The following is a 57671-nucleotide window of genomic DNA, read 5'->3' as shown; positions in this document are numbered from 1 at the left end:
TGTAAAGCATATTAATACTAGTGACTAAAACGGCTAGTAGAGAGCACCAGTAACCTAAACTTATTTGGGCATTGCTCATTATAAATAATGCTAAACAAGAAAAAATAAATATTACCGTTGCAGGAATCGAGAGTTTCTCTCGAAAAGTCAATTTGCCTGCTTTTTGCAATATATAAAACAAATACAGTGAAATAATGGGTATTAAGTAAGCATGAGAGTACGTGCCATCATCAAAACTATGTCGCCATAAAGTGACTAAAATAGGTATGTTTAATAATGCAACGGTGAAAAAAATGAGCAAGATACCTAAAAACGGTGTTTTAAAGAAAATGCTTACGATTTCAATGTGTTTATTTAATTTTATCATGTTACTTTATCTATAATATTATTGGGTGAATAAATGAAAAGCTTATCTAACATTAACACTACTGTTAATTACAATAATAAATTTATTCAATGGAGTTATTGTTGTTGTTGCAATTAAGCTAACAATATTTCAATGGTTTGTCTTTATTTAAAGCGTTATCAGCGGTTATATTTATTACAGACAAGAAGTCATTATCTGTAATAAATATCTAGGTATCAAGGTTAACGTTGATGAAAAATTTAATGCTACTTTAATTTATTGAAAAGAGCATATTAATAATAATAATAATAATAAAATATAGGAGTGAATATTTTGAAATTCAATCAATTAGTAACCTATTTAGGGCTCGCGGTTTTTATATCTGCTTGCAGTGAAAATACAACTTCACAAGAGCATGTTGTCAAGGCGAAGTTTGCGCTAGAAAAAAACGAACTAAGTACAAGTGAAATAGAACTAAAAAATGCTTTAAAAGTTGATGGGGAAAACGCGGAAGCACGCTTTTTACTTGGTCAGTTATATTTATCTCAAGGTAATAGTTTAGTTGCTGTTAAAGAGTTAGAGCGAGCGTATTCATTAAGCTACGACGCTAATAAAGTGGTGCCTTTATTAGCTAGAGCTTATTTTTTAGCTGAAAGCTATGAAGATATCTCAAGCCTGGCTGAAGATGGTAAATACTTAGTTATCGATAGTAAAATTAAATATTTAGCCTTTAAAAGCATGGGTGCAATTCTTAGCAAAAAACTTGAATTAGCTCAGGAAATCACCCTGCAAATAAAGACATTGTCTGAGTCCAACTCCTATACCTTGTTAGCAAATGCTTATGTTAATTTTGCCGAAAATAATAATGAAGAGGCACTTTCTTTAGTATCAAAAGCTTTACTAGCAGACCCTAAAAATATTGATGCCTTTTTGCTAAAAGGTCATATTTCTTTTGCTTTAAATAAATTTGACATTGCGACAGAAAATTTCAAGCAATATGAAAAATTTCAGCCACAAGTGGGCGTAACGAAATTATTTATTGCTAATTCATTATTACGCGATAATAAATATGATGAAGCTGAAAAATATGCCGATGAGATACTTGCATCTATCAGAGAGCAACCTCTAGCAAATTATGTAAAAGCCGTGGTTATGTTCGAAAAAAAGGACTTTACACTTGCCAAGTCACATGCCGAAACTGCGCTTAATCAAAACTATAATTTGCCGGTGTTAAAATTAATTGCTGGCACGAGTGCATTCAATTTAAATAATTATGAAGTCGCTTATCATCATTTAAAGGCTATTGTAAAACAAGTGCCAGCTAACCATTATTCAAGGAAAATGTTGGCGATAAGCCAGCTTCAGTTGGGGTTAATTGATGATATAAATGAAACACTGATTGGCTTTAACGCTACTACTTCTGAAGAAGTACGTTTTTTATCTAGCTTGAGCTTTCAGCTTGCTGAACTAGGTGCCGTTGATGAAGCTAAGGTCCTAGCAAAACAAGCCAATGAGAGTGCAATCGAGTCGAGTGCAGAGCAAAGTGTTCGTAGTGGTATATTAAAATTAATGACTAATGACCCTTCAGGGGTTGAAGATTTAGAATTAGCGTTCGAAGCCAACCCAGATTTTGAAGGTGCAGAACTTGCGATTGCTTATGCGGCATTACAAACAGGTGATTATGATAAAGCGCTTAAAGTGACTAAGCAATGGCAAGAAAAACAGCCTGACATAGCGGGCAGTTATAATATGCTTGCGTCTATTTATATAGCACAACAAAACAATGAGTTAGCTACCCAAGCATTACAAACAAGTTTACTAAAAGAAGCCAATAATCTATTTGCGCTTACCGAGTTAGCTAAGCTTAATTTTACTGAGGGTAATAAAAAAGAAGCTGAAAAATTTGCCCAACGTGCGGTTGAGCAATATCCAGACAATGCTAAGGCTTTACGCTCTTACTATGCATCCAAACCTGATGAGCAAGCTTTAGCTAAAATTGAACAGGCTTATCAAAAAAGTAGCGATAATATTGCCTTAAGTTTGTTATATATTGACGCGCTCATTAATTCAGATGATTTGACACAAGCGTTAGTTATTTCAAATGCGATGGAAACCAATGTTAAAACCTCTAAAAAATTATGGTTACAGCGTATATCGATTTATAAAAAGCAACAGAATGAGCTGAGATTTATTACCACCATTAAAGAATGGCTAAAGGCTAACCCTTATCATATAGAGCCAATATTAATGGTTTCTGATTATTATGTTAAGCAAAGACAAGTAGGTAAAGCATTACAGTATCTCGATAAAGCTTTGTCTGCTCATCATAAAGAAAGTTTAGTCATTAAAATGGTAAAAGTTCAATTGTTACTGGACACTAATAAGCTTTATGAAGCCAAAAAACTTTATCAAGATCAACAATTCCAGAGTATTAAAGCTGAGTTTAAAGCTGGGCTAGAAGGGCGTATCGCTTTTCTTGAAAAAGACTTTACTAAGGCTGTTGAAAAGTTAACGCTTTTTTATCAAGCTTATCCATCACGAAAAAATGCAATATTACTTTCGCTGTCGTATAAAGGTGATAATCAAGCAATACAAGCGCAAAAGGTTCTGCAGGAGTATTTGACGAAAAATGAGCAAGACGATCGTGTACGAATGATGTTGGCTGATAGTTATTTAGCGACAGAGTCTGACAAAGCTATTTTAGCTTACGAAAAAATTATTATTAATGAACCTAGTAATGTCATTGTTCTAAATAACCTTTCATGGCTATACTTGGATAAAGGCGCATTAGAAAAAGCGCAATTACATTCCAAAAAAGCGATTGAACTTGCCCCTGAAAATCCAAATGTTATCGATACAAGAGGAATGGTTCTACTTAAAGTCGGGGGGGAATTAGCCGCACGGAAAGCGTTATCAAAAGCATATAAAATAAGCAATGGGCAGGATATGAGTATCACGCTTAATTATGCAGAGGTATTAATTGCTAATAACCTAAATAAAGAGGCGATAGCACTATTACAACAATCAACAACTAATAACAATGAACTTAGTCAGCGAAAATCGTCGCTTATGATACAGGCGAAAAAGCAGTAAGGTTTTGTTTTATATATGTTTTTTTAATAAATAAAAAGTGCCAACTTGTTTTGTCTATAAAATTTACTTGTTATTTTTTGCTTTCCAAAAGTAGCAAGTAAATAAAATTTCAAATGATGCCTATCATACTGCTAAAAATATGCTTAACTAAGTGAATGTCATTAGGCTTTGGACAACAAGTGCTTTGCTAATATGATAACCACATATGAAGATATTACAAAAAATGGAGTTTCCCCTAATGCCTCGTATAAGTTTAAAACTCATATTCGTATATTTATTAATAATAAATGTTATGTCCTGCTCAGATCCTAAAACGGTTGCAGAGTACATGGCAGAAGCGCAAAGCTATGCTGAAAAAAGGGATTATACCAGTGCAATAATAGTGTTGAAAAATGCGATTAATCTAGACAGTAATCATCCTCAAACTCGATACCTATTGGGGGTTTCTTATCTTGAACAAGGTAATTATGTCGGCGCTGAAAAAGAGCTTGAACGCGCATTAGCGCTTAGCCCTAATAAACAAGAGTTAGTGTCAAAATTAGTGCAAGTAAAATATAAACTGGGTAAATATGATTACATTTATCAAGTAGCTGATAATTCTAGTGTATACGAAGACGATGATATTATTGTGATTCTAACTTATGCAGGCATTGCTTCTATTAATGAAGGTAAAGATATTCAAGCTAAGTTTTATGTAGAAAGTGCATTAGCGATCAGTGATAGTTCAATGTATGGACAAATAGGCCGAGCCTATATATCTCATAGTGAGAATGATTTTCAAGAAGGACTTAATACTGTTGAAACACTTCTAGCTACGGCTCCTAATATGGCCGATGCGATTATGTTAAAAGGTTATTTATTACAAGCAACCGAACAATTTGAATTAGCAGCTCAAACATTTTCACAATATGCAGTGCTTAGACCTAAAGATATTCAAGTACGTTTTTTTATCGCTCAAAACTACATTTACGCACAAAATTTTGATGCTGCCGAATTAGAAGTAGATCGACTCTTAAAAGTGTCGGCTAGCCACCCTTTAGCTAATCAATTTAAAGCTGAAATAGAGTTTTCCAGGGCAAACTATCAAGCCGCTCAAGAGTACGCCCTAAAGTCACTTATGGAAGGGGAAGGCTTTCATATATCTAAAATTATTGCGGGTGTTAGCAGTTATAAGTTAGGGGATTTAGAACAAGCCTATAATTATTTAAATAGTGTGAAAGCAATGTTACCTGCTCAGCATATTGTAAGACAACTGATTATTGAGATACAGCTTCAGCTGGGCTATGAAGTTGATGCGATAGCAGACTTACGAGCCATGGTGGAGCTAAATACAGCCGATCCAGCTTTGCTCACTATGGCTAGTAATGAATTGTTGACGTCAGGTAAAATAGAAGTCGCTGAAGAGCTATTGCAATATTCTCTTGATTTAGATAGCAAAAATCCTGACGAGGTTGCTAAACAAGGCCTTACACAACTTTTCCTTAATAAAACAGAAAAAGGCATAGAAAACTTAGAAAAAGCTTTGAAATTAGACCCCAATTTAGAATTTGCCGAACAAAGTCTTGTCATGGGGTATTTAAAGAATAGTCAGTTTACAGAAGCGCTTGTATTTGCTAAAAAGTGGCAGAGTATTGAATCTAAAAAGGTGCAAGGCTATTTACTCGAAAGTTTAGTATTTGAGCAACAAGGGAATTTGGAAGAGGCCGAAAAACTTTTATATAAAGTCATAGAAATTGATGAAAACAATACGGCTGCATTGTTTAGGTTGGCAATACACTCACATAAAAATGACATGAGTAGTGAAGCGTTCAACTATTATACTAAGACGATAAAACTTCAACCTCAGCATCATAGGGCAATGATCTACTTCACCCGCTTAATTGCGTCTTCAATGACCACTAAGATGAACTTATCAAGTAGAGCGATTCAATTTTATCACACTGCACTGGAAGAGAAGCCATCAAATAATTACCTGAAATTTGGTTTGGCGTTGATACATAATCAAAATAATACTCCTGAAGAAGCAATCGAATTATTTAAAGAGATTGAACAAAGCACAGATCCTATTGTTGGAATTGAACTTGCTTTAGGTGATAGCTACAGACAAATAAAAGACTGGCGCAATGCGGAACGAGCATACCAAACATATAACCAAAATGAAGCTGAAGATTTGCAGGTAATACATAAATTATTTTCACTGTATGAACAAATGGGAGAACTTGATAAAGCCCTTGCGCTAGCAAAAGAGTCAATTACTTCTCATAAAGACAAAACAGGGTTAGTCTTGCTGAAAGTTTATTATCAATCTCTACTAGGTGAAGAACCAAATGCTCAAGATTTAGATGAAATTAAAGCGAATGAAAATATCGCGGATCATTGGTTTGTAGATAAAACATTCGGTCATTTGGCTTATCGGAAAAAAGATTTTGAAGCTTCCAGCAATTATTATAATGCCGCTTATAATAAGCAACCAAGTGAAAAGAACGCTATGTATTGGGCAAAATCAGCTAGCTTGAAAGGTGATAAAGCACAAGCGGTGGAAATATTAGAAGCGCATGTCTCATCAGAACCGCTGGCGATTAGGGCGAAAATGATGTTGGCAGCCGCCTATATTATTGCACAAAAGCCAGAAACAGCGATTGCTACATATAAAGCGGTACTCCTAATTGAAAAGAATAATAGTGTCGCGTTAAACAATTTAGCAAACTTGGAGTTGCAACAAAATAATACCACGGAGGCATTACATTATGCTAAAAAGGCATTAACAGTTAACCCCACAAACGCTGATTTTATTGACACCTATGCACAAGTCCTAATCGCTAATGGACAAATAAAGCAGGCAATTGAACAATACGATTTAGCGCTATCGTCAAATAGCGCCCCTAAAGTTCAAATAATTATTCATAAGGCGGAGGCGTTAATTGCAGACAGTCAAAGTGAATTGGCCAAATCCTTCCTAACATTGATTAAAACTCAACAGCCTGATGAGCGTGAAAAAATTAATAAACTACTAAGAGAAATTGATTAGCTCATCATTGGCTGCTATCAGTGGTAATTGGGTATTTAAGTACTCTGTAACGTATTTTGTGTAATGGCTAGGTTAAATAACGTTTTAAAAACGGTCTTCGAATTCAACCTTAAATCGATTCAAGGCCGTTTCCAATTTTTTATTGGCATTGGTCATTTATTTGATGCTTGCTCAATCGCTAAATAGATTACTTTTGTAGCCGATTATTATGCAGAAATAATTTACGTTTTTTATGTCCTTACGAATAACACTGTTCAGTGATTCAATTCCATTAGTGGTAAAAATGGCTTTGCGTATATCACTAGGCCAGTGATAGCGTGCTGATTTTTGCCAGTTATTGCGCCATGAGCGCGATATACTGTCCCAGCCTTGCTCAACTTCTCTATCGCGATTAAGCCTTCCTCTGCGGTTATTGATATCCACATAGCGAGTCATTATTTATGGCCTTCAATATGATGCCTAAGGCGAGGTCAACGGCTTTATTGATCAGCGGTTTATCTTGTCTGAATTTCACCGCCAAACAGTTCAAATAAACTATGCGATAAAGGGCGGCTAAAGGCCCTACCACTCTAAAATTGCTCAATAACAGCGTTCGCAGTAAGAATAGTTTTAGATGAATAACCATTAGGGTAGTTATCTTTACTGGATTGCTAATGACAGGCGTAACCTAGGTGTTTGTCTAATGCAGCATTGAGTGTTGCTTCAACGGTGACCTTGGTTAGCATTTATGTAAAACAGTTAAGTCAGCTTCATTCATAATTGATTTGGTGGCTTGCTTAGCAAACGCCTCGAGTGCTTTCTTATTCATCGTCTGCCTATCCTAAACCCTATATGGATATTAATGATAGGCAGTTACACAGATTTTTTACAGGGTCAATTACGGCGACTATTAGTAGTAATTTTTAGTGGTAATTTTGTATTTATGTTTACCGCGGTCAATATAATCGTGAGTTCAATGTTGCTTGCATTATTAGCTATTAATTTTTATATTTTACATATTATAATTAACAAACAATATGTTACGGATTGTGGTGGGCCAAAATATCTGACTGGATTCATAGTTTGTATCGGTAATTTGTTTCGAAATTGACCCTTATCTTTATTCCTGAAATTTTTAGTTCCACTACGCTTTAGTTCCACTACGCATAACATATGTCTGCTATTTTTACATGTTCACTATTCTTATCACCTTGATTCATATTAAGATATTGTTAAATAGATTTAATTTAATATATGCGGGTCTAATTCCCCGCCGCTTGCTGCGGAAAGGATTTTGACTTCAGCGTAATTTAGATACCCCTCTTCACATAGCGAATTTGAGCCTAAGCGTAAAGCCTTGGCGCGTAGTAGTTTATTGTTGGCTTGATGTTTGCATTTACTCTGTTAGCAGCGGTTCTTGATAACCAAGAAATACAGCTGTAATAAACTAATTTAACAGGAAGTAAATATGTTTAATTTAAGAAAAAAACTAGGAATAACCACATTATTAACTTTAACTTTAGGTTTAGTTGGCTCGAGTCAAGCTGATATCATACTAGATGACTTTAGTTATAGCCCTGTGGTAAACATTGAGGTTAATTCAGGTTCTACATCAGAGACTACAGAGAGAGTAGATATCAATGCTCTTGGTGGTGACGTAATTTACACGTTGATTTATAACGATGGGCAACTTGACTCAAGCTCGACAAGTATAGACTTTGGTGGTGATGACGCTTTAACGTGGAATAATGCTGTCACAATGCTATCTACTTTATCATTATTTTACACTGACGCTAATGCTAATGGTACACCTAGCGGGCCTCTTGATTTAACGGCTAGTGGAAACCAAAATTCATTCTATTATGATATTATATTTTCTGATGTCGGGTTTGATATCAGTATTATTGTAGGCTCTGGCGGCTTTGACTTTGGAGCCCGCCATAGTCTTGATGAAAGTGCATATTCATCAACATCAGCGTCAGTTAGTAGCTTAACTCGTACTACGCTTAGTTTTAGTGATTTTAATGCAGTCTCAGGCTCAGGGGCAGACTTTGCCTCTGTAGACTATGTTCATGTGTTGCTTTCGACAAACACTGCCGGTGCAGATATGATGATTACTGAGTTCGGTACGGTTCCAGAGCCTACTAGCCTTGCTATATTTGCTTTAGGGCTAATCGGCCTAGCGTTTGGCGCAAGAAAAAAAACATAATTACTGATTTTATTTCCCATAAAAACCTCGTTGAACGAGGTTTTTTTTACTAAAAATATTTTCATACCTTAAAATCCATAAGATTTCTCTACGTTACTTCATCGCAATGACAATTCATCAAGATAGAGGCATATTTTAATTGGCTCATTACTGTCAGCTTTCTTTACATCCCGCTAACAAGTTGTCAGCTTTTTTTACAATAAATTAACATTTTGGGTGGTGCGAAAAGCAGCCGATTTTCTATGTGGTTGTGTTCAATTGATTTTTTATATTTGGCGTGGTTAATGCATTTGCTTACTTGCAACGGATGTAACTTGCATAACTTTTAATTATGGAGAATGAAAATGTTAAATTTAAGTAAAAAAATATTAATGACACTGGTGCTAACCTTAGGGATGGCGAGTTACAGTTATGCGGACATAGTGTTGGATGATTTTGACTACACTCCTCAACCGAATGTATTTATTGAAGTTAATGATACTGTTACTACGGCAACGACCCAACGAAATAATATTAACGCCTTAGGTGGTGATGTTGTCTATGATTTAGCTTATGTTTCGGGTAATCCTACTCCCGCAAGGACATCTGCAGCCAGTTTTAATAATGGCACTATGGCGCTTAGTAATGATGCCACATTGAAATCAACCTTGTTGCTAACATATTCAGAAATATTTGCTCCGGGAAATCCTACCGCCGACTTTAGTGCTCTTAATGGTTTTTATTTTGACCTGTTAGAGTCTGATTTAGGTTTTTCAATCTTAGTGACCATTGGCTCTGACAGTGGCGCGAATACAAGTATCTCAAATACTGTTTCAGGTGCAATATCTAGTTTGACGCGTACTAATATACTTTTTAGTAGCTTTGCGACTGGGCTAGGCGCAGGCGCTAATTTTGCTGCGGTAGATTATGTTTCAATTTTGTTAACATCAGATTTAGAAAATGTCGATCTAGTATTGCAAGAATTTGGTGCGACAACTGTACCTGAGCCTACATCATTGGCTATTTTTGGCTTAGGCTTAATCGGATTAGCATTTAGTGCGAGAAAAAAAGTTTAATCATCGATGATGAAAGCAATAATATGAAGTATTAAAAGACCTCGTACAAACGAGGTCTTTTTATGCGATTTTATAGCACAGGAGTGGTAGGGTGTTAGAAGAATTTCTCCGCAGACAAGAAATATACACGACTAAAAAAATATTATGCTTGTTCTTCCTAGTCTATTTGATTTTTCCACTATACTTATTGCCTCAAATCCTGCCGGTAGGTCGACCGTTAGACTTACACCTTTATTACACGCCAATGCAGGCCGATACGCTTATCGCATCTTATGGGGTGGAAAACCGCCTGGCATACATTAAGGGACTCATCACTATTGATATGGTGTACCCACTTTTTTATTCACTTTTCTTAAGCTTACTACTGACTTTTTTTATTGCGCGAAGTTATGCAAAACATCATAAAATGCAGTACGTAAGAGTACTGCCTTTTTTTATCATGTTAGTTGATATTATTGAGAATATTTGTATTATTTTAATGCTACTTGAATTTCCCTGCGCAATCGAAAGCCTTGCCTTAATGTCAGGTTTGATGACGTTATTAAAGTGGCTACTCATTGCAATCACTTTTGTTATATTATGCTATGCCGTGGTTCATTTTTATCTGCATCGCTCTGATATTGAAGCGTCAGACAACAACGGGTGTTAACAAATAATTGTTAACACCGAGTGGGGCTATAATCGAGTTACTGTGAATCTTTTACATACCTAAGCTCTTCTAAGCTTAACCTTACTGATCTACTCGTAGGGAGTGTAGATCGCCCTAGGCGGCCGGCAAATATAGCACGACTAGCATTACTGTCGCCTATTAAGCTTTTAAAACAATGGTCCATTTTGATAGCATTTTCTCTGGCCTTTTTATTTTCAGTAAATTGTACATCCGTACGTAAATACTCAGAAAAAATAACAGGGGTCTGCTCGGGTTGAAAGCCAAGTTGCAATGCCGTGGCTTGCAGCCAAAATTTTTGTACTGCAGCTCCTGCCTCTAAATAGCTTGCTAACCCAGAGGGCTCTTTGTCAGCAATAATCACAAAATGTGCCGAGCTTTTTATTGCGGTTGAAAAGTCCAATAAGAGCTTAGGCAGCACAGTACCGGCCAAATACTTATCAAGAAAGTGAAAGCGTGACCAGCTTTTTAATGACCAACGGGATAGGGCAATAGTTAAGGGGTCTATACCTAAAGACTTTGCCGGTAGTTTATCTTTACTAAATGTTGAGTTACAGTTTTTTTCCGGGCTGGTATCTTGCTCAATAGGAGTAAATTCCACTATTTTTGAATGCACGTTAAAGCCTTCTTCCATACTTAATCGCGTTGTGGCATTACCGTACATCAACTTAGCCACTTGCCAACGTTCAGCAAAGGACTCTTTCCAAATCACTGAATAGCCTTCAGGTAGTGTTGCTGCTAATTTTTGTTTTTCGGTTGTCGATAACGGCCTTGTTCCCATTCTTTTTCTCTGTACACAACGGGTTTTTATATAAGGAAAAAGAGCGTGAGTTGAAAGTGGCGTTTTAGACGCTTGTATTGCTAATTTAAAAGTAGGAAATAAGTCATAGTTTTCTTGGTCAGGCTCAAGGCCGTTTTTATTGTTTATTTGACTGCAGCATATTTCAAAATTGAGAGATTGTGCGGCAATTTTTGCATTTTCTAGAAAGCAACCCAGTGCAAGTTTACTGGCGTTACCCTTTAAATCATAAACAACATCTTTTCGGGTATCATGACCATGAATGATGCAGCTATGCTCATCTAAGACTTCAATTCTTAGCGGTTGCATATTGTCGCCACTGGGTGACCATTTAGCGTATTCAAAAATTTGTTCTATCGGTTTCAATTCAGTCTCAATCTTTATATTTGTTGTTGGCCGCATGACAATTTTTTTAGCTATATTAAACATTAATCGGGGTAATATGCCGGCATTACCAAATGGTCTCCATGTTTTGGCGAATTTATTTCTATAGGCATCGAAATGCAAGCCCCACGGGGCAGCCAAAACTGGCCCTCTATTAAGTAATATTTTTAAAGCATAAGTTTCGGCAATTCCGGCACATAAATTTACGGCCATGGGTGTTGAAGGCCCGCGTTTATCAATAAAACTGACGCGATTTTCATCAACAAGGTAAGGACGCTGGAGCATAGCAGGAGATAAACCGATGAGGAATTGAATTAGTTGGTCATTTTCAGTGTCTTTGTCGTCGAAGCGAAAGTATTGTTCGTAAGACATTTTACCCGGCATGAAACATAAAAATGCACAGCCCATTCCTAAAGGTGCTGCGGTGACTACGGGGATGTTTTTTTCATAACACTTTTGAAAAACTATTTTACGGGCTGCTAAAGCAAAAAAATCTAGGGCATCAACGTAGAGATCAACATCTTGTAAAAATTCATCTACATTGTGAGCAAATATTCCTTCAGGAAATGTTTTTATGTTGGCATCAGGGTTGATGTCTTTGGCCATATACTCCATAACATCAACTTTTTGTTGTCCTAAAGTCGACATAAAGGCGCCAGACTGTCGGTTAAAGTTATGTACTTCAAAATTATCAAAATCAGATATCTGAAAATTATTGATGCCTAAACGCGCTAACGTTAGCAAGTGTGCACCACCAACACCGCCAGCCCCAGCAATAGCTATTCGTTTGTTTTTTAATATTTCTTGTTCACTCTCAGTCACCCAACCTATATTCCGAGAGAATGCTTCTTCATAGTTAAACATGAGGATCCTTTTATACTAAAATTTAGGTTTATTAAGCTAGTATCAGTTGTTGATCTTAGTAATAGCATTAATACGGGAGATGACTATTTCAAACTTTTACCAATTTCTCTTTCTATCTCTTTATATAAACATTTAAATCCAGGGGTTAGATTTTCCATAAAAATAGTTGGGTTGATATAGTAAGGGGCACGCAAGCCATGATAATCAATGGCTTCACCAAGCTGAATAAAGTTAATACCAACAAATCGCAGACTGCGGGCTAGCCTTGGTTCCATCATGACATACACGTGTTTTACGTCCGTTTTAATGCTTAGTGACGCCCCAATCATATAAAGTCCAATAGCAATAAATGGAAAGCAACGTAACTCAGTTTCTGAGTAGCTGGGTTCATTAATCGTACCGACTGCTGAGCCCTTGAATTTATCTATTTTACGTCGTCTAAAATCAGCTTTTACAGCAAGGCGAGATATTTCACCTATTTCATGGCGTGGAAAGTTACTTGGGTGTAGTTCTTTGTTTTGTATGACATTGGGGCAATATTTTTCGATCGGTAGTAGTTCAGATTCGTTAGCTGATATCACCATTCTTACGCAGCTTGTGTAGGTATCTGACGGCTTATGTTTTATCATAGCGAAGATCGAGTGGGCATCAAACTCATCTTGCTCCTTGCCACCGTCTTTTACTTTTTCATAGGCCAATTCTTCACAATAAACATTGTGACGAATGCGGAACACTTCGTCGCGTAACTCATCAGTATCGGCAATTTCAGGCTTTAAGAATTGGGTGAAATGCTTAGCAATATCCATCGCATCATGATTAACTTTCATTGATGCAATGCGTTTGGTGATGGCTCCAACCAGGGGCACGTTTAGCAACTTCTTGCTCCAATTCATTATTTTCAGTTCCTGACTTTTAGTCGGTTATGCATGATGATAATTATGTTGTTTTCAGTATAGCCATATAATTAATTTACCACTTTATGTAATTATTATGAAATAAAATTGTAAATTAATTATTAATGATTGTCATTTTAAACACTTAACGGCCATGATTAATTTTAATGGGCACAATTTTCATTGCAGTTTCATAGCCCATATCAAAAAGTGAAAACTTTTTTTCTTCACTCATGCCAAAATCAACCGCTGAGCATAAGCCAGTATTGATAATGATAGTATTGTGCCAAAAGGCGTCATTAATATACTCACGTGATATGGTTGTCATAAAGGTTCTGATCAATAAGGTTACGTAATTTACGATAGGAAATAGCCCATCTGTTTTGAGCTCATCATATTCATGCTCACCGCGCAGACGAAAACACAATACGGGTGTGCCGTCCATAGCCCAATCTCGGTGTAAGGCATCTTCGGATAAAATACTGCCATCAACCATTAAATGTTTGCCAAAGGGTTTAAAGCTGAAAACCAGTGGAATTGACATAGAAAAACGCACGGCCAAAGACACTTTCATATTAGGTGTTCTTGCTCGGCTAAAAATAACGGGTCGGCCAGTTTTGACGTCGGTTGCTACTATATGTAAGTTTCGATTTAGGTCGATAAACCTTTTACCTGCTAAGTGTTGGTCAACCCATTGTTCAAAAATGTCACCGGAACTTAAACCACCATTACGAATTAAGCACACTAATGAGAAACCTTTAAATTGATTGTAATCGGTAGTTATCGCAATATGTTTAATTTCTGCTATCGATAATCCAGCAGCATACAAGCTTGCAATTATGCTACCGCCCGATACGCCAACAAGATGAGAAAAATCGATATGCAAATCTTTTAATGCTTGCAAAACGCCGATATGAGCGGGTGAGCGTGTTCCCCCGCCAGCTAAAATAGGTACTATATTCGCCACATATATCTCCTCGTTGTATCTTATTATTTAATTATGGGTAAAAATGACAAAATCGCTAGCCAAAAAATGTGCTAAGTTCAGGTAAAGTTTTAAAGTTTTAAAGTTTTAAGAGGAGTGAAAATATGAATAAAATATTACCATTATTAATCTTTATTGGGCTGATATTCAGTTCAATAGCCTGTGCTGATTTAGCGGATACGGTGAGTTTACTTAAACCTTCTGTGGTTGGCATTGGTGTTTATACGCCGACAGGACAGCCGAAAAATCAACTTTATGGCACGGGCTTTGTTATTGGCGATGGCACTTACATCGTGACCAATCACCATGTTATTGAGCAAGAGTTAGATGATAATTTATTACAGAAATTAGCTGTATTTACCGGTAAGGGCCGATCGGCGAAAGTAAAATTAGCTAAATTGATTGCCCATGATGAGGATCATGATCTTGCTATCCTTAAAATTGAAGGGCAGGCGTTACCGGCATTATCATTAGCCAACAATGACTTTCGACGTGAAGGCAGTGATATCGCATTTACTGGCTTCCCGATTGGCGCTGTGTTGGGACTTTATCCTGTCACACACCGAGGTATTATTGCTGCCGTAACACCCACTATTATACCCGTTGATGATGCAAGGCAAATAAGCATAGCTATGCTTAAGCGCTTAAGAGATCCTTATTTAGTCTATCAATTAGATGCAACCGCTTATCCGGGCAACAGTGGTAGTGCTATGTATGATGTTAAAACGGGTGTGGTTATTGGTATTATTAATAAAGTTTTTGTGCAGCAGAGTAAAGAAACAGTGATCAGTAAGCCGAGCGGTATTACCTATGCGATACCCGTGAAGTATCTGCATAACTTATTAAAAAAGCATAATATAAAGGGCTAGTGACTATATCTTGCCTGATAATTTCACCCGCTGTTAAAATAAAAATTTGGTTAATCTTCAGCATTTGTTTGTTGATTTGATATGGCCATTTTATTGTTTAGTAGCCTTGATATCGGCACTAGCTCTATGTTGTTTTTCTCGAGCAAGGGCAAAAGTTGATGTAATGATCTGATTGTTTCAGGATGTGGATGAGCGATAGCAACAACGCTACGATAACGTTTTGCATCGAGTATGAGTTGTTTAAATTGACTGAGAATATAGGCGTGTTCTAATTTATTATCGAGAAAAATATGTCGATGTAAACTGGGTACGCCAAAGCTTATGGCAACTTCTTCTGCTTGGCTAGCGCCAGTGGTTAAGCTATCAATAAACATTAAATTTCGTTCACGCAAAAATTGCATGGTCCACGCCATAGGTTGATATAGCTCGGTAAGTTTACTGCCCATGTGGTTGTTGATACCCAAAGCGAAAGGAATTTCAGCAAAGGCATGAGTTAAGCTTGCTCGAATACCCGTTTCATTCATGGCACTGGTTAACGCGCCTGGGCCGAGTTTTTTACCATTTTTTGCTTCCATTGGAATATGCAAAATAACATCATTGTTGTTTGCTTTTGCCTGTAACGCCAATATTTTTCCATAGGGCGTATGGGGAAGAATCGCGTAACTGATATTCCCGGGTAAATAGAGTGCTTGAGCATCGCTTTTTCGATAGCCAATGTCGTCAATAATGATCGCCACTTGTGCAGGTTGAGCATAAAGCAAAGCAGGCCAAAGTAAGCTAAAGGTTAGTAGGAATCGCAGCACAGTTAGTTTTTTTTGATGAGATAATAAATCATTATTTAGGGTAACAGTTCAGATGGTCAAAATCGACTAGTTAAACGCTTAACAATGCATAAGCTTATTTACACCAAAGTTTAGGGTTGACGGCTATGCCGGTATGTCGAATTTCAAAGTACAGGCCTGAGTTGGCTTGACCACCACTTTGACCTACCAAAGCTATGGGTTCACCCGCTTCTACACGGTTGCCAACAGCTTTAAGTAACGCTTGATTATGGCCGTATAAACTCATGTAACCATCGCCATGATCAACCACAGAAACTAGTCCATAACCTTTAAGCCAATCTGAAAATAAAATAGTGCCATTGTGAATGGCTTTAACTTGTTGGCCAATCGGTGCTGAAAGAAATACCCCTTTCCATTTTAAGTAGCCCTGTTTACTTGAACCAAAACGGTGGCGAATTTTCCCTTTAACTGGCCAACTCAGTTTACGTTTTAATTTACTCAAACCGACTAGGTTGTCTACTTTTCTTGCGGCAACAGCCATTTTTTTCAACAAGGCAACCAATGCTGACTCTTCTCGTTCTAATTTAGCTAGCTTCTGTTGTTCGGTAAGCGCCTTTTTATTGAGCGCTTTTAAGGTTTGTTTTTGTTTGGTTTTTGATAATTCGAGCAGTTGTTTTTGCTGACTTTGGGTTTGTGTTAATTGTGTTAATTGTTCAGCTTGCTGCTGGTATTGTGCTGTCACGTCATTCAGTTGAGTAATCGTGCTTTTAAAGGCTTCAATTTCCTTAATACGGGCAGCATTGAGGTATTGATAATGAGTAATAGTACGCTGTACGTTACTGGGTTTTTGTTGGTTAAGGATTAACTTTATATAGTCGTGATGGCCGGTAGAATAGGCAGCTCTAAGTTGCTTGGCTAATATCTGCTCTTGCTGTTTTTTGGCCAGTGCTAATTGTTTTTTTTCTGAGCTAAGTTGGCCTAGTTTTTGGCGTGTTGTGGTTAGGCTACTACTGGTATTTGCTAAGTTTCGTGCCACTTGACCTATGGCGATATCGTCTGTTTTTAATTGTTGCTCTAGATCACTAATCTCTACATTAGTACTTGATAAGGTTTGTTTCTGTTGATTAATAGCTTGTTGAATATCAGACAGTTGCTGATTGGCTTTTGCACTATTTTTAACATTAGCATCTGTTTGGGCAAAAATATCAAACGAGCAAAAAATCAGCACTAGGCCAATAAAAAAAGCATAGCCAGTGCTAAACTGGCTACGTTCTAATATTGGCTTGCTGATATTCATCTTAAAAAGCATGTTTAGATTAAGTTAAATTAAAGTTAATAAGTTACAGCCTGTCATATCTTTGGGCTGAGGCATATCCATTAATGATAAAATAGTGGGGGCTATATCACTTAGCGCGCCTGTTTTGGCCATTTTTGCGTTTCGACCAATATAAATTAACGGTACAGGTTCACAAGTATGTGCGGTGTGCGCTTGTCCTGACACCTTGTCCATCATTTGTTCTGCGTTGCCGTGATCAGCGGTAATTAAACACTCGCTGCCAGTTTTCTCTAATGCGGTCACTATTCTACCTATACAAGTGTCGACGGCCTCGCAGGCTTTTACTGCGGCATCAAAATCACCGGTATGACCCACCATATCACCATTTGGATAGTTACAAACAATAAAGTCATGCTCGCCGCTTTCTATGGCGGCCACTAACTTATCGGTTAACAGGGTTGAGTTCATTTCTGGTTGTAGGTCATAGGTTGCTACTTGTGGTGATGGCACTAATATTCGTTGTTCACCGACAAAAGTATCTTCTTTACCACCGCTGAAGAAAAACGTTACGTGCGCATACTTTTCTGTTTCTGAAATGCGCAGTTGCGTTTTATCATGCTTTTCTAACCATTCTCCTAACACGTTATTAAGTTTTACCGCGGGGAATGCAGAGGGTGCATCGATATCGGCGGCATATTCGGTTAGCATAACAAAACTGCCGAGTTTGGGTTGTTTTTGGCGAGTAAAGCCTGAAAATTTTGTGTCGGTAAAACAGCGGGTAAATTGGCGCGCGCGATCAGCTCGAAAATTCATAAAGATCATGGCATCACCATCTTGCACCTTAATCACTTCACCCTGTTTGTCGGTAATCGCTGAGGCTTTGACAAATTCATCATTTTCGTCGCGCGCGTAAGCTGCATGCAAAGCATCAGTCGCCTGACTATAGTGAAAATCGGCTTGGCCTGAAACCATTAAATTATAAGCTAATTCAACACGTTCCCAGCGTTGATCTCTGTCCATGGCATAATAGCGGCCAATCACTGAGGCGACTTGCCCACAACCTAATTCAGCAAACTTTGCTTGTGCTTTTATTAACGAAGCTTCCGCACTGCGTGGTGGCGTATCACGGCCATCTAAAAACGCATGTAAATAAATCTTTTTTGCGCCTTTTTCAGCCGCCATTTCTAACATAGCAAAAATATGATCTTCATGGCTATGGACGCCACCTGGAGATAATAGACCAAAAACGTGTATCGCTTTATTGTTGTTAACGGCGTTGTCTAACGCATTGACTAAAACAGGGTTGCTTTGAAATTCTTTATCTTTAATCGCTTTGGTAATGCGAGTGAAGTCTTGATAAACAATACGGCCAGCACCTAAGTTAACATGACCTACTTCAGAGTTACCCATTTGCCCGTCAGGTAAACCAACTGCCATGCCTGAGGTCTCAATCAGCATATTCGGTTTATTCGCCATTAAGTTATCTATTACCGGAGTTTTGGCATGATAAATAGCATTAGACTCTGGGTTTTCTCTATATCCCCAACCATCTAAAATAATAAGAACTGTTGATTTTTTGTTTGGCATCACGGCTTCCTTTATACAAGTAACGAGAGGTAAAAATAATTTTCAACAGCAGTATATCAAGACACGCAGTGAATATCTTCTGTCTGTGTAGAGAAAATAGCAGAGAAAATATTTCTGATCTCATCAGATTTTATAAGTCAATTATGGTGTGAAAAGTTACAGCAATAAGAACAAAATTTGTCGATGGGTATTAAGATATTAAGTAAATCTGTTTTTCTATGAAAAGTTCAGTTTGGGTTTAGTTTATTAGCCTGTATACTATTGCCAAATTTTAGTTAATTAGAATATAAAACTTATGGACCAACTTATTACCTTCGCAATGAGTCAATCTTTGCTCAGCACTATTTGGCTATTTATTGTTTTGATGATTATTGTCATGACGATCAGAATTCAAATGTCACCTATTAAACAATTAAGCACACAACAAATGACTTTTTTAGTTAATAGAGAGTCTGGTGTTGTTGTTGATAGCCGAAGCGAGAAAGACTTTAAAGCCGGACATATTGTTGATGCGTTGCACCTTGGCAATGATAAAGTCAGTAAAAATGACTTTTCTAGTCTTGAAAAACATAAAGATAATCCCATCATTATAGTATGTAGTGCTGGCATGAGCGCAGGCAAAGTGGCTAGCCAGCTAGCAAAAGCGGGCTTTACTCGAGTAAGTTTACTTAAAGGTGGCATGAATGCTTGGTTAAGTGCAGGTTTACCTGTAACCAAGTAGTGTGCAACTAAACAACGGACTATGATAATGGCAGTTGATATATATACTAAAGTAACTTGTTTTTATTGCATGAGAGCGAAAGCTTTGCTTGATGATATGAAGGTTACTTACAACGAAATAAAAATTGACGGTGATGCACTATTGCGTGAAAAAATGATCACACGCAGTCAGGGCAGCGCAACAGTGCCACAAATATTTATTAACAACGCGCATATTGGTGGTTGTGATGAATTACTTGCATTGCATGCGCAAGGAAAATTAGCTTCACTCTTAGCACAATAATATCAGTGAAAAAATAGAGAATAAAAATGCCTTAAAAAGGCGTAACTATATAGGAAGTAATACAAAATGGCTGACGAAATTCAAAACGGCGCAGAAGCAACAACTGAACAACAAGCACCACAATTTGCTATTCAACGCGTTTATACTAAAGATATCTCATTTGAAACACCCAACTCACCGGCAATTTTTCAAAAAGATTGGAAGCCAGAAATACAGTTAGATATTGATACTAAATCAACTAAACTTGCTGATGATACTTATGAAGTAACTTTGTCGTTAACCGTTACGGCTAAAGTTGAAGACCAAACAGCTTTTCTAGCTGAAGTACAACAAGCCGGTATTTTTACCATAGGTAACTTGCCTGAAGCACAGTTAGCTCATACTATTGGTGCATTTTGTCCTACCACTTTATTCCCTTATGCGCGCGAATCAGTAGCGAACTTAGTTAGCCGTGGCTCTTTCCCACAAATTAACTTAGCACCGGTAAACTTTGAAGCTTTATTCGCCAACTATGTACAACAACGTGCAGCACAAGCGAATGCTGAACAAGCACCAGCAAGCACAGAAACTCACTAGTTTATGAACCCTGATTCTGCAGCAATTTCCGTTATTGGCGCTGGTTCTTATGGCACAGCGCTAGCAATATGTTTAGCCCGTAATGGTCATAAAACATTGCTTTGGGGACGTGATGCTAATCACGTTGCTGAAATGGCGAGTACACGGGCTAATGAAAAATATTTACCCGGTAGCCAGTTTCCAGAAGCATTAGTGGTTAGTGATGATTTGGCAAACGTAGTCGCGGCCAGTAAAAATATTTTATTGGTGGTGCCGAGCCATGTATTTGGTGAAATGCTGGAGAAAATCAAACCTTATCTAAGAAAAGATACGCGTTTGGTCTGGGCTACTAAGGGTTTAGAGCACGATTCAGGGCGCTTATTGCAAGACGTAGCGCGAGAAATCTTAGGTAATGACATATCGTTAGCTGTGCTTTCTGGACCTACTTTTGCAAAAGAAATGGCCGCAGGATTACCAACGGCGATATCTTTATCTTCAACCGATGATGTCTTTGTTGAAGATATATCTAAATTATTACACTGTGGGCGAACCTTCCGTGTTTACAGTAACAGCGACTTTATCGGTGTACAGTTAGGCGGAGCCGTTAAAAATGTTATTGCCATTGGTGCCGGTATGGCTGACGGCATTGGCTTTGGTGCCAATGCACGAACGGCTTTAATTACCCGTGGCCTAGCCGAAATGACCCGCTTAGGTTGTGCATTAAACGCTGAACCGTCAACATTTATGGGCATGGCAGGGCTAGGTGATTTAGTATTAACTTGTACTGACAACCAGTCACGTAACCGTCGTTTTGGCCTAGCATTAGGCGCTGGCGCAGGTGTTGAGCAAGCAATTGCTGATATTGGCCAAGTGGTTGAAGGTTATCGCAACACCAAAGAAGTTTATATGCTGGCACAGCGCATGGGTGTTGAAATGCCGATTGTGGAGCAGGTTTACCAGGTACTTTATTGCGGTAAAGACGCCAGATTAGCCGCGGCAGATTTATTATCTCGTGACCGTAAATTTGAATAAGGTTAAATAAACCAGATTTTTGGTGACTGAATAAATAGCGGGCAGTTTAAAGAATTACTCAAAGTTGAAAATCACCCGTAGGCTCTATGTATGTAGGGTGGACTTTAGTCCATCAAGTTAAATGCAATTTAACGGTTTTCGCCATAAACAACATTAATTTTTCAATATATATGTATAGAGTAAGAAAATTTATCAACGTTGAAAATCATCTGTAGACTCTATGTAGGTTGGACTTTAGTTCATCAAGTTAAATGCAATTTAACGGTTCTCGCCATAAATAACATTAATTTTTTCAATATACATTTATAGATTTAAAAAATAATTCCCGCTACTAATGTTTGTTTACCCATCACCTTAATCCCCAGCTCAACTTTTGACAGATTCAAGTACGACCGACAAAAAAATTGCTCAACATTAAAAATCACCTTCAGGCTCTATGTAGGGTGGACTTTAGTCCATCAAGTTAAATGAAATTTAACCCGCTTTAACATAAGGTTCATCAGGTTATAACTGACTTACTTTTACACTGAGTCTGCAAAGCCTAGCTGGCGCCATGCCTCATAAACTATCACAGCGGTGGCGTTTGATAAGTTCATACTACGGCTATCTTTTAACATAGGTATTCTAATTTTGTCTTTGTCAGGTATTTGTTGTCTAACATCCTCGGGTAAGCCGCCGGTTTCTGAGCCAAATAAAAGATAATCACCGGACTGAAAACTGATGTCACCATAATAACCGGTAGACTTTGTTGTCACCGCTAATATGCGCTTAGGTTGCTCACTTTCAATAAAACTTTGATAATTCGCATGGCGCTTAAGTGCCGCAAACTCATGGTAATCTAAACCGGCTCTGCGCAATTTTTTATCTTCTAGGTCAAAACCGAGTGGTTCAATTAGATGTAACCTAAAGCCGGTATTAGCACATAGGCGAATTATATTACCCGTGTTGGGTGGAATTTGAGGTTGAAATAAAACGACATCTAACATATCAAGTGCTTAATAAATTGTATAATTAAGTGGTATTATACCGTGCTTGATTCGGCTTTGCTTTATCTATGTTAAGCAATGTTAAGCAATATTTATTTCATTAGGAGGACTTAGTGCAGGCTAACAAGATAGATTCAAACCAATATGCTTACTTAGTAAAGCTAGCAGCATTTGCGGCAACAACAACGGCGTTGATTTTAGTGGTATTGAAGCTTTATGCTTTTTTTGTCACTGACGCTAGTGCCATGTTAGCTTCCGCGACTGACTCGATTTTAGATTTATTCGCTTCCATCATGAATGTGGTGATTTTACGTTTCGCTTTGGCTCCAGCCGACAAAGAACATAAATTTGGTCACGGCAAAGCGGAAAGTTTAGCCGGATTGGTACAGGCCGCCTTTGTGTTGGGTTCAGCATTATTACTGGTGTTTAATGGTGTCGATCGCATTATTAATCCACAAGAAGTGGTGCGCACCGAAGTGGGTATTGTGGTCTCAATTATCGCTATTGTCATGACCTTGTTGCTGGTGATACTGCAAAAATATGTGATTAACCGGACAAAATCTGTCGCTATCAGTGCCGATGCTTTGCATTATCAATCTGACTTAATTCTGAATTTAGGCGTTCTTGCAGCCCTGTTTTTAAGCCAAGGTTATTGGTTGCAAGCGGATGGGGTTTTTACTGTTGCGGTCGCTATATTCCTGCTCATTGGCGCAGGAAAAATTATCTGGCACAGTGTTCATCACTTAATGGATCATGAACTTACTGAAGAAGAGCTGGATACCATTAAGAAAATTATTTTGGCGCATGAAGGCACTCATGGTTTACACGAGTTGAGAACACGACAAGCCGGGCCAGATCGTTTTATTCAATTTCACTTAGAATTAGATGGTGAGTTATCTTTGTCGGAAGCTCATAGTATTGGCGAGGCCATTGAAACAGAAATTATTCTAGCCTTAGCACCCTGTGAGGTATTTATTCACCACGATCCTTTGTCAGTATCTAACCACCAATAGGCTAAGGACGCAAAGGCCATGATTAAGGCATAACTTCTTATGTTTTAGTCATGGGCTCTCGGCTCTCGGTTATTGATGTTGTGCAAACCATGTGATGGTTTTATCTAGCGCGATATCACGGTATTGGTCCACTTCAAAAAAAAGCTCGTGATAGGCGCCAAAGATGACTATGGGCTTACCGTCAGGGCAAGCATTGTGATTAAAATTATTGAGTGTTAGACAAAAGTTATCTTGAGCATGATTATCAACAATCTGTTCTTTCTCTGCTTGCAACATTTGTATTGGTAGCGACAATTTTTCGATATCAATAAATAAATTATCCGAATTTATCATGGCTTGCTCTAGCCAATTAAAAGTGACACCCCCCAGTTTTAGTGCTGGCTTGGCTTGATATAATGACTGAAAACGCTGAAAACGCTTTGCTGAATGCATTAAGCGATTTTGTGCAAATGAACTTTGATTATGATCACTTTGACCAAAAAAATACCATGGTGTATTAGACAGCCAACGGTTTATGCTTGAGCCTGTTTTTATTAATGCTTTCGCTAACCAATCTGGCGTGCCGCCACTTGATATGGCTATCATGGGAGAGCTTAAACTTAATGCTTTGACCTTATGTGGGTAAAGTTGCAGGTATCTTAATGCAATTGCGCCACCCATTGAATGTGCTAGCATAAAAGAGCTTTGCTGATGTTGTGGGTATTTTTCAGGTAAGACCTGGTGGAGTAATTGTTGTAAATCTTGTGCGTATTGATCAAATTTTTCCACATAACCCTGTAAGCGGTTGGTGGTTAAACGCATCGAAAGTCCTTGTCCTCGATGATCAATAATAACGCTATCATAGCCTTGATTATCTAGATCATAGGCCAACTCTTGATATTTTAGGTAACCTTCTGAGCGCCCAGGTACAATAACAATATAAGGCTTTTGGGGACGTTTAAAGTTAGTGGCATAAGCGATGCGAATATTGTCATTTGTTTTGAAGGACGCTTGAGTTACTGATTGCCAAAAGCTTTCAATAGCGGCAATCTTCTTTAAGGTAAGCGCTTGCTTACTCACTAAGATTTTTGCGTTAGCCATTGCCGAAATCCCTAATAATAGCCAAAAAATTAAAGCTAGCTGATAAAGTTGTTTATGTTTCATTTACACTATTTTTGCTGATCTTTATCGGTAATTCAATGGTAACCGTAAGACCATTCTCACTATTGTTTTGAGCACTAATTTTGCCATTATGCGCAACAATAGCTTATTTGGCTATCTATGCCAAACATCAGCTGAATTTTCAACAAGCCGCAATGGCAAGGGCAAAATTTCACCATGGTGTTATGCAAGTGTTAACATCAGAGCAGCAGCAAAAATTTTTAACCATGGATAAACACAGTTAAGCTTTACTTTAAAAGACGAAAGGAGAATATTTTTGACATCGTGCTTGCTACTGCGCGGCCATTTTCTTTTGCAGGTAGAAAGCGCCATTTTTCCATGGCGTTACGAATGGTATTGCGAAAGTAGCTCACTTTACTTTTAGACTCAAACTGAATGTCTTTTACTAAGCCATTTCGGTCTATACTAAACTCCACCATGATCTCTAACTCTATGCCTTTTCTTTTTGCTGAAGACGGATATTTAGGTTCAGCTGAGTTTATTAGTCGCGCTGTTACCGAACTGGTTTTAAATGCCTGATGTTCGATGACACTCTTGGTTAATTGGCTTTGACTTAAGCGTGCACTACTAAATTTATTAGCTGTTTGTTGTTGGTAGTTAGTACCAAATTGGCCTCGGTTTAATGCCGTTATTGGAGTATCTCTGGATGTTATTGGCTCGTTTAACAGTGAATTAATTTGTTGCTTATACGGGTTTGCCTCTGCGCCAACATATGTAGAGTCAGTGCGTTCAAATGCTAATGTTGAAATCGATTTTTTGCTTGCTATATCAGGCTGTTGGTTAACTTGTGTTTCGTGTTGTAATTCTGCGTGATGTTGGGCTACATTTTTTTTATTATTGGGATTTACACGCACAAAAGGTAAATCGTTATAATAGGCGCTAGTTGCATGATCACTCAAAGCGTCAAGCTTGTTTTTTGCTATTATTTTGTTGGATTTTTGTTTTTTATTAATAGCTTGAGCTAAATTTTCTACTTTTTTTTCTGCAGGTAATTCACGGGTACTCGTGTGATCTCTAGCTAATAAATGGCTAGCCAGTGTGGGGTTGGCATTTGTTTGCTGAAAGGTTTCAGGGCTCGGCGTTATTGAGTTTTTATTTTGCCCTGTTACAGGGTTATGCAATGAAATACTCCCTGACTGTAGATCAATAATCGGCAAGGTTAGCGAGTATTTAGACAAGAGAAAAATAATGCTCAATAAGATGGTAAATGAAGCAAGCCATTTGCCGGTGTCGGCAGTTTTTGTGCAGTGCTGCTGCTGGTCTAATAGTCGAACAACCCGTTGTTTTAAATCACCACCAGAAGCCGCCATGGCCATATTTGGAATGGTGTGATGGCGATGTTGCTCACACAAAGAGGCGGTATCTGCCAAGGTATGCGCATAGGCCAATGAACTGCCACCGTGTTGTACGGCAACATCATCGCTACAATACTCTCTTTCGTTACGCATTTGTTTTGAAACCCAATTAACGGCAGGATGAAAAAACAGTAATATTTCAACAAGCGATTGTAAAAAATTGACCAGATAATCATGACGTCGAATATGTGCTAATTCGTGTAGCAACAGCATATCTAACTGTTGAGGTGTTAAGCCTGATAACATACTGAATGGGATCAGTACTACAGGTTTTAACCAACCTATTGCCATAGGAACATCGGTTTTGTTAGAAAGTAATAAGGCCACTTTTCTCGACAAGCCGACTTTAACAAGCAGTACATCAAAACGCTTTTGTAGTGCAATATCAACGGCAGTACAGCCCTGCAATGGCAGTTTATTAACATTGTACAGCTCTATAATTAACTTAAGCGCTAGTGTGGTAACAACAGTAAACCAAACCATAGCGACTAGAGGAAAATACTCTAACCATTCCATATACCAAGCGTTTGCGGCTGTTTTTTCTAGATAAAAATTTTGATCCAGTAAAGGCTGGGCATGAACAAAGTTTGTTACTTGACGAAAATCAGTATCGTAAACAAGAAAAAAAGTGATAATAGGTAAAATAAGGTTGGCTAGCATCGCCATCGAGCTTAATGCGTAGCGTAATTGAGATTTTTGATAGGATATTAGCGACAGTAAGGCTTTTAATACCACTGCAATTAGAACGCCTTGCCATAAGAAATGGATAAGCGTTATGGTTAAAGCCGCCAATGATGGACTATGTATTAAGCTTTCCTCAATCATGCCTGTTTACGTTACCTTTTGAGTCTTAGTTAATTAAGATTGTTGTTCTAATTCATTGAGTAACTGTCTAATATCTTCAATTTCTTCTTTGCTTGTTGAATTATCTAACGCTCGCATGACTAACTTTGATGTTGAACCACCAAAGGCTTTTAACACTAAATCTTTTAATAAAGACGATTGTGTGACCATCTCGCTATTCGAGGGTGCATAAACATGTGCTCGGTTGCTTTCATCGCGAATAACTAAGGTTTTTTCGTGCATGATTTGTAATATTTTCAGTACAGTAGTATAACCAGTTTTTTGGCTTTGGCTAACCGTGTCATGGACTTGTCGAACTGTAGCTGGTCCGATTTTCCAAAGAATATTAAGCAGCGTTAGTTCCGCCTCTGTAGGCTTAATATTTGATTTATCTCGTAACATTGAGATTCCTTAAGGCAAATTTATCTAAAATTATACCAAGCGAACTAATTTTCTGCTTACTGTGAGAAGTAGTCAGTTTGGTATTGCTATACGAACATACTCGTATTTTATTATTGCTATCCTAGCTTGCGACGAATAAATGAGCAATAGCAATAGTTGAATTGCTCTATTTAATTGTCATTAGATTCAAATCATAAGTACTGAAAATCTTGATGAGTAGATAGTATTAATTATTGCCCTTACAGTATGGTGTGATCGCTGTCTAAAGTTTGTCAATATACCATCACAGGTCTGCCGCTTGCTAAAAAGCTAGCAGTGAGCTCTCAATAAACTCACCACTAGCCCTTGATGGGCAATTATTTACATTTTGTGCAATGCCTATCGGTGAGCTTTAAAGCGATGGGGTAAAATTTATGCACTAGCAGCCAATTTCACTAAATCAGCATAATGTTCACCAAGGCGAGTCACTGTTTCTGGCCCCGCTTGCGGGTTAAATTTCACCATATTCGGCGCAAAGGTGGTGACAACAGTGGAACCGAGTTTAAATCGACCCATTTCAGCGCCTTTCTCTAGAGTTATTGCCCCCGCGCCCTTTGTTGGATATTGCCAGCGAAATACATCTTTACCCGCAGGAGGTGTTATCGTGCCAGCCCAAATTGTTTCAATACTAGCGACTATGGTTGCGCCGACAAGCACCATCGCCATCGGGCCATGTGCGGTATCAAACACTGTGACTACACGTTCATTACGGGCAAATAAGTTGGGTACGTTATTGGCGGTTAATGGGTTTACTGAAAACAAATCACCGGGCACATAAATCATTTCTCGTAAGGTGCCGGTAATAGGCATGTGGATACGGTGGTAATCTTTCGGCGCAAGATAAATACATGAAAACTCACCATCTTGAAAAGGTGCTGCAGTTGCTTGATCGCCACCCAGTAAGGTTTCCAAACTGTAGTTAAAACCTTTTGCTTGAATAAGTTGCCCTTGTACAATCGGCCCTTGTTGACTAATGGCGCCATCAACAGGATAACAAATAGTGTCTGGGTCTGCGATTATAGTGCGTGCGCCTGCTTCTAATTCACGGGTGAAAAAGTCATTGAAGGTGGTAAAATCAGTGGCGTTTTTTAACTTAGCTTCTGCCATATTAATGTCATAAGCTTTGATAAAATAACTGATGGCTTTGGTGGTAAGCCAGCCAGCCTCTGCCGCGGCAAATTTACCTACCAGTCGCGAAATTCCATGTTTTGGCATCAGGTGTTGTAGGGCGATTTTCAATTTATTAACTAGCACTATTTTTTCCTTATTATCGGGTTAACTGTCTTAATCATTAAAGCGTGAGGTCAGGGTATTATCACCTAAACTGGCTAATATTTTTTGAAAACTGGCTAAGCGCTCTGGGAAGATCTTGCCTTCTTCTTTCGCCGCAATTAACGCACAGCCGGGATCGGTTTGGTGTTTACAGTCACGAAATTTGCAGGTCCCTATGTAGGGGTCAAATTCGATAAAACCATTACTGACTTGTATGGGTGATAAATGCCACAAGCCAAATTCTCGTATGCCAGGTGAGTCAATCAGATCGCCACCTTGTTCAAAATGATATAATCGAGCAACCGTTGTAGTGTGCTGACCCAGCCCTGAATTTTCTGAGACAATTTTAGTGACGACACCTAATTCAGGCATCAAGGTATTAGTTAGCGTTGACTTACCGACGCCAGACTGACCAACAAATACACTGGTATGTTGGCTAAGTTGACACTTTAACTCGGCAATACCTTCACCGGTTTCGTTACTCATGTAAGTCACTTGGTAACCAATTTTACGGTAAATATTCAGTTGATTTTCAATTTCATCACGATTGCTATCATCGAATAAATCAATTTTATTCAATAAAATAACCGGGGTAATACCGGTTTGTTCAGCCGCGACTAAGTAACGATCAATAATGTCGGCATTAAAAGCGGGTAACACAGATGAAACAATCAGTATTTGGCTAATATTGGCCGCAATAGGTTTAACACCGTCGTAAACGTCAGGGCGACTCAGTACCGACTCACGCTCATGAACGGCTTCAATTACGCCTGAAATACTGTGTTGCGTTTCTTTGCCTTTACGCCAAAGCACTTTGTCACCACAAACCAAGGAAGCAATACTGCGGCGCATATTACAACGAAACACTTCGCCATCGCTGCTCTCTACATCAGCATGTTGGCCAAAACGACTAATGATAGTACCGGTTTCAACTGCAGCGAGTTCATCATCTTGCCATTGTACTTTTTCAGTAGATTTACGTAATTTCTTACTTTGGTTCGCTTTGATCTGTCGCGTTTGACCTTTGGTTAATTTTTTGGCTTTAGCCACAAGTTATTCTCTTTTTATGTTAACTCAGAATTTGTATTTTTAATCTCTGTTGGCAACCGATAAATAAATTTAATCGTGTTATACCTTCTGCCGTATTATATACTCAAGTAGCGCTTAAATGCATGTGTAATCGTGCCTTTACAGGCACACTCTCTGTAGTTTATCTGCTAATATATATACTTTGATCAACAGTAAATAACGTAGGAATGACAATGAACGCTAACGATAGCAATTTAATTTGGTTAGATTTAGAGATGACCGGCCTTGAACCGAGTACTGACGTTATTTTAGAAATTGCGACAATCATTACCGATAGCCAACTTAATATTTTAGCCCAAGGCCCAGTGTTTGCTATTCATCAAAGTGATGAAATATTAAATAATATGAATCCTTGGTGTATCGAGCATCATGGTCAATCAGGTTTAACTCAAAGGTGTCGAGAAAGTAGCACGAGTTTAGCGCAAGCAAGTGCTGAAACCTTGGCATTTTTTAAGCCACATGTTACACAAGGTAAATCGCCTATGTGTGGTAATAGCATTGGGCAAGATAGACGCTTTATTAATAAATACATGCCGGAGTTTGAAGATTACTTTCACTATCGTAATCTTGATGTTAGCACAGTAAAAGAGTTGGCGCGTCGTTGGAAGCCAGAGGTATTAGGCAAAGTGGTTAAAACGGGAGCACATTTAGCCATGGATGATATTCGTGAATCAATTGCTGAATTGAAAGTTTATCAGGAACATTTTTTTAAGCTGTAGTAGCGGCATTTAAAACTGAGTAAAGCATATAATTAGACGCATTAGCGTCTTTTTTATGCTCAGGCCTCACTGATATATTCTGGTCTTCGAGGTACTTGTCGAGCTTAATCTCGCTCAGAAATTGCGCTCCTACATGTCGCTTATCGATTACAGTTATTCAAACACCTTCGCGTTGTTGTTAGCCATCCATCGCTGCGCAGTATTAGTCATCTTGGTGATTTTTTCTATATTAGGTTAATAACTTATATGTCGGTTAGCCGTTGGTTTTAAGGAATTATTATTTAAATTTTAAAGCGTAATAAGATAAAAACCTTGAAGGTCTGACCAGTTTACTTGACAATCATTAACGCATTTTGTAAAACATTTATCTAGGATATTTATGGTTAATCGCTTTAGTCGGATCGTTAAAAAAATTAAAAAATTACCAAAAATCAGTCATTCATTTTTATTAACAAAATTATTTTGCTCTCAGGTTAAATACGCCAGCACGTCAAAGGTCACTCTGGTCGATATAGAGCAGCAGCAAGTTAAGTTGTCCATGGTCAATCGCAAAAGAGTACAAAATCATATTGGTGGTGTGCACGCTATTGCCGCGGCGTTATTAGCTGAATCGGCGACAGGTATCGTTTTTGGTTTGAACTTACCCGATAGCTGTCTGCCTTTATTAAAGTCGATGACGATTCACTATCAGCGCAGAATGCAGGGAGATTTAACCGCTATTGCAAGCATTTCAAATCAGCAAATTGCGTTATTGACCCAAGAAAAGGGCAATATGGACATTGCGGTTACCATCACTGATGAATCAGGCGAACAGCCAATTGAATGCATAATGACATGGGCATGGATCAGTAAAAAAATCAAAAAGTAATAAAGGCTAATCATCACAAACATTAAAAAATGCATGTGGGTCAAGGCAATACTAATGTAATCGCTGATCTATTTCAGCGCGCTGTTGTTACACTTTGAAGCTTATTTGATCTTCGCTCGTTATAGCTGACTTATCCCAACTTGATCTTATTTCCTAGCTTAACGCTGAAACTGCAGCTTGAAGTGGATCGGGTATATATAGGTTAAGATAAAATGCTCTGTTGGCATGATAAATCTTTGCTAATTAATTTTAAAGCCATACACTATTAATGGCTTAACTAATTTATGCTAAGTTGTTGCACCATACAGCATGGCGTAAATGGGTTATATATATACATATTATGCATTTGATTTATTAGGATATTATCCGAGTATGGATTCAACACTGCCGCTATATCGTCAGCTTAGCCGCCAATTTTTTTTATTGGCCTTGAGCTTTGTCTTACTTTTTTTGGTTGGGTTTTCGTTGTACTTTCAAGTGGAACAAGATTTAGCGCTAGTTAAATATCAACAATTGCCTGCACTTGAACAACACCATCAACGACAATTGTTATTAATTAAAAATAATCGCTTACTCAATGACCTGCTCGATAGTAGGTCGGCGTTAAAATTTGATGAAAGTTATCAAACGCTGAATGAAAACTTGAAAAATATTTCGGCGTTAAGTCAAAATAATAAGCGGTTATTAGAGCAGTTAACTCAGCGTTTAAAAATGCAGGCAGAAAATGTCACACGCTTAACTGAAAGTGCTCGACGAAACCTTCAACTTAAAGACAGTGTCATTGTTCAATTGACCCGAGTGACTGATAGTTTATCTAATTTCATCGCTGAGCAAACAAGTCAGCAAAATGACTTATATCGTCAAATCAGCCAAGACAACTTAACCCAGCGGGTAATTAGCATACGGGCGAAGGCATTAAGTAACTTAGTGAATAGCTTAAATATTAATCGCGAGTTGCATCAAGGTATCATGGATACTTTAGTGATGTTTAACCAACTTGATTTACAGTATGATTTAGTCGAATTTAATTATATTCAACAAGATATTCAACGCGATATAATTCGTTGGCTGGAAAATTCCAGTCATGTGATGAATGAAAATTCAACTAAAAAAGGCTTAGTTGAACAAATATCAGTGCTTAATACCTTGCTATTTAGTGAGCAAAACACTTTTGCAAAATGGCATGGTCAATTACGCAGGGCAGTTGACTTGCAGGCTGAATTAACCAAACAAAAAGCTGAGTTAATACCCTTACTTGATGACACACTTGTCGTGCAACCCCTTAAACCATCTCTTATCAAACAACAGTTCTTCGCATGGTTGGTAAAGGCTAATATTGACGTGCAGCCTAAGCATTATACTTGGCTTATTGCCGTTTTTTTTGTTTTACTTAGCCTGACTTTTATCAGTTTACTTTTTGTTTTACGCAGAAAAATCAAAGATTTTGGTGTACAAAGTACTGCTGTCGTTGAGGAGTTTGTGACGACAGGTCATGTGGCAGAAAAAATACCTGGGCTTGAAGTCACAGCAATGCTTAATGCTATTAAGCAACTGTCTCAACCTTTACATCGTGAAGCCGACTTTAAACAACAGCAGCAAGAATACCAAAGGCAAATAGTATTTATGTCTCGTCATAGCGGGGTTGTTCTTTGGCAAATGCCTATGCAGTCAGAAAAACAGCAAGAGCAATTGTCAGCCTTACTTGGTGTTAACGTTAACAATCAACATTGGCGTCAGTGCTTTAGTCGGGTAGATGTTCGGGCTATTTTGTCTATTGCGCGACAAGCCAAAAAACATCAGGGTGTTGAAAAAATTTCGCTAATGAGCAATCAAGAAAAAGCCCTGGCTTTAACGCTTGAATACGTCGGTGGCCTGTGGAGTGGCAGTTTATCTAATGCGGAAAAATATCAAGTGCTTAAAGATAACAATGCACAGTTAAAACGAAAACTTAATCATCAAAATCAAGCGGATAAGCTAGGTATTATTACCAGTAGCGACAAAGTTTTAGGCCTAGTGAATAGCGTAATGCTACAAAGGCAGTTAGTGTCGATCACTCAGGGTGACGAACAACTTGTCTACCAGCAGTTACGACAATTAGCGCGCTGGGGTGAACAACAAAAAACCTGTGCCCAATTACGTTTAAATGATTTTGTCTTGACCTTATCTAAGGTAACACTGGCTAATGAAATGCATACAGTATTAGCTAATGTTAGTTTGGCTGCAGTGCAAAGTAACAATTGCATTTATTTGCACATGGCAGAGAATTTAGCTTCTTCGGTGACACTTGAAAGTGAATTGTTTCAGGCCATGATAGCGACAATATGTCATAAGATACTAACGGAGCAGCGGGGTGCTGAGCTTGATATCGCTTTGCAAGTTATTGACGTAAATAGCGGCCAACAAACCGTACAGATAAGCTTTTTGCTTAACAAGCCATCTGATGCACAAATGCTATCTCAGGTGATTAACGAGCTAGTGTTCGATGATGAAATAACGGCTGACTTTGATCATACTACTGAGCATTATTTACAAGATTTGCAGTTGATTTTTAATGTCAGTAATAAAGCTAGTCAACTGTTAGAGTCGGCTGGAAAATTTTCTTTTGAATTTTCGTTAACCATTGACGAAGAGCTGTATAAAGCTAGCGAAAACCAGCAAGTAAACTTAACTAAGTGTGCACTTTTAGTTATTGCCACTGACAAAGTTAGTTGTGAAAGAATTTGTCATAAACTCGGCCACAGCAAAGCTATAGTGGAAACAATGCAAGATTTGTCGCTATTTCGCCGCCAAATGAGTATAAAACACCTAATGAAATATCGCTTGGATGTGATTATTTTATCGCCTGAAGTCTACTGTTCAGATTATGATTTGATCACCCAACACTTGGCAAGTTTGCCAGCTAAAATACAACCTAAAATATTAGTTATTCAGCCACTTAATTGCCCTACATTACAAAGAACAGGATTGTTTTCAGCTAGTAATTTTCCTTGGTTTTCCAGTGAGTTAATCGCCAATATTATCGCGTTGTTAAGTAATAACAACCAGGTTAACTTATTAGTTGAGCCAGAGATTTTCTCACCTTATCGTTTTATACCTAACCAAGTTGAAGTTTTACTGGGTGTGATCTCGGTCAGTAAACATCAAGTTTTGCTGAGAATGTTGCATTGGCTTGGTTTACAGGTGACTGTGGTTTCTCAACAAGAACAGCTCGAACACTTATGGCAGTCAGGGCGTTATTTAGTGGCTATTTGTGAGTTTTCCAGTTTTAATAGCAGAGTTAATAACTCATTAACTCCTGTTCGTGGCCTGTTTGCTTTGAGCAATAATAAAGATAAATCAAACGATTTTTTCGATAAACTGAACTTACCCAAGTCTTGGCATAGTGGCTATTTAGCCCCGATATTAGATATTCAACAATTAATTCAGCAATTATCTCCTTGGTTAAAGTCAGCTGCAGGTACGAGTGAAAATCAAGCCATATTAGCCTCACCGCTAGGTAAGCAAGATAATAAGCACAGTGTCATGCCAAATATCGTACCTGATAAGAGCGATGTGATTGGTGAGCAAGTATTGAATATGGCTGATATTGAGCAGTCGTTAGACTTCTCTTTTGGTTTTGAGCCAATAAATAAACCAACAGCAGAGACTTTGGATTTAACCCAATACGCAGAAAATCAAGGCTCTGCTGAGTTAGCCGCTTTTATGTTAGATGAATATTTAGCAGACATTAGCACCAATATCCAAGCGTTAAGCTCTGCACTAGCGGCGCAAGACTACCGCCTCGCTTTAGCACTTTTACAGTCGTTAACTTCCTTAGCTAATGTTATTGCCGCCAGACCTTTATTGGCGCAATGTCGACAGTTAAGTCAGTTGCTCAGCCCAAAAGCGTTAAATGGCGCTTTTTCAGTAGCAGAAAAAGAGGCATTGCAACGTCAGCTAAATCACCTCAAACTATGTCTATTACAGTTAACTGAATTTGCAGAAGCGATATGAGTGTTGAGTACTACCAGTCAAAAGACAAAGTTAAAGATGTTGCTAGCCCTTGTGTCAGTCATTGTTGCCTCAACGAGGACGATGTTTGTTTAGGCTGCTTTCGCAATATTGATGAAATTATGACATGGCGCCAGCTTGATGTAGCGGCAAAAAAAGCGATACTTAACCAGTGTCGACAACGTCAACAACAACATGGAAAGTAGCAGGCTAAGACAATAGCCAGTAAGGTAAATCATGCAAGATGTTGAAAAAAATACCTTAGCACAACTTGATCAACTTAATGTTTTAGTTATCGACGATAACCTGCTAGTACACAGTGTTTTAAAAGCAAGCCTATTCGCGCTTGGTATAAAGGAAGTGCGTTGTGTGCAAAATGCCTATTATGGTCTTAGATTGTGCGATGAAATGCATTTTCATATTGTTATTTGCGCCTTTAATATTCAAAGCGACAAAGACGGTTTTCACTTATTAGAAGAATTGAAATTTAAAGGCCATGTGACTAAAACTACGGTATTAATATTCCTCAGTACAGAAACCAATGAAGCCTTGGTAAACTCTATCATCGAGTTGCAACCCGATGACTTTTGGACAAAACCGTTAGCGATAAAAAAAGTGAGAACCCGTTTCATCGCTATATTAAAGGTCAAGCAAGTGCTTTTTAATATCAACAATGCGATAGACAAAAAAGCCTACGCCAAAGCACTTTATTTTGCCGATCGACACCTGCAAAATGAAAAGTTAGCCCATTATCATCCTAATATTAACCGCATTAAAGGTGAGTCATATCTTTCCTTGCTCGAGTTTGAAACAGCAGAAGCTTTTTATCGCCGATTATTTAAAACCTATAAATACTCCTGGGTATATTTAGGCTATGCCAAAGCCTTGTTAAAGCAAGGTCGCTTGGGTGAAATTAGCGATATGGTAAACAGCTTGATTGATAAGCCAGACACACGTTTTGGTGCTCACGATATGATGGCGCAGTATTTCATTGAACAAGAAGAATACCCGCAGGCCTATGAAGAAATTAAAAAAGCCATGGCACTGGCCCCGAGAAATATTGAACGTAATAGAAAGTCGTGGGATTTAGCCCGCTTAACTCATGATTATAAAGGGCAGTATGTCGCGACACGCAACATAGCACAACAAGCGAAAAACTCAATTCATGACTCCCCCGCACTTTTATTGAATGTGATCAGAGCGGGTATTGATCTTGCTTGTGCAACTCCAGATGACAGTGCCAATGAAATATTGCGGCAAACTGATCGTTATATCAGACAATTTGAGTATGACTGCCAAGATTTGAGCCTTTTTAAAGAACAATTATTAGTGGTTAAAGCTAGGTTACACAATGTCCGTAATGAACAAGCTAAAGCGATAAAATTAGTTGAAAATCATATGTCGCTGATACCCAGCACAGTAGTAGAGGATAATTTAGATCGGGTGAAAGTATTGCATGAGTTAGGTATGCGTGAAGAGGCCATAAAATTGCTTGAAGCCATCAATAATCAAATTGCCGGTAACTCGTTGAATAGCCAAGTGGTTAGGCATTACATAGCGCAAGAAAGCCAACAGCGTGAAGAGATACATTTTACTGCCAAAGAACTTAACCGCATGGCGGTTGAGCACTTTCAGAAGCATCGATTACTACCGGCGTTAAAGGCCATTCAACAAGCATTACAACTGAGTCCAGATAATGTCAAGTTACTGTTTAGCCAATTAAAAATATTGATAAAAATTAAGCAAGAAGATCAGGGCACAGCTGAGCATCAGGTCTCAGTAGAGGGTATTCTCGCTGTGCTTTCAACGCTAAATTTTGAAGGCAAACGCCAGGCAACGCTGAACGAATTAACGCTGAAATGGCAAAAATTAAACTAGTGGCAAACGCCATGATTGTTACCAATCTCATTAATTTCCTGATCATTTCACCTGGGTAAAAAAATTCACTACTGCGTTATTAAAATAACTGCCATGGTTTTGTCCGTTATTTTAATAAATAAAGCAGACCGGCTAATTAATGACACGGGTATTATTTAATTTATTAGGTGCTAAGCATCGCGAGGCATACCTTTTTCAACCGAACGAATTAATCGTGCGGTTAAACGTAAATTTTGATCTTTAGTTAAAGCTTGTTGTTTAAGTTTTTGTTGTGTTATTGCCCACTCAATATGTTCAGCAACCATAGGGGCTGAGTTTGCTATTTTTTCTGTTAACGCCTCAATATTAGCTGTGGAGAAGTCGGCATTTCCCAGGGCAACGGCGATATTGCGCTGCCAACACTGAAAGCCAATACGACGAATAGGCGAGCCTTCAGTTTTACTTAAAAATGTTGCTTCGTCCCACGAAAACAAAGTTAATAACGTGATATTGTCTAAGTTTTGTCGAGGTTTAAAATCATCTTCACTGCCAAGCTTGGCAAACTTGTTCCACGGGCAAATTAATTGGCAGTCATCGCAACCATACACTCTATTGCCAATTAAAGGCCTAAACTCTACGGGTATGGCGTCACGTAATTCTATCGTCAGATAGGATATACAGCGCCTTGCATCGACTACATAAGGTTCAACTATGGCTTGAGTTGGGCAAATTTTGATACAGGATACACAACTACCACAGTGATTTTCTGCCTTAGTATCACTAATTAACGGTATATCAACCAAGAGCTCGCCGATAAAAAACCAAGAACCGGCTTGCTTGTTAATCAGTAATGAATGTTTACCCACCCAACCTAAACCTGCTTTTTCGGCCAGAGGTCTTTCAAGTATTGGCGCAGAATCAACAAAAGGGCGATAATTAAAATTACTACAATGGGTTTTAATGATCTCACCTAATTGTTTTAGGCGTTTGCGCATTAATTTGTGATAATCGCGACCTAAGGCATATCGGCTGATATAAGCATGATCGCGGTTTTTTAAAATGCGGGCAAATTTCGCATCGGTAGGCAAATAATCCATGCGTACGCTGATAACATTCAGGGTACCGGCAACCAATTCCTTTGCTCTGGCACGCATTAAGCCATGGCGGGCCATATAATCCATAGTGCCGTGATAGTTATTTTCTAGCCAATACGTTAAAGCGGCTTCGTGTTCAGATAAGTCGACATCGCTAATACCCACTTGTGAAAAGCCAAGTTCTTGGCCCCAAAGCTTGATTTTTTCTGTTAAATCTTGATAGTTAAGAGCAGGTGTAGTCATGGCAGCCGAATTTTCAAACGATAAAGGTGGTATTAAAAGTGTCAAATAGTTTAACACATCATGCTTATAAGGTTAATCAACTACAACGCTATGAGGCTGACGCAGCACAAGCAGTCGGTATCAATTTATTTCAACTGATGGAACGAGCAGGCCGTGCGGTGTTAAGTCAAATACAGCAGCATTTTCCCGCGGCGACTAAGCTCCTCATTGTTTGCGGTAAAGGTAACAATGGTGGCGATGGTTATATTGTTGCCAGATTAGCCCATCAAGCCGGTCTAGCTGTAACTGTGCTGGTTAATGTTGGGCGTGAATCTATTACGGGCGATGCACAACAAGCGCTAACCTTACTTGCCGTACTGCCAGTAAAAATTGATTTTTGCCCGCAAAGTGAGGCAATGGAAACCGTTATAGCTGGGTTTCAAGGGGGGGTTATTGTTGACTGCTTATTTGGTATTGGTTTTAGCGGGGTATTATCTCCAGCCCTTGTCGACTTGATTACTCAGATAAATAACCAGCCATGCCCACGGGTGTCGGTTGACGTGCCGTCAGGGCTTAATGCTGACTTAGGGGTGGTATCAAGTGTTGCGGTCAAGGCCGATTTAACGGTGACATTAATAGCCTATAAGCAAGGTTTATTGACTGGGCAAGCCGCAAACTATGTCGGTAATCTAGAGCTTGAAACGCTTGGCGTAAATCGGGCGTTAGCGGCGTTAACCACAGCAGCATGTTTTCGCCAAAGTGAGCAAAAATTACCGGCTATTCTACCCAGAGCCCCTTGCAGCCATAAAGGTAATATTGGCATGTTGCTAGCGGTTGGCGGATTTCACGCTTTTACCGGCGCTATTTGTTTGGCTGCAGAGGCGGCTTTGCGAACGGGTGCTGCACTAGTCGGTGTTTGTTGTCACGAAAAGTCACGTAACACTTTACTGATTAGACAAGCAGAGCTGATGGTAGTGGCAAATTCAGCCGAAAGCTTAAACCGTTCAGTGCTATTAAAAAAAATAAAAGTCATCATACTTGGTCCTGGCTTAGGGCAAGAACTTTGGTCAAAAGCGTTATTTAATTTGGTGATTAAGCGGCCTGAGCCAAAAGTAGTTGATGCTGATGCCCTAAGGTTACTTGGCAAAAGTTCATTAAAAAATGCTCAATGGGTATTAACACCTCATTCCGGTGAAGCGGCTGCTTTGCTATCATGCTCGATTGCTGAGGTTGAAGCTGACCGATTTTTAGCGGTAAAAAAAATAGCGCAACAATATGGCGGCGTATGTGTGTTAAAAGGTGCCGGTACACTGGTATCTAATGGCGATTTTGTTTGGGTTAATAGTACGGGTAATTCAGGCATGGCCAGTGGTGGAATGGGTGATGTGCTCAGTGGTATTATTGGCGCACTCATCTTACAAAGTGAGGATTTATTTGCCGCTGCCCGCTTAGGTGTCTATATTCACGGTCGAGCAGCTGATATTATTGCCCAAAAGCACGGTCAAATAGGGTTACTTGCGAGTGATCTATACCCCGAAATTCAGCGGCTAATTAATGGTAATTACGCTGCAGATAAGATACTTTAGAAGTAATAACAATACGATGAATGATTTTGTGACAAAAAAAAACTTTATATTGGCCGATGAATTGGCAACAATCGCTTTGGGTAAACAATTAGCTGATATTGTAAAAACAGAGTTGAAACAAGGGATTATTGTTTACTTAAATGGTGATCTCGGTGCCGGTAAAACCACCTTAACACGAGGTTTTGTGCAAGGAATGGGACATGTCGGTAATGTTAAAAGCCCAACGTATACCTTAGTTGAACCGTATGACTTAGCAGACTGGCAAGTGTATCATTTTGACTTATACCGGCTAGCTGACCCTGAAGAATTAGAGTATATGGGCATTCGAGATTACTTTAATAGCCAGTGTTGTAGCTTTATAGAGTGGCCTGAAAAAGGTCAGGGTATGTTACCAGACCCAGATATGATTATAGACTTAGCTTATCATGATGAGCAGCGTCAAGTTTCACTCTTGGCTAAAACAGTTTTAGGTAAACGCTTACTGTCAATTTTAGCGCAGTAGTGCGCTTTATTGAGCACAGGCAGTTTCAGCGCCGTGTCATAAGAAAAGTAACCGCTAAAAAAGGCTCTTGAACGGCCCGTAAAAGGTAAGTAATTCAATGCGTTTAGCAAGTTTGTCAAAAAAAATTATAGTCATACTTATGCTCTGTCTAGGCGTAGCAAGTATTGCTAACGCGAGCAATAGAATTGACAGTGTGCGGGTCTGGCCTGCGCCTGAAAATACCCGTATTGTTTTTGATCTTAGTCAACAACCTGATTTTAAATACTTTTCATTACAATCCCCTCACCGCTTAGTGATTGATTTTAAAAATAGTACAAACTATGTCGATTTAATGTCGGTGATAAAAGCTGATCGTCGAGTGAAAAAAATTCGCACCAGTCGCTCAAAACAGCAAGGAACGACCCGCTTAGTACTTGAGTTAGCGGATAACTTTCGTATCTCTGTATTTCCGCTGGCGCCTGCGGGGCAATATGGTGACCGGCTAGTTATTGATCTCTACGATAAACAAAGTCAGATCGTTGCACAACACGACAATAGCAAAGGTAAACGCGATATCGTTATTGCTATTGTTGCCGGTCATGGCGGTGAAGACCCAGGTTCAATAGGTTCTGCAGGAACTTATGAAAAACGCATAACCTTAAAGATAGCCCAAAAACTCGCTAATTTAATTAACAAAAAGCAAGGTCTAAAAGCGGTGATGATCCGCAGTGGTGACTATTATGTTAACCATGATCGTAAAACTGAATTAGCCAGAAAATCTAAGGCTGATCTGCTTATTTCTATTCACGCTGACGCCTTTACTTCATCACAGCCCAACGGCGCTTCAGTGTTAGTACAAGCTACGCGTCGTGCTGATTCAGAATTTAGCCACTGGATTCAAAACCGGGAAAAAAATTCCGAACTACTAGGTGGTGCAGGTGAAACTATTAGAAAAACTAAGGATAACAACTTAGCGATAGCACTGGGTGATATGAAGAAAGAATATACTATGGCAAGTAGTTATGATTTTGCTGAACATGTGGTTAAGCAGCTTAAGAAAGTCACAAGGCTACATAAGCATAAGCCAGAGCGTTTAAGCTTAGCCGTATTAAAATCTTCCGATATTCCGTCAGTATTAATTGAAACCGGTTTTATTTCTAATCCACATGAAGAAAGACGTTTAAATAATGCCAATCATCAATATAAGTTGGCTAAGGCAATATATATTGCTGTAGATGACTATTTCTCTCGTAATCCACCTGATGGCACCTTAATCGCTGCGACACGGTTTCGTGAACACAAGGTTAGCCGCGGTGAATCGCTTTCTGTGGTTGCTCAGCGTTATAAAGTTTCCGTTAGAAAATTAAAATCTGCCAATAATCTCAAATCTAATGTAGTTAGAATTGGCCAAACACTTAAAATACCACAGGCAGATTAACCTTCGCATGACCATTGCCATATTACCCGCTCGCCTCGCCAACCAAATTGCCGCTGGTGAAGTGGTTGAACGTCCAGCCTCGGTTGTTAAAGAACTGGTAGAAAATAGTATCGATGCTGGCGCCACAAGTATTAAAATAGACATTGAAAAAGGCGGCGCCAAGCGCATTCGCATTATCGACAACGGCAAGGGTATTGCCAAAGCAGAGTTAGCGTTAGCGCTGAGCCGACATGCCACCAGTAAAATTAAAGACCTTGATGATCTTGAAGCCATTAGTAGTTTGGGCTTTCGTGGTGAGGCATTAGCCAGTATTAGTTCTGTCGCACGGTTAACTTTAACCTCTAAGCCTGAAGCACAAGAGTCAGCGTGGCAAGCTAATGCGGAAGGGCGTGATATGGCGGTGTCAATCAAGCCTGCTGCTCACCCAAATGGTACGACAATTGATGTGAGCGACTTATTTTTTAACACGCCAGCAAGACGAAAATTTTTACGCACAGAAAAAACAGAGTTTGCTCATATTGAAGAAGTGATTAAACGCATTGCTTTGGCAAATTTTGCTATTACTTTTGTTCTTACCCATAACCATAAAGTGGTTAAACAATTTCGCGTCGCTAATTCATCGATACAGCGCAGTAAAAGGGTTGCACAAGTTTGTGGACAAAAATTTATTGATCATGCGATAGAAATTAATTGCGAACATGATGGCCTACATTTACAGGGTTGGATTGCCCAACCAAGTTATTATCGTAACCAAAATGATCTTACCTACAGTTATGTTAATAATCGTATGATGCGCGATAAGTTAATTAATCATGCCATTCGTCAAGCTTATGCCGATTTATTGCCCAGTGACAGCTACCCTGCATTCGTCTTGTTTCTACAACTCGATTTTTGTGAAGTTGACGTTAATGTGCATCCGTCCAAACATGAAGTACGTTTTCATCAAGGGCGTTATGTGCATGATTTTATTTATTCGGTCTGTAATCGCGCCTTAACCCATGAGTTAGCGCTCAAGGTTGATAATAGCACCGGCGAAATTCTAACGCCTGATAACGGGGTTCAAAGCCATCAGCAAGCTGAGATTCAGGCGCCTAGCTTTATTACCCCTTTACGGGCAAGTACTGATAGTGATCTGCACAGTAATACTTTAGCTAGAGATCAGGTTGCAAGCCAAAAGGCTGAATATACCGGTGATAACAAAGACTCGCGAGTTAGCAGTAATTTTTCTCAAGCTAATATGCGACATTATTCGACAAAAATAAATCCTCAAGCGAGCAAAGCTTACAGTGATTTAATGACACCGCTAGCGCTTAATTCACAGGTAACTGAGCCTGAACTACCCCCAATAACGACTGATTTAGCATCAACAGTCGCCATGCCAATATTGGTAAATACCGCATCATCAACTCAAGACGAAATGACAGATGCAACAAAAATTTTATTCTGGCAGGCACCACATTACCTTGTTATTCAACAACGCCAGGCGTTACGTTTATTATCAGTGAACAAGCTCGAACACTTGTTACGCCTGCAAGTCATCCAGCAACGTTGGCATGAAAAATTGGTGAGCCAGCCATTATTACTGCCAATAAAAATTAAGGTCAGTGAAAAAGTAGCAAAATTTGTGCAAATAAATGAAAAACAATTTCAGCATATGGGTATGGAAATTCGTCAGTTACAGACCAGCACATTACAAATTCGACAATTTCCTGCTTTGCTAAGAAATAAAGATATAGCTAATAGTTTTGATAAGCTAATTAAACAGTTAGACGTTGAAAATCAAGAGGGTGTCTACGCAGAAATTGATTGGCAAATGGCATTAGCTAGCCTTATGCTAAGCGAAGAATGTACGCAAGCACAGGCATTACAAGTTTGGCGAAATGCGGAAAGTGATTTTAATTGTCAATTTGAGCAGCAACTACGCTTGAATTCGGTCGCCATAGACCTCACATCTTCTGTAAATGAGTTAGATAAAATATTACCGAAATGACTAAGCTGGCAAACCAAGAGCATATTGACGATAAACAGCCACCCGTTATTTGTTTAATGGGGCCTACAGCCTCAGGTAAAACTGCTCTAGCAATGGCATTATATGATGCACTACCCTGTGACATTATTAGTGTTGATTCAGCGTTAGTGTTTAAAGGTATGGACATTGGTACGGCGAAACCAACAGCGGATGAATTAGCTGCTTATCCACATCAATTGATCGATATTAAAGATCCCAGCGAAAGTTATTCTGCCGCTGATTTTTGTCAAGATGCGCTTAAGGCCATTGCAAAAAGTCGAGAAAATGGTCGTATTCCTCTATTGGTCGGCGGTACTATGATGTACTTTAAAAGCTTGATTGATGGTATTTCGCCATTGCCTCAAGCTGATCAAAATATTAGAGATATAATAGCGTTAGAAGCGGATGAAAAAGGTTGGTTGGCTATGCACGAAGAGTTGCAGAGTTTTGACCCTGTTTCAGCAGAGCGCATTCATCCTAATGATCCGCAACGACTTGCAAGAGCGATAGAAGTTTATCGAAAAACAGGTAACACTTTGACACAATTGACCGAAATAAAAGGTGATAAAGTCAACGGAAATATTTTACAATTTGCGATAGCACCGAAAGAGCGTAGTGACTTGCATGCACGAATAGAGTTACGCTTTACGCAAATGATAGCACAAGGCTTTGAACAAGAAGTTACTGGCTTGAAAGAAAGAGCTGATTTGGACCTTGACCTGCCGGCTATTCGTTGTGTTGGCTACCGACAAATGTGGCAATATTTAGCGGGCGACTATGATCACGATGAGATGGTGTTTAGAGGTGTCTGTGCAACACGTCAGTTAGCAAAAAGACAATTAACTTGGTTACGAAATTGGCAAAACTTACATTGGTTAGATATGGAAGATGAAAATAATTTAAAAGTTATTTTATCGGCAGTAAGCAAACTTTAAACATTAATGTATAATTAAAACGGCTGTGTATTAACCAGCTAGTTTTATTGAATAATTTTAATAAAGTATTCAACAGAATACTTAACTTTCACTAAAAATAAAAAAGGTAACTAATAATGGCAAAGGGGCAATCTTTACAAGACCCATTTTTGAATGCGTTACGTCGTGATCGTATTCCTGTAGCAATTTACTTGGTTAATGGCATTAAACTACAAGGGCAAGTAGAGTCATTCGATCAGTTTGTAATTTTACTTAAAAACACCGTTAGTCAAATGGTATATAAGCACGCTATCTCAACGGTAGTACCCGCTAGAGCGGTAACTAGTATGCCAGTCCCACAAATGAATCAGGACATAGAAGATTAATGCAAAAAACTAGTATTGTATTGAGTCGCTCATTTGTTTGATAGATATCAGGCAGGTGAGCGGGCTATACTTGTTCATTTAGATTTTCCCGATGATAATACCCGTGAAGACTTACAAGAGTTTGAAATGCTTGTAAGTTCTGCTGGTATAACTGCGTTAAATACCATCACAGGTAAACGCGCTACTCCGCACCCGAAATATTTTGTTGGTACAGGGAAAGTGCAAGAAGTAGCTGATGCTGTGCGTATGTTCGATGCGAATATTGTCTTGTTTAATCATAGTTTATCGCCGTCTCAAGAAAAAAACATTGAAGCCTTGTGTCAATGTCGTGTGGTTGATCGTACGACGCTAATTTTAGATATTTTTGCCCAACGAGCTCGAACTCACGAAGGTAAATTACAAGTAGAATTAGCACAGTTACGCCATATGAGTACACGATTAATACGCGGTTGGACTCACTTAGAGCGCCAAAAAGGTGGTATTGGTTTACGTGGGCCAGGCGAAACTCAGTTGGAAACAGATAGGCGCTTATTACGTGATCGCATGGTCAATATTCGTAAACGCTTGGGGAAAGTTGAAAAGCAAAGGCAACAGGGGCGTCGGGCGAGAACTAGAGCTGAAATCCCAACACTTTCTTTAGTGGGTTATACCAATGCCGGCAAATCAACATTATTTAACCAAATAACGCAGGCAGGTGTGTACGCCGCCGATCAATTGTTTGCCACTTTAGACCCAACTTTACGTAAAATTGAAGTGGATGAAGTCGGTCGTGTTATTCTGGCCGATACCGTAGGATTTATACGTCATTTACCCCATGATTTAGTGGCCGCATTTAAAGCGACGTTGACTGAAACAAGAGAAGCAGAGTTGTTGCTGCACATTATTGACATTGCTGATGAACGACGTAGCGAAAATATTGAACAAGTAGAAGAAGTTTTAAAAGAAATAGAAGCGGGTGATGTTCCACAACTATTGATTTGTAATAAAATAGACCAGTTAGATGATGTTGAACCCAGAATTGATCGTGATGATCAAGGGCTACCGATTCGTGTTTGGCTGTCAGCCCAGAAAGGCATTGGCATTGAGCTTTTATTTCAAGCACTGTCAGAACGACTAGGTAAAAAAATCATCAAACACCTACTCTGTTTACCGCCTAGTGCCGGTAAACTTCGCGGTCAACTTTACCAGTTAAATTGCATTACTGATGAGCATTATGACGAGCAAGGTAATTGTTTATTAGATATAAAATTACCGGTGAGAGAATGGAATCAGTTACTAAAACAAGACGAAGCAGAAATAGAGCACTTTATTCACACTTAACAGACTGATATATTAGCGTAGTTAATATAGCAGTTAGCGCATTAATTTTTATAGCGGAGAATAGCATGGCTTGGAATGAACCGGGGAATAATGAGAAAGACCCCTGGAAAAACAAAGGTGGCAAAAATCAAGGCCCACCTGACTTAGATGATTTATTAAAGGATATTGGCAATAAATTTGGCGGTATTTTTGGTGGCAACAAATCAGGAGGCGGCGCTGGGAAAAACTTTTCTAGTATTGGCATCATGGTAGTGCTTATTGTGGCGATTTTGGGCTATGCCTTCGCTGGCTTTTTTACCATTAAAGAAGCTGAAAAAGGTATCGTTTTACGCTTCGGTCAGTATGCTGGCACGGTAGAACCTGGTTTACGTTGGAAGTGGACGTTCGCTGAACGTATTATTCCAGTTGATATGCAAACCACACGTAACCTTCCTTCTTCAGGCTTTATGCTAACAAAAGATGAGAATGTTGTTCGTGTTGAAATGCAAATTCAATATCGTGTGGTTAATGCACGTAATTATATTTTCAGTGTTACTAATGCGGACGAAAGCTTAAGTGAATCGCTTGATAGTGCTTTGCGCTATGTGGTTGGCCACTCAAAAATGGATGACATTTTGACCAGTGGCCGTGAAGCGGTGCGCCAAGCAGTATGGAAAGAGTTAGAAGACATTATTAAACCTTATAATTTAGGTTTGATTGTTGTCGATGTTAACTTCAAGGACGCTCGTCCTCCTGAAGAAGTCAAAGACGCTTTTGATGACGCCATTGCTGCACAAGAAGATGAAGTGCGTTTCTTACGTGAAGCGGAAGCGTATGCAAGAGGCATAGAACCTCGTGCTCGTGGTCGTGTTAAGCGTTTAGAGCAAGAAGCATTAGCTTATAAAGCGCAGATACTACTTGATGCAGAAGGTGACGTTGCTCGTTTCAACAAGTTATTACCTGAATATCAAGCAGCACCTGAAGTTACCCGTCAGCGTATGTATTTAACGTCGATGGAAAAATTCTATAGCAACACCAGTAAAGTCATGGTTGATGTTGACGGCGGCAATAACATGATTTATCTACCACTAGATAAAATTATGCAACAGCAGTCTAGTAGTCAACGTGCTACGCAACAATCAGCACCGGCGATAAACCAGTCGTCAAATAGTACTAATACTGCACCAGCATTATCCGGTCGTAATGATCGTTTCAATAATGGGAGAGACTAAGCCATGAAGAATTTTATATTGGCAATTATTGCCTTAATACTTGTGCTAACAGTTTCGTCTGTTTTTGTTGTGACTGAAGGCCAACGTGGCATAGTTTTCCAGTTCTCAAAAATTACGCGTGACGGTGATACCGGCAACATGAAAGTTTATGAGCCAGGTTTACACTTTAAATTTCCATTTATTAACACAGTACGTAAACTTGACGCGCGTATTCAAACCTTGGACGAAGAGCCAGATCGTTTTGTAACATCTGAGAAGAAAGATTTAATGGTCGACTCATTTGTTAAATGGCGCATTGTTAACTTTTCAACCTATTATTTGCGTACTTCAGGTTCAATTGAGAACGCTCGCGCGTTATTGAAACAGAAAGTAAATAATGGCTTACGTACCGAAATTGGTACACGTACGATTAAAGAAATTGTTTCTGGCGATCGAGATGACATTATGGCCCAAGCATTAGAAAGTGCTACCAGTAGCCGTGAAGATTTAGGTATTGAAGTGATTGATGTTCGCATTAAAGCTATCAACCTACCTACAGAGGTCAGTAATTCAATTTACGAACGTATGCGTGCTGAACGTACTGCTGTGGCGAAAGAACATCGTTCACAAGGTCAAGAGCAAGCTGAAATCATTCGTGCCACTATTGATGCTAAAGTAACTGTTATGTTAGCAACAGCACAGAAGAATGCACAAGAAGTTCGTGGTGAAGGTGATGCCCTAGCTGCAAAAGTCTATGCCGACTCTTATACACAAGATGCTGAGTTTTATAACTTCTTCCGTAGTTTAGAAGCTTATGAAAACAGTTTTAGCTCTAAGAGTGATATTTTAGTCATTAAACCTGACAGTAATTTCTTTAATTACCTAAAGAATGGTAAAAAAACTAATTAGTAGTTAAGGTTAAATAGTAATTTAAAAGCCATGACATTGTCATGGCTTTTGTGTTTTTATCACTTGAAAAATGCACGCAAAGTATCTTAAATTGAGTTTTGATTGCATTGGTTTACCTAAGGAATTTATATGCTGTCTACCTTGCTAATGGCACTTGCTATTGCGTTAATTCTTGAAGGAGTGATTCCAGCGCTATTTCCGAATAAATGGCGATCCTATGTTTTAAAATTAGCCAATGAACCGGTGAATACTATTCGTCAAATCGGTTTATTTTTGCTGTTAATCGGTATTATGTTGTTTTGGACGGTAAATTAATTTCTTTGCTAACTCTGCACTAGCACTGGTTTTTTTAATAACGCATTAAAATTCAACAATTATTGCTTGGACTCAATATTGATATTTGATAGAATCCCCGCCTAATTTTCTTACCAAAATGTGAACATGGGTAAAAACGTCGTAGTTCTAGGCACCCAATGGGGTGACGAAGGTAAAGGTAAAGTCGTCGACTTACTTACTGATAAAGCCAAATATGTAGTGCGCTATCAAGGTGGCCACAATGCGGGTCATACACTAGTCATTGATGGTGAAAAAACCGTTTTACATCTTATTCCATCTGGCGTATTACGTGACAACGTAAAATGTTTAATCGGTAACGGTGTTGTTCTTTGTCCTAAAGCACTTATGACAGAAATGGCCATGTTAGAAGAACGTGGCGTACCAGTACGTGACCGTCTTTTAATCAGCGATGCATGTCCATTAATTCTTCCTTATCACAACGCATTAGATGCCGCTCGTGAAAAAGCGCGTGGTAGCAAAGCTATCGGTACTACAGGTCGTGGTATTGGCCCAGCTTATGAAGATAAAGCTGCTCGTCGTGGTTTACGTGTTGGTGACTTATTTTGCGCAGAATCATTTGCCGTGAAATTAAAAGAAATTATGGAATATCATAATTTCGTATTAACGCAATATTACCAAGCTGAGCCAGTAAGTTATGAAGAAGTACTTGCTGATGCTATGGCCGTTGCTGAAACTATTAAAGGCATGGTTGCTGATATCTCTGAAATGTTAGATCAAGCGCGTAAAGCGGGCGAATCTATTATGTTTGAAGGTGCACAAGGTACATTGCTTGATATTGACCACGGAACATACCCGTATGTCACCTCATCAAATACCACAGTGGGTGGCGTTGCTACTGGCAGCGGCTTTGGTCCACTTTACTTAGATTACGTGCTAGGTATTACTAAAGCATACACAACACGTGTTGGTTCAGGTCCTTTCCCTACGGAATTAAATGACGAAGTGGGCAATCACTTAGGCACTGTAGGGCATGAATTTGGTGCAACTACTGGCCGTGAACGTCGTTGTGGTTGGTTTGACGCTGTCGCTATGCATCGTGCGGTGCAAGTTAACAGTATTAGTGGTTTTTGTTTAACTAAGCTTGACGTTTTAGATGGCTTAAAAACATTAAAAATATGTACTGGCTACAAAACAGCTGAAGGCGACATTATTACTGTGCCACCAACAGCTGCTGAGGGTTACGAAAAAATTACCCCAGTGTATGAAGAAATGCCAGGTTGGAGTGAAACCACCGTTGGTGCTACTTCTATTGACGCTTTACCCGCTAATGCGATTGCTTACATTAAACGTATTGAAGAGATTACTGGCGTACCTATTGATATTATTTCAACTGGCCCAGATCGTGTCGAGACCATGATTTTAGTTAATCCGTTTGACGAATAATTAAATTTCTGCGTTTAAATCACTTTTTAAAAACCACCTGCTAGGTGGTTTTTTTATCGCTAAAATTTGGTCACTATTTATGGCTAAATTTTTAAATCTCTTTGACTAATTTAAGTGATCTAATTTCTCATCAGCAAAAATACAAGGCATAAAATTTAGCATAGCGTAATTCAACTTAAGCCTTTTTAATCTCGGCTAGATTACAGTTATGAACATGATTAAAAGCATGGTTAAAACTATAATCAGAAGTGAAGACAGAACGAGTGTGGTTAATTTTGTAGTCAGCATGAAATGATACAAATGCGCAAAGCTTTACAAGTAAAACAAGCGGCTTAAACTTAATCTATATAATTAAACTACTTATGGTTTAATAAAGTATTCTAATCGCTATTTTTACATCAATAGTTAACGCTTTATCGGCAATATTTAGCTAGGTTATGTGAAATATTAAACTAATAAGGCTATATTAATTATAGCTTGTAGCGAATTAATATATACAAAACAGCTTGAAATTAGACATCGCATTGCAATAACATGTAAACAACAATAATAGCATCGACTCAAGTTCACCCATAAAATTCACGTAGTAGACTCACACATAAGGAATAAACATGACAGATCTTCGCCAACAAGCACTTGATTATCACCAATACCCAACGCCGGGCAAAATTAGTGTTGAATTAACGACCCCTGCTGAAACAAGCCTAGATCTCTCGCTTGCTTATAGCCCCGGTGTTGCTGAGCCTGTTCGCGCTATTGCTGCAAACCCTGATGACGTTTATAAATATACCGGCAAAGGTAATACCGTTGCCGTTATTACCAACGGTACCGCCATTTTAGGTCTAGGGAACTTAGGGCCAATGGCCTCTAAACCTGTGATGGAAGGCAAAGCGTTATTGTTTAAACGTTTTGCTGGCATTAATTCGTTTGATATTGAAGTGAATCATAAAACCGTTGAAGACTTCATTAATACGGTAGCCAATATTGCTGACAGCTTTGGTGGCATTAACTTAGAAGATATTAAAGCACCTGAATGTTTTGTTATTGAAAAGGCACTCATTGAACGCTGTAAAATACCCGTATTTCATGACGATCAACATGGTACTGCTATTGTAACGGCAGCGGGAATGATAAATGCGCTAGAAATTCAAGGTAAAGAACTTCGACACGCTAACATTGTTTGTATGGGGGCTGGTGCTGCAGCTATTGCCTGTATGGAACTGTTGATTAAATGTGGCGCACAACGTGAAAAAATTTATATGCTCGACACTAAAGGGGTTATTCACACCCGCCGTGACGATTTAAATGAATATAAAAAATTATTTGCTAACAATACGGATAAGCGCACGCTAGAAGACGCTATCGATGGTGCTGACGTATTCATTGGTGTATCTGGACCGAACTTACTATTAGCTTCACACGTAAAGCTTATGGCCGCTAAGCCAGTGATTTTTGCGTGTTCAAATCCAGATCCAGAAATTAAACCTGAACTGGCTTTGGCAACACGCGATGATTTAATTATTGCTACTGGCCGTTCAGATTATCCCAACCAAGTAAATAACGTGCTTTGTTTCCCCTTTATTTTCCGTGGTGCATTAGACGTGCGTGCACGTACTATTAATGATGAAATGAAAATTGCCGCCGTACATGCCATTCGCACCTTAGCGAAAGAACCAGTACCAGCTGAAGTATTAGCCGCTAGTGGCAGTGACAACTTAACCTTTGGCAAAGATTATATTATCCCTAAGCCTATGGACTCGCGTTTACGTTCAGCTGTAGCCATTGCGGTTGCTCAAGCGGCAGTAGACTCAGGTGTAGCGGCACTCGCAATGCCTGAGAATTACCAGGGCTAACGGTTACGTTTGTAAGCAATGTAGTTTTAGTTTTAGATTAAGAATGAAATAGAAGGGAAGCTTATTGCTTCCCTTTCTTTTGGGCACTCTGAAATTTAACTTCTAACTTAGGCATTGGCGACATCAAACATTGCTAATAAATTGATAACAGTGAATGTAATGGGCACGATTTGCTACCCTTGTTAAAAAATTGCTACTATTACTGCTGCCAATATAACCACGGTATATCGTGGCTTACGATAAGCCTCGATATTTAGCGTAAATAACAGTGTTTATTCGTACCTAGTCAATCACTTTAGGAAGTTCAATGGATAAAGAAATTAAAGCCTATCTCGCCGATTCTGAACTATTACTAAACGCCGTAGGTGAAGGTATTTACGGTTTAGATACACAAGGGCGAGCTATTTTTATTAACCCTGCAGCAGAAGCCATGACCGGCTGGTCTTACGCTGAACTATTGGGACAAAATATTCATCAGTTTCATCATCATAGTTATAGCAATGGTGAGCCTTATCCCGCTTGTGAATGTAAAATATTCAATACCGCGCTTGACGGTATTTCTCGACAAGTTAGTGGTGAGGTGTTTTGGCGCAAAGATGGCAGTAACTTCCCTGTTGAGTACACAACACGAGCGGTTTATAAAAATAACCATATTATTGGTGCTGTTGCGGTATTTCGTGATGTTAGTCAGCAACAACAAATTGAGTTGGCACTGCGCAGTGCTTTGGAAAATGTACAATCGCTTACTGAGCAACTTCAGGCTGAAAATACTTATTTGCAGAATGAGTTAGCGCAAGAGTGGTCGTCTGCTGGCTTGGTGGGTAGAAGCCCAATAATCACAAAAATGCTGTCGCAAGTAGAGCTAGTTGCACAAACTGATAGTACTGTACTTATATTGGGAGAGAATGGCACAGGTAAAGAGTTGGTTGCTCGTAATATTCATGCCTTAAGTCAACGTAAAAACTCTACTATGGTAAAAGTTAATTGTGCTGCATTCGCCCCCAGCTTGCTTGAATCTGAACTATTCGGGCATGAAAAAGGCGCATTTACTGGCGCGACTGAACGACGCAAAGGCCGTTTTGAATTAGCGACTGGAGGTACGTTATTTCTTGATGAAATTGGTGAATTATCTATGGCAGCACAAGGCAAGTTACTACGGGTATTACAAGAGCAAGAGTTTGAACGGGTCGGCGGCAGTGAAACTGTTAAGGTCAATATAAGGGTTATCGCGGCTACTAACCGTGATTTATCGGCGATGATTACCCAAGGTACATTTAGAATTGATTTGTTTTATCGGCTTAATGTTTTTCCGGTAACTGTTCCACCGCTGCGTGATCGCCAAGAAGATATACCACTTTTATCACAGGTGATTATCAGTACACTGAATAAAACGCTAGGTAAAAACATCAGTGCTATTAGTAACCGTAGCTTAACTCAATTAATGCAATATCAATGGCCTGGTAATATTCGTGAATTGCAAAACGTACTTGAGCGCGAGATGATTTTAACTAAATCGACTATTCTAAATTTTAACTTTAAAACCTCGTCAAAATCACTTACCCCTCCTGTTATAGAAACCTTAGCACAAGTGGAAGCCCGCTATATATTAAGTGTGTTAAAAGCCTGTAAATGGCGCATTGGTGGTGAAATAGGTGCCGCTAAGCAATTAGGCTTACCTGAAAGTACATTACGCTCTCGCATGAGTAAATTGAAAATTGTACGTCCTAACTAATAATTTTCACTATAAAAATAATATGCCAGGCACGATATATCGCCAAATCGCGATATGTCGTGCTTTATGGTGGGATCTGCATAAAGTTGGTAACTATAAATAATATATTAAACAATGAGTTAATTTAATTTTATAACTTGGTTCATATTTTGCTATTAGCAACTATCTTAACGTTAGTTTTAGTAGTAAACCATGAAGTTTGATTTTAAAGCAGAAGATTTGATCATTAAGCCCTACAAATCTGAATCCTCAGTCTATGTCCGTAAACAAAAAGGTCGTTATCAACGTATTCGACAATTCACTGGCTTAGCCTTTGTTTTATTATTTATGTTGATGCCTTGGCTTAATTTTCAAGGTAATCAGGCTGTTTTACTGGATATAGGTAAGCAACAGTTTCATATCTTTTCACAAACATTTTTTCCGCAGGACTTTATCATTTTAGCGGGATTATTGCTGGTTAGTTGCTACTTACTTTTCTTTTTAACCACTTGGCTTGGTCGAATTTGGTGTGGTTATACCTGTCCTCAAACCGTATGGACCTTCAGTTTTATTTGGGTGGAAGAATGGTTGGAGGGTACGCGCAATCAACGTATTAAACGTGATGAACAGCCATTGTCATTAGATACCTTAGCAAGAAAATCTGCCAAGCACTTTATTTGGGGGTTAATCGCATTTTTTACCGCAACAACATTTATCAGTTACTTTTTACCGGCCCGCGCACTGTATCTTGATTTATTACAATGGCAGTGGGATGGGCTAACTACTTTCTGGGTGCTGTTTTTTACTGTTTGTACCTACGGTAATGCCGGCTGGTTACGTGAAAAAATGTGTATTTACATGTGCCCTTATTCACGCTTTCAATCAGCCATGTTTGATAAAAATACCCTAGTGGTTGCTTATGATAAATTGCGTGGTGAAAGCCGCGGTGCTCGTAAACGTAACCAGCAGCCAAAAGACCTAGGTTTGGGTGATTGTGTAGACTGTAACCTTTGTGTGGAAGTGTGCCCAGTGGGTATCGATATTCGTAATGGCTTGCAATACGAATGTATTAATTGCGGTGCTTGCATTGATGCCTGTGATCAAACCATGAGCAAGTTTAATTATGCTAAAGGCTTAATTAGTTATACCAGTGAAAATGCACTAGCAGGTAAAAAGGTTAAATTGCTACGGCCGAAAATTATTGGCTATGCTGTTATGTCGGTATTAGCCATGGCATTTATGATCTTTACTATTCAAGTGCGGGTGCCGATTGAATTTTCTATTTTGCGGGATCGAGGCACATTATTTCAGCTCGACTTTCAAGATAAGGTGACGAATAGTTACTTATTGAAAATTACTAATAAATCAAAAGTTGATCGCCAATTTGAGATCACAGTGTTGGAAAAAGTGGTGAGTTTAAGTGTTGACGGCAAGGTGATGATAAAAGCGGGTGAAATCGCCAGTGTGCCTGTACATTTAACGATGACACCGGAAAACATCAGCCAAAAAATCACGCCAGTGACACTGACTGTTGCCGTTGATAATATGCCGGATATTAAGCTTGTTAAAGAAACTAAATTCTTTTCAAATTAATTAATTTCGTTAGCTAATGACTAGTGATTGTGAAAAAAACCTCTAGGTGAGGTCTTTTTTAATTAAATCATGAAAAGTTCATTACGGAAGAAAAATACGTTAAAATATCATGACTTGGACGATGAGTAGTGAAAATGAATAGAGAACAAAGCATGACCAAAACGATCAAACAAAGCATATCAAATATTGCCCTCGTGGTTGAAGACTACGATGATGCGATTGCATTCTATAGCAAAAAATTAAACTTTCAGCTTATTGAAGATACTGACTTAGGCGGCGGAAAACGTTGGGTGCAAATATCACCACCGAATTCAAATGGCACCCACATACTGCTTGCTAAAGCCAGTAACGACGAGCAAAGCCAATCAGTGGGCAATCAAGCGGGCGGACGAGTATTTTTATTTCTGCAAACCAATGACTTTTGGCGCGACTATCAACAGATGAAAAGCCAAGGTGTTGAGTTTAACGAAGAGCCGCGCGTGGAAGAATATGGCACGGTTGTGGTGTTTAAAGATTTATATGGTACTAAGTGGGATTTATTGCAGTTGAATGATGCGACTTTGTAGATTTATAGCTATCAGCTATCAACCGTCAGTCATGAGTTAATGTAGCTGCTTAGTTAAATTCGATCATAGTCAAGTTTCAGTTATTAAGCTTTTTAATTTGTGGACACTATGAAACATTAAGGCTAAGTAAATCAAAATTATGTAAAGCTGGATGCTGGCCATATGGGTGACGGGCATAATTTTTTTTATTTGAACGATGCTGACTTTAAAAAGTCATTCTAATGTAAACTAAAAATGCAAACTAAATAAATATCGTTCCAGTTTGAAGTATATTCAAATAGCGCTGATGCACAGAAATAAATTCTTTTGGTATTTAGCGGCATACTGCAGGGGGGTTGTTCCGTTTTATATTTCAAAGCAACTCTTGCTAATCACCCGTATTTTTTAGTAATAAAAAAGGCGCTAATCAGCGCCTTGTTTATTTACTTGTTGTACTACTGGTTTTAATCTTCTAATTCCGCTTCGTGTTCACTAAAGTCAGTTATACCTTTTGCTTCCAAAGCCCGACGAACACTCGCGGGTAATTTTTGTGTGTTGTCTTTAGCCAAGTCACTATCATCAGGTAATGGTTGGCCAGTAAAGGCGTGTAAAAACGCTTCACATAACAGCTCACTGTTGGTGGCATGACGCAAGTTATTCACTTGGCGACGTGTACGTTCATCAGTGAGCACTTTTAACACACGTAAAGGGATAGACACGGTGATCTTTTTGACTTGTTCACTTTTCTTCCCGTGTTCGGCGTATGGGTTAATATACTCGCCATTCCACTCTGCCATGAATATTCCTCTATGCTAATTAATTGAGATAAACTTATCCTTGTTAAACCTGTCTGGTAGGCCAGTTTGTGATAAATTTATTCTTACTACTTGATTTTACTGGTTGTGGGGCGTGAGTCAATAACGAATGTGTAGAAGTTTAGAAGTCTAAAGTACTTGACCCGCGAACTTAAACCATTTAGATTGATAGACGTCCAAACATCTATACAGAAAATATTTTTACCGGAGTACACATGAGCGAGAAAAAAATTGCCACTACCGCTGTTCGAGCAGGTATTAATAGCGACCAACACCATGGCGCTGTTATTCCAGCTCTTCACCTTTCAAGCACCTATGCACTGAAAGGTTTTAACGACAAGCGTCAGTTTGACTATTCACGCACCGGTAATCCAACTCGCGCTACGTTTGCCCAAGCTATTACAGATTTAGAGCAGGGTGCCGTTGGCATTGTGACAAATACCGGCATGTCAGCGGTACATCTTATTTGCCAATTACTTGATACACAAGACACGGTTGTTATTCCGCATGATTGCTATGGCGGAAGTTTTCGATTATTTACCCATCTTGCCAAGCGGGGTCAGTTTACGCTCGTGGTGGTTGATCAAAATGATCAACAAGCCTTGGCGCAAGCCTTAGCAACAAAACCTAAATTAGTGTTAGTTGAATCACCGAGTAATCCATTGTTACGCTTAGTTGATATTGCTGCCATTACCAAACAAGCCCATCAAGTTGGCGCATTAGTGGCGGTTGATAACACCTTTATGTCGCCAGTATTGCAGCAACCCTTGTTATTGGGTGCCGATATTGTTTTTCACTCCACCACCAAATATATTAATGGTCACAGCGACGTGGTGGGCGGTGTGCTAGTCACCAAAGAACAAGCT

48 protein-coding genes and 1 pseudogene (2 of these 49 cut by a window edge) are annotated in these 57671 nt (G+C 38.9%); 33 read left to right on the top strand and 16 right to left on the bottom strand.

What is annotated here, in order from left to right:
• Window positions 1–367 carry the start of an exosortase gene (xrt, locus tag H4J54_RS17390; protein WP_182192245.1) on the bottom strand. It extends 1055 nt beyond the left edge of the window, so the window shows 367 of its 1422 coding nt (coding positions 1–367); it begins with the start codon at window positions 365–367; its stop codon lies off the left edge, out of view.
• A 312-nt stretch (window positions 368–679) separates the two neighbouring features.
• Between xrt and prsT (H4J54_RS17385) the strand changes: the two genes are divergently transcribed.
• Both prsT (H4J54_RS17385) and prsT (H4J54_RS17380) read left to right on the top strand, forming a co-directional pair.
• The gene (prsT, locus tag H4J54_RS17385) at window positions 680–3439 is read left to right on the top strand and encodes an XrtA/PEP-CTERM system TPR-repeat protein PrsT (RefSeq protein ID WP_182192244.1); all 2760 of its coding nucleotides are present in this window, start codon (window positions 680–682) and stop codon (window positions 3437–3439) included.
• 205 nt (window positions 3440–3644) lie between these two features.
• On the top strand, window positions 3645–6467 hold the full coding sequence (prsT, locus tag H4J54_RS17380) for an XrtA/PEP-CTERM system TPR-repeat protein PrsT (RefSeq protein WP_182192243.1): 2823 nt from the start codon (window positions 3645–3647) through the stop codon (window positions 6465–6467).
• A gap of 84 nt (window positions 6468–6551) precedes the next feature.
• Here the strand turns inward: prsT (H4J54_RS17380) and H4J54_RS17375 are convergent.
• Window positions 6552–7275: pseudogene (locus H4J54_RS17375) on the bottom strand (transposase).
• Between the two features lie 639 nt (window positions 7276–7914).
• Between H4J54_RS17375 and H4J54_RS17370 the strand changes: the two are divergent.
• From H4J54_RS17370 to H4J54_RS17360, 3 genes are all read left to right on the top strand, one after another.
• Complete coding sequence (locus H4J54_RS17370; RefSeq protein WP_182192242.1) at window positions 7915–8655, top strand: PEP-CTERM sorting domain-containing protein; 741 nt, start codon at window positions 7915–7917, stop codon at window positions 8653–8655.
• A gap of 344 nt (window positions 8656–8999) precedes the next feature.
• Window positions 9000–9710: a PEP-CTERM sorting domain-containing protein gene (locus H4J54_RS17365; protein ID WP_182192241.1), complete on the top strand. Its 711-nt coding sequence runs from the start codon at window positions 9000–9002 to the stop codon at window positions 9708–9710.
• A gap of 91 nt (window positions 9711–9801) precedes the next feature.
• Entirely contained in the window at window positions 9802–10359 is a 558-nt protein-coding gene (locus H4J54_RS17360; protein WP_182192240.1) for a hypothetical protein, read from the top strand.
• 37 nt (window positions 10360–10396) lie between these two features.
• Here the strand turns inward: H4J54_RS17360 and H4J54_RS19730 are convergent, their stop codons facing one another.
• From H4J54_RS19730 to H4J54_RS17345, 3 genes are all read right to left on the bottom strand, one after another.
• Window positions 10397–12424, bottom strand: coding sequence for a ThiF family adenylyltransferase (locus tag H4J54_RS19730; protein WP_182192239.1), 2028 nt, complete (start codon window positions 12422–12424; stop codon window positions 10397–10399).
• Between the two features lie 83 nt (window positions 12425–12507).
• The gene (locus tag H4J54_RS17350; RefSeq protein ID WP_182192238.1) at window positions 12508–13317 is read right to left on the bottom strand and encodes a PEP-CTERM/exosortase system-associated acyltransferase; all 810 of its coding nucleotides are present in this window, start codon (window positions 13315–13317) and stop codon (window positions 12508–12510) included.
• Window positions 13318–13462: 145 nt separating this feature from the next.
• Entirely contained in the window at window positions 13463–14284 is an 822-nt protein-coding gene (locus H4J54_RS17345; protein WP_182192237.1) for a patatin-like phospholipase family protein, read from the bottom strand.
• Between the two features lie 122 nt (window positions 14285–14406).
• Between H4J54_RS17345 and H4J54_RS17340 the strand changes: the two genes are divergently transcribed.
• Window positions 14407–15171 (top strand): serine protease, encoded by a 765-nt coding sequence (locus tag H4J54_RS17340; protein ID WP_182192236.1) that lies wholly within the window; start codon window positions 14407–14409, stop codon window positions 15169–15171.
• A 50-nt stretch (window positions 15172–15221) separates the two neighbouring features.
• On the opposite strand, the gene H4J54_RS17335 is transcribed toward H4J54_RS17340, so the two are convergent.
• From H4J54_RS17335 to gpmM, 3 genes are all read right to left on the bottom strand, one after another.
• Complete coding sequence (locus tag H4J54_RS17335) at window positions 15222–15974, bottom strand: divergent polysaccharide deacetylase family protein (RefSeq protein ID WP_310650123.1); 753 nt, start codon at window positions 15972–15974, stop codon at window positions 15222–15224.
• Between the two features lie 94 nt (window positions 15975–16068).
• Window positions 16069–17250, bottom strand: coding sequence for a murein hydrolase activator EnvC (locus H4J54_RS17330; protein WP_182192235.1), 1182 nt, complete (start codon window positions 17248–17250; stop codon window positions 16069–16071).
• A gap of 24 nt (window positions 17251–17274) precedes the next feature.
• Window positions 17275–18816 carry a 2,3-bisphosphoglycerate-independent phosphoglycerate mutase gene (gene gpmM, locus H4J54_RS17325; RefSeq protein ID WP_220464238.1) on the bottom strand — a complete coding sequence of 514 codons (1542 nt, stop codon included), beginning with the start codon at window positions 18814–18816 and terminating at the stop codon, window positions 17275–17277.
• 295 nt (window positions 18817–19111) lie between these two features.
• Here gpmM and H4J54_RS17320 point away from each other — a divergent pair, with 295 nt between their 5' ends.
• The 4 genes from H4J54_RS17320 (at window position 19112) to gpsA (ending at window position 21406) form a co-directional block, all read left to right on the top strand.
• The gene (locus H4J54_RS17320) at window positions 19112–19537 is read left to right on the top strand and encodes a rhodanese-like domain-containing protein (RefSeq protein WP_182192233.1); all 426 of its coding nucleotides are present in this window, start codon (window positions 19112–19114) and stop codon (window positions 19535–19537) included.
• 27 nt (window positions 19538–19564) lie between these two features.
• Window positions 19565–19819 carry a glutaredoxin 3 gene (gene grxC / locus H4J54_RS17315; protein WP_404851920.1) on the top strand — a complete coding sequence of 85 codons (255 nt, stop codon included), beginning with the start codon at window positions 19565–19567 and terminating at the stop codon, window positions 19817–19819.
• Window positions 19820–19885: 66 nt separating this feature from the next.
• Window positions 19886–20395, top strand: coding sequence for a protein-export chaperone SecB (secB, locus tag H4J54_RS17310; protein ID WP_182137297.1), 510 nt, complete (start codon window positions 19886–19888; stop codon window positions 20393–20395).
• 3 nt (window positions 20396–20398) lie between these two features.
• Complete coding sequence (gene gpsA, locus H4J54_RS17305) at window positions 20399–21406, top strand: NAD(P)H-dependent glycerol-3-phosphate dehydrogenase (protein ID WP_182192232.1); 1008 nt, start codon at window positions 20399–20401, stop codon at window positions 21404–21406.
• A 521-nt stretch (window positions 21407–21927) separates the two neighbouring features.
• Here the strand turns inward: gpsA and trmL are convergent.
• Complete coding sequence (trmL, locus tag H4J54_RS17300) at window positions 21928–22392, bottom strand: tRNA (uridine(34)/cytosine(34)/5-carboxymethylaminomethyluridine(34)-2'-O)-methyltransferase TrmL (protein ID WP_182137299.1); 465 nt, start codon at window positions 22390–22392, stop codon at window positions 21928–21930.
• Between the two features lie 113 nt (window positions 22393–22505).
• Between trmL and H4J54_RS17295 the strand changes: the two genes are divergently transcribed.
• Window positions 22506–23405 carry a cation diffusion facilitator family transporter gene (locus tag H4J54_RS17295; protein ID WP_310650122.1) on the top strand — a complete coding sequence of 300 codons (900 nt, stop codon included), beginning with the start codon at window positions 22506–22508 and terminating at the stop codon, window positions 23403–23405.
• 69 nt (window positions 23406–23474) lie between these two features.
• On the opposite strand, the gene H4J54_RS17290 is transcribed toward H4J54_RS17295, so the two are convergent.
• Window positions 23475–24485: an alpha/beta fold hydrolase gene (locus tag H4J54_RS17290; protein WP_182192231.1), complete on the bottom strand. Its 1011-nt coding sequence runs from the start codon at window positions 24483–24485 to the stop codon at window positions 23475–23477.
• 143 nt (window positions 24486–24628) lie between these two features.
• Here H4J54_RS17290 and H4J54_RS17285 point away from each other — a divergent pair, with 143 nt between their 5' ends.
• Complete coding sequence (locus H4J54_RS17285; RefSeq protein ID WP_182192230.1) at window positions 24629–24790, top strand: hypothetical protein; 162 nt, start codon at window positions 24629–24631, stop codon at window positions 24788–24790.
• 3 nt (window positions 24791–24793) lie between these two features.
• On the opposite strand, the gene H4J54_RS19600 is transcribed toward H4J54_RS17285, so the two are convergent.
• The 4 genes from H4J54_RS19600 to rsgA all read right to left on the bottom strand — a co-directional run bounded on the left by H4J54_RS19600 (window position 24794) and on the right by rsgA (window position 29527).
• Window positions 24794–26746 carry a M56 family metallopeptidase gene (locus tag H4J54_RS19600; protein WP_259367053.1) on the bottom strand — a complete coding sequence of 651 codons (1953 nt, stop codon included), beginning with the start codon at window positions 26744–26746 and terminating at the stop codon, window positions 24794–24796.
• Window positions 26747–26779: 33 nt separating this feature from the next.
• Window positions 26780–27166 (bottom strand): BlaI/MecI/CopY family transcriptional regulator, encoded by a 387-nt coding sequence (locus tag H4J54_RS17275; protein WP_182137305.1) that lies wholly within the window; start codon window positions 27164–27166, stop codon window positions 26780–26782.
• Between the two features lie 411 nt (window positions 27167–27577).
• The gene (asd, locus tag H4J54_RS17270) at window positions 27578–28420 is read right to left on the bottom strand and encodes an archaetidylserine decarboxylase (RefSeq protein ID WP_182192503.1); all 843 of its coding nucleotides are present in this window, start codon (window positions 28418–28420) and stop codon (window positions 27578–27580) included.
• A gap of 69 nt (window positions 28421–28489) precedes the next feature.
• Window positions 28490–29527, bottom strand: a complete 1038-nt coding sequence (gene rsgA / locus H4J54_RS17265; protein ID WP_182192229.1) for a small ribosomal subunit biogenesis GTPase RsgA — start codon at window positions 29525–29527, stop codon at window positions 28490–28492.
• 212 nt (window positions 29528–29739) lie between these two features.
• On the opposite strand from rsgA, the gene orn reads away from it, so the two are divergent.
• The 5 genes from orn to H4J54_RS17240 all read left to right on the top strand — a co-directional run bounded on the left by orn (window position 29740) and on the right by H4J54_RS17240 (window position 37021).
• A complete protein-coding gene (orn, locus tag H4J54_RS17260) occupies window positions 29740–30285 on the top strand; it encodes an oligoribonuclease (RefSeq protein ID WP_182192228.1) in 546 nt (181 codons plus the stop codon).
• Window positions 30286–30664: 379 nt separating this feature from the next.
• The gene (locus tag H4J54_RS17255) at window positions 30665–31153 is read left to right on the top strand and encodes a DUF4442 domain-containing protein (protein ID WP_220464236.1); all 489 of its coding nucleotides are present in this window, start codon (window positions 30665–30667) and stop codon (window positions 31151–31153) included.
• 372 nt (window positions 31154–31525) lie between these two features.
• Window positions 31526–35146, top strand: a complete 3621-nt coding sequence (locus H4J54_RS17250) for a hypothetical protein (RefSeq protein WP_182192227.1) — start codon at window positions 31526–31528, stop codon at window positions 35144–35146.
• Window positions 35143–35349 (top strand): DUF1289 domain-containing protein, encoded by a 207-nt coding sequence (locus H4J54_RS17245; RefSeq protein WP_182192226.1) that lies wholly within the window; start codon window positions 35143–35145, stop codon window positions 35347–35349. Before H4J54_RS17250 ends, H4J54_RS17245 begins: the two co-directional genes overlap by 4 nt.
• Window positions 35350–35380: 31 nt before the next feature.
• The gene (locus H4J54_RS17240; RefSeq protein WP_182192225.1) at window positions 35381–37021 is read left to right on the top strand and encodes a response regulator; all 1641 of its coding nucleotides are present in this window, start codon (window positions 35381–35383) and stop codon (window positions 37019–37021) included.
• Window positions 37022–37191: 170 nt separating this feature from the next.
• Here H4J54_RS17240 and queG read toward each other — a convergent pair whose 3' ends face one another.
• Window positions 37192–38337: a tRNA epoxyqueuosine(34) reductase QueG gene (gene queG, locus H4J54_RS17235; RefSeq protein WP_182192224.1), complete on the bottom strand. Its 1146-nt coding sequence runs from the start codon at window positions 38335–38337 to the stop codon at window positions 37192–37194.
• A 38-nt stretch (window positions 38338–38375) separates the two neighbouring features.
• On the opposite strand from queG, the gene H4J54_RS17230 reads away from it, so the two are divergent.
• From H4J54_RS17230 to H4J54_RS17160, 15 genes are all read left to right on the top strand, one after another.
• Window positions 38376–39902 (top strand): NAD(P)H-hydrate dehydratase, encoded by a 1527-nt coding sequence (locus H4J54_RS17230; protein WP_182192223.1) that lies wholly within the window; start codon window positions 38376–38378, stop codon window positions 39900–39902.
• A gap of 16 nt (window positions 39903–39918) precedes the next feature.
• Complete coding sequence (gene tsaE / locus H4J54_RS17225; protein ID WP_220464235.1) at window positions 39919–40404, top strand: tRNA (adenosine(37)-N6)-threonylcarbamoyltransferase complex ATPase subunit type 1 TsaE; 486 nt, start codon at window positions 39919–39921, stop codon at window positions 40402–40404.
• Between the two features lie 97 nt (window positions 40405–40501).
• Window positions 40502–41821, top strand: a complete 1320-nt coding sequence (locus tag H4J54_RS17220; protein ID WP_182192221.1) for an N-acetylmuramoyl-L-alanine amidase — start codon at window positions 40502–40504, stop codon at window positions 41819–41821.
• A gap of 7 nt (window positions 41822–41828) precedes the next feature.
• Window positions 41829–43811 carry a DNA mismatch repair endonuclease MutL gene (gene mutL, locus H4J54_RS17215; protein ID WP_182192220.1) on the top strand — a complete coding sequence of 661 codons (1983 nt, stop codon included), beginning with the start codon at window positions 41829–41831 and terminating at the stop codon, window positions 43809–43811.
• The gene (gene miaA, locus H4J54_RS17210; RefSeq protein ID WP_182192219.1) at window positions 43808–44764 is read left to right on the top strand and encodes a tRNA (adenosine(37)-N6)-dimethylallyltransferase MiaA; all 957 of its coding nucleotides are present in this window, start codon (window positions 43808–43810) and stop codon (window positions 44762–44764) included. The genes mutL and miaA overlap by 4 nt, the downstream gene beginning before the upstream one ends.
• Window positions 44765–44880: 116 nt before the next feature.
• The gene (hfq, locus tag H4J54_RS17205; protein WP_182137317.1) at window positions 44881–45129 is read left to right on the top strand and encodes an RNA chaperone Hfq; all 249 of its coding nucleotides are present in this window, start codon (window positions 44881–44883) and stop codon (window positions 45127–45129) included.
• 33 nt (window positions 45130–45162) lie between these two features.
• Window positions 45163–46449 (top strand): ribosome rescue GTPase HflX, encoded by a 1287-nt coding sequence (gene hflX / locus H4J54_RS17200; protein WP_182192218.1) that lies wholly within the window; start codon window positions 45163–45165, stop codon window positions 46447–46449.
• A gap of 65 nt (window positions 46450–46514) precedes the next feature.
• A complete protein-coding gene (hflK, locus tag H4J54_RS17195) occupies window positions 46515–47660 on the top strand; it encodes an FtsH protease activity modulator HflK (RefSeq protein ID WP_182192217.1) in 1146 nt (381 codons plus the stop codon).
• Window positions 47661–47663: 3 nt separating this feature from the next.
• Window positions 47664–48548, top strand: a complete 885-nt coding sequence (gene hflC / locus H4J54_RS17190) for a protease modulator HflC (protein WP_182192216.1) — start codon at window positions 47664–47666, stop codon at window positions 48546–48548.
• Window positions 48549–48677: 129 nt separating this feature from the next.
• Window positions 48678–48863 (top strand): DUF2065 domain-containing protein, encoded by a 186-nt coding sequence (locus tag H4J54_RS17185; protein WP_182192215.1) that lies wholly within the window; start codon window positions 48678–48680, stop codon window positions 48861–48863.
• Between the two features lie 126 nt (window positions 48864–48989).
• A complete protein-coding gene (locus H4J54_RS17180) occupies window positions 48990–50288 on the top strand; it encodes an adenylosuccinate synthase (protein ID WP_182192214.1) in 1299 nt (432 codons plus the stop codon).
• A 611-nt stretch (window positions 50289–50899) separates the two neighbouring features.
• On the top strand, window positions 50900–52141 hold the full coding sequence (locus H4J54_RS17175; protein WP_182192213.1) for a malic enzyme-like NAD(P)-binding protein: 1242 nt from the start codon (window positions 50900–50902) through the stop codon (window positions 52139–52141).
• Between the two features lie 307 nt (window positions 52142–52448).
• Window positions 52449–53873 (top strand): sigma-54-dependent Fis family transcriptional regulator, encoded by a 1425-nt coding sequence (locus H4J54_RS17170; RefSeq protein WP_182192212.1) that lies wholly within the window; start codon window positions 52449–52451, stop codon window positions 53871–53873.
• A 192-nt stretch (window positions 53874–54065) separates the two neighbouring features.
• Window positions 54066–55445, top strand: a complete 1380-nt coding sequence (gene ccoG / locus H4J54_RS17165) for a cytochrome c oxidase accessory protein CcoG (RefSeq protein WP_182192211.1) — start codon at window positions 54066–54068, stop codon at window positions 55443–55445.
• 152 nt (window positions 55446–55597) lie between these two features.
• Window positions 55598–56011: a VOC family protein gene (locus H4J54_RS17160; RefSeq protein ID WP_182192501.1), complete on the top strand. Its 414-nt coding sequence runs from the start codon at window positions 55598–55600 to the stop codon at window positions 56009–56011.
• Window positions 56012–56454: 443 nt separating this feature from the next.
• On the opposite strand, the gene metJ is transcribed toward H4J54_RS17160, so the two are convergent.
• Window positions 56455–56787: a met regulon transcriptional regulator MetJ gene (gene metJ / locus H4J54_RS17155; protein WP_182186199.1), complete on the bottom strand. Its 333-nt coding sequence runs from the start codon at window positions 56785–56787 to the stop codon at window positions 56455–56457.
• A gap of 233 nt (window positions 56788–57020) precedes the next feature.
• Here metJ and metB point away from each other — a divergent pair, with 233 nt between their 5' ends.
• Window positions 57021–57671 carry the 5' portion of a cystathionine gamma-synthase gene (metB, locus tag H4J54_RS17150; protein ID WP_182186196.1) on the top strand. 507 nt of this gene lie beyond the right edge of the window, so 651 of the gene's 1158 nt are visible here — the first part of the coding sequence; it begins with the start codon at window positions 57021–57023; its stop codon lies beyond the right edge, outside the window.

The organism is Colwellia sp. MB3u-8 (assembly GCF_014076985.1).
Taxonomy (GTDB): Bacteria; Pseudomonadota; Gammaproteobacteria; order Enterobacterales; family Alteromonadaceae; genus Cognaticolwellia.
The sequence above is the reverse complement of the archived record's forward strand: the minus strand, read 5'-3'. Positions and strand labels throughout refer to the sequence as shown.

Coding starts and splice junctions, on each gene's coding strand:
- H4J54_RS17290 (WP_182192231.1), bottom strand. CDS start 24,485: ATGGCTAACGCAAAAATCTTAGTGAGTAAGCAAGCGCTTACCTTAAAG.
- H4J54_RS17160 (WP_182192501.1), top strand. CDS start 55,598: ATGACCAAAACGATCAAACAAAGCATATCAAATATTGCCCTCGTGGTT.
- hfq (WP_182137317.1), top strand. CDS start 44,881: ATGGCAAAGGGGCAATCTTTACAAGACCCATTTTTGAATGCGTTACGT.
- H4J54_RS17250 (WP_182192227.1), top strand. CDS start 31,526: ATGGATTCAACACTGCCGCTATATCGTCAGCTTAGCCGCCAATTTTTT.
- H4J54_RS17240 (WP_182192225.1), top strand. CDS start 35,381: ATGCAAGATGTTGAAAAAAATACCTTAGCACAACTTGATCAACTTAAT.
- H4J54_RS17180 (WP_182192214.1), top strand. CDS start 48,990: ATGGGTAAAAACGTCGTAGTTCTAGGCACCCAATGGGGTGACGAAGGT.
- H4J54_RS17365 (WP_182192241.1), top strand. CDS start 9,000: ATGTTAAATTTAAGTAAAAAAATATTAATGACACTGGTGCTAACCTTA.
- H4J54_RS17275 (WP_182137305.1), bottom strand. CDS start 27,166: ATGTTACGAGATAAATCAAATATTAAGCCTACAGAGGCGGAACTAACG.
- H4J54_RS17245 (WP_182192226.1), top strand. CDS start 35,143: ATGAGTGTTGAGTACTACCAGTCAAAAGACAAAGTTAAAGATGTTGCT.
- H4J54_RS17350 (WP_182192238.1), bottom strand. CDS start 13,317: ATGAATTGGAGCAAGAAGTTGCTAAACGTGCCCCTGGTTGGAGCCATC.
- H4J54_RS17340 (WP_182192236.1), top strand. CDS start 14,407: ATGAATAAAATATTACCATTATTAATCTTTATTGGGCTGATATTCAGT.
- H4J54_RS17185 (WP_182192215.1), top strand. CDS start 48,678: ATGCTGTCTACCTTGCTAATGGCACTTGCTATTGCGTTAATTCTTGAA.
- H4J54_RS17255 (WP_220464236.1), top strand. CDS start 30,665: ATGGTTAATCGCTTTAGTCGGATCGTTAAAAAAATTAAAAAATTACCA.
- metJ (WP_182186199.1), bottom strand. CDS start 56,787: ATGGCAGAGTGGAATGGCGAGTATATTAACCCATACGCCGAACACGGG.
- asd (WP_182192503.1), bottom strand. CDS start 28,420: ATGCCAAAACATGGAATTTCGCGACTGGTAGGTAAATTTGCCGCGGCA.
- H4J54_RS17220 (WP_182192221.1), top strand. CDS start 40,502: ATGCGTTTAGCAAGTTTGTCAAAAAAAATTATAGTCATACTTATGCTC.
- secB (WP_182137297.1), top strand. CDS start 19,886: ATGGCTGACGAAATTCAAAACGGCGCAGAAGCAACAACTGAACAACAA.
- H4J54_RS17170 (WP_182192212.1), top strand. CDS start 52,449: ATGGATAAAGAAATTAAAGCCTATCTCGCCGATTCTGAACTATTACTA.
- ccoG (WP_182192211.1), top strand. CDS start 54,066: ATGAAGTTTGATTTTAAAGCAGAAGATTTGATCATTAAGCCCTACAAA.
- gpsA (WP_182192232.1), top strand. CDS start 20,399: ATGAACCCTGATTCTGCAGCAATTTCCGTTATTGGCGCTGGTTCTTAT.
- gpmM (WP_220464238.1), bottom strand. CDS start 18,816: ATGCCAAACAAAAAATCAACAGTTCTTATTATTTTAGATGGTTGGGGA.
- hflK (WP_182192217.1), top strand. CDS start 46,515: ATGGCTTGGAATGAACCGGGGAATAATGAGAAAGACCCCTGGAAAAAC.
- grxC (WP_404851920.1), top strand. CDS start 19,565: ATGGCAGTTGATATATATACTAAAGTAACTTGTTTTTATTGCATGAGA.
- H4J54_RS17370 (WP_182192242.1), top strand. CDS start 7,915: ATGTTTAATTTAAGAAAAAAACTAGGAATAACCACATTATTAACTTTA.
- trmL (WP_182137299.1), bottom strand. CDS start 22,392: ATGTTAGATGTCGTTTTATTTCAACCTCAAATTCCACCCAACACGGGT.
- tsaE (WP_220464235.1), top strand. CDS start 39,919: ATGAATGATTTTGTGACAAAAAAAAACTTTATATTGGCCGATGAATTG.
- H4J54_RS19600 (WP_259367053.1), bottom strand. CDS start 26,746: ATGATTGAGGAAAGCTTAATACATAGTCCATCATTGGCGGCTTTAACC.
- prsT (WP_182192243.1), top strand. CDS start 3,645: ATGAAGATATTACAAAAAATGGAGTTTCCCCTAATGCCTCGTATAAGT.
- H4J54_RS19730 (WP_182192239.1), bottom strand. CDS start 12,424: ATGTTTAACTATGAAGAAGCATTCTCTCGGAATATAGGTTGGGTGACT.
- orn (WP_182192228.1), top strand. CDS start 29,740: ATGAACGCTAACGATAGCAATTTAATTTGGTTAGATTTAGAGATGACC.
- miaA (WP_182192219.1), top strand. CDS start 43,808: ATGACTAAGCTGGCAAACCAAGAGCATATTGACGATAAACAGCCACCC.
- H4J54_RS17320 (WP_182192233.1), top strand. CDS start 19,112: ATGGACCAACTTATTACCTTCGCAATGAGTCAATCTTTGCTCAGCACT.
- mutL (WP_182192220.1), top strand. CDS start 41,829: ATGACCATTGCCATATTACCCGCTCGCCTCGCCAACCAAATTGCCGCT.
- H4J54_RS17175 (WP_182192213.1), top strand. CDS start 50,900: ATGACAGATCTTCGCCAACAAGCACTTGATTATCACCAATACCCAACG.
- queG (WP_182192224.1), bottom strand. CDS start 38,337: ATGACTACACCTGCTCTTAACTATCAAGATTTAACAGAAAAAATCAAG.
- hflC (WP_182192216.1), top strand. CDS start 47,664: ATGAAGAATTTTATATTGGCAATTATTGCCTTAATACTTGTGCTAACA.
- H4J54_RS17330 (WP_182192235.1), bottom strand. CDS start 17,250: ATGAATATCAGCAAGCCAATATTAGAACGTAGCCAGTTTAGCACTGGC.